A 57671-nucleotide genomic window follows, 5' to 3' on the forward strand; every position below is an offset into this window, starting at 1 on the left:
TAAATAAACATTGATGCGCTGAAAGCCATGGCAATACGGTTTTTATTGCTGTAATCACCTACAATCAGTTCAGCTATGATACCGGCAACAACACAAATCGGTGTTGCAATCCAATAGCCCATTGCAATGTATAAGAGACCGATAATCAGCCAAAAGAGAAACGATGCACCTCGCTTTTGCACCTTGCGTGCCATGATGACATAGACCGGCGCGACAAAGAAAGCGCCAAATCCTGCGGATACATAAAGTGAAACCACGCCTAAAAGTCCCGTCAGCATACCGATGCCCATAGCCAGAACAAAGCCAATGACTCCAAGCACTGCAATTTGTACCACATTTTTAAGTTTCATAAAATCCTCCTTAAATGCTTTTTATATCTTCCAAGACTCAGCCGTTTTCCGAGCCTGAAGGAACCTGGAATAAATACCGTCTTTGGCGGCAAGTTCGTTATGTGTGCCACTCGCCACTACTTTGCCTTCATCAATCACTAAAATTTGATCGGCGTTTTCAACTGTTTTCAAGCGATGAGCAATCATAATGATGGTTTTATCTTTCATTAAGCTGTTCATAGCCTGCTGAAGCTTATCTTCGTTTTCCGGATCGACATTGGCTGTTGCTTCATCGAATATGATGATGGGCGCATCTTTGAGGATGGCTCTTGCAATAGAGATACGCTGTTTTTCACCGCCGGAAAGAGATGCACCGCCTTCTCCGATTACCGTTTTATAGCCTTCCGGCAGACTCATGATAAAATCATGGCAAGCTGCTTTTTGAGCAGCTTGAACGACTTCTTCATGCGTGGCATTCATGTTTCCAAATTTGATATTGTTTTCAATGGTGTCTTGGAACAAATAGACGCTTTGGAACACCATAGAGATCTGATCCATCAAAGAGGTCAACGTATAGTCCCGAATATCATGTCCTCCAATTTTGATGCTTCCTGCATTGACATCCCAGAAACGGGCAATTAAATTACAAACCGTTGTTTTCCCGGATCCAGAAGGGCCTACGATGGCCGTGGTTGTTTTTTCCGGAACGGTAAAGCTTACATCATGCAAAATTTCTTTGCTTCCATACGAAAAGTCAATATTTGCTACCTTTATGGAGGCTTTTTTCGGACGGATGTCTTCACCATGAATATCCATAACCGGCATCTGTTTTAGGTTTTCTACCTGATCAATAGAACTGGATACCACACGCAAAACAGCCATAGATGAACCGGCGGAATCAATCTGGGCAAAAATCATAAAGGAAATGATAACGGACATCAGAGCATTTTCCGGAAGCATAGTTCCTTGCACGTAAAGGTAAATAGCTGCAACGATAATCAAAATGCTAAAGAGCTTTAGCACAAAATCCTGGGCCATATTGTAAGGCGTAAACATTTTTTCAATAGCAAGGTTGGTCTTCTTGTTACGACGAATTGCCGCATGAACCTTTTTATCACCTTTCCCTGTCAGATTAAAGGATTTAATAATGGACATTCCCTTAATCTGTTCAAGGACGGCTTCCACCAGTTCTGCTTGCGCTTCTTGGCGTTTCGGTGCAAGGTGTGCCGTCTTTTTCTCCATCGCCGAGGTAACCCACAAATAAATCAGTGTACCGACAATAACGATGAGACCGATACGCCAATCCCAGATCAAGGTTATTAAAGTAAACACAAAAGCATTGAGAAAGCCTCCCATGATATTGATCAGCACAACCGGAGCTGTGTTTTCTACATCACCGAGAACCGTAGTAAGCGTTCCTACAATATTGCCGGTGTTTGCTTCATCAAAATAGCCCATAGGCACGGTCTTCATTTTGTTTGCGACCGCAAGTCTCTGCCGAGCCACCATGAAGTAGCCGGCATGCGTTTGCTCGAGCTGAGCAAAGTAGTTGGTAAGAGCACGTCCGAAGATGCTGATAAGGAGAAAAAGGAGTGCCAAAAGAGCAGGGTTTATGCCGATATCTTTTCCCAGCATCCCTAAGATGACAAAGTAAACAGCACCAATTTGAAACATATAGAAAATGGCAAAAAGAAAGGAAACGGCGATGGACTTTCTAATATTGCCCTGTTCCTCTCCGGCAAAATGTCCTATTTTTTTCAGTGCGTTCAACATGTTATTTGCCTCCTTTCGCGCCTACATGAGCAAGCCACATACTTTGATAGAGCTTTGACTTTTCAAGCAGCTCTTGATGTGTGCCATGATTTTCGATTTTTCCTTCTTCTATGACGAAGATTTGATCGGCTCCCGTGATGGTGGAAAGTCTATGAGCGATTGCGATAACGGTCTTCCCCGCAACAAGTTGTCCCAGTGCTTGCTGCATCAGCACTTCATTCTCGGGATCAATGTATGCTGTTGCTTCGTCGAAAATGACAATCGGGGCGTTTTTAAGCATGGCGCGCGCAATAGAAATCCGCTGGCGCTCACCTCCGGAAAGATGAGTGCCTCCTTCTCCTGCAATCGTGTCATAACCGTTTTCCAGATTCTCAATAAAGTCATGACAGCCCGAGAGCTTCGCAATGTGCTCCACGTCTTCATCCGTAGCACTCAAGCAACCCATGCGAATGTTGTTGCGAATGCTTTCGTTAAAGAGAAAATTATCCTGAGATACAAAGGAAACGCTGTTATAGAGTTGTTCTAAGGGAACCTTTTTCGCATTGATGCCACCGATAGCGATGCTTCCTTTTTCCACATCCCAATAGCCGGCTATCAGTTTTGCTAAGGTCGATTTGCCGCCGCCGGATGGACCTACAAATGCATTAAAGCTCCCGTCTTTTATGCTTAAAGAAACATCATGAATAATTTCTTTGGCATCTTCACCGGATTCATAGGAAAAAGAAACATGATCAAGAACAATGTCGTGTTTGTTGAACGATATCGGGTGTTTTTCATGCTGCTGCTCTTCGGCAGCTAAGAGCGCATCAATCTGACCGACAACCGTTCCCACCCGAGCCAAACTGTCCACAAAATTCATGGCAGCCATCAAAAGGCCCGAAAGGGAGAAAGAGAGGATCACCGTCGTCAAAAATGTGCCTCCGTCCAAACTTCCACTTTGATAAAAAAGATATCCTGCCGGCAAAACAGCAAGCAGCGTTGTAGGAAGTATCGATTTAGACAGCGACATTAAGAACTGAACGCTTTTCATCCAGTCGTAGTAGTATTGGGCATTTGCGAGAATTTTCTCGGAAAACTTGTGATAGCTGCTCTCTCCTTGATTGAAAGCTTTAATAACTTCAATGCCTCCGGCATATTCCGCAATAGCGGCATTCATCTGAGCGCCAACCTGGACCGAGCCGGCATATTGCTTGCCGTAGCTTTTCATAATGATACTCATAAAAAACATTCCGATCGGAATGGATACCAAAGATAACAGTGCCATGCGCCAGTCCAGTACAATGAGATAAATCAAAATACAGAGCGGCCCCACCATATTTGCCGTCATTTCCGGAATAAGATGAGCAACCGGACGCTCCAAACTTTCCACCTGATCTACAATGAGCTGCTTCCATTCACCGCTGGGTGTCGCTGTTACTTTCCCCAGCGAGAGTTTTGGAAGCTTGTGCAGCATTTTTTCGCGCAGTTCCTGTAAAAGTTCAAAAGTGGCTTTATGGGAAACGGAAAGCGACAGTGAATATAGAACGGATTTCACGGCATAGCCTAAAAGCCCGACAACGCAGGCTTTCATATAAGCACTGAAGTCTGTCACACCATTAAATAAGTTTGTCAGAACCTGTCCCGCAACCACGTAGGGAACGATACCACCTAAAACTCCAAGTACCGCAAGACTCACAGAGAGTTTTAGTCCGGCGTGCTGACTGGCAGCCAGTTCCCACAGACGCTTTATGGGACTTTGTTTTTTCATGTTTTTACCTCCTCACGATCACATATAAAGCAAATTAGATAACTAAGTCATCTCTTGGATAAAAAAATATAGAGCTACGGGCTGCGGTACTTTTCCCAACCCGCATTGAAAAAATTAGACATCGTCTTTGCCATACTGAGAAGCTGTTCTTTATCGGATGCGTGTACAACGAGTTCAGAGATGGCGTTGAAAAATGCATGATTGATGATATGGACACTTTGCTTGGTCATAATGGAATCCGCGTTTTCTTTCCCATGGATCATCTCTAAAATCGACCAGTCATTACGATCCTCAATTTCGATGAGTTTATCTAAGAAATGCTCATACTTTGTGCCATAGGATTTAAAAATAAGAAGCTCAAAGATATCTTTATGTGCATAGAAAAACTCAACACTTTTAAGCGTCCCTTCTTGTTTGAGTTCAAGAACTTTTAAGATTTTTTCTTTGGGAATGGGAAACTCCGTGCCGTAGGTGGAAAAACTTTCTTTTTCGTAGTAGTTATAAATTTCATTGATCTTATCTGCTAAAGGCTCTACCAACTTTGCAAACAAATCTTCCTTATCTGTAAAATGCTTATAGAAAGCTCCTGTTGTCACGCCAGCTGATTTACAAATTCTTCTCAAATTTGCTTTTTCATAGCCTTCCTCCAAGAAGGCATCCAGACCACTTTTTAGTATGTTGGCATGAGTTTCTTCAAAATTACCTGTAGTCATAGATCCTCCCATCAAAAATAGTTCTTGCTTAGATAACTAAGTTATCTAAATATTACACCCAGCTGTTGCTATCTGTCAAGAGAAATATTTTTACGTCAATAATTATGACCAGAAGAAGGCCTGATTTTATATGATCGGGATGCTATTTTTCCTATCGAATTGTTTTCGTGCCCCCCATACCTATTTTTCGTACCCCTGCGTATGAGTTTCGTACCCTAAGCGGCTGTGCCGTTAAAATGTATCAAATATGGCGTTTTGTTCTCGCAGATGGTCTTCTCTGGCTTTGGCTGAACGCACTTTACGATGGTGTTAATGAGCGGCCTAGGCGTAAAGTACTGCCCGGCACCAGATTTTGTGTCCTCAGCTATTCGTTGAAGCAGCCCCTCATAGATGTCGCCTTTGACGTCCTGCGACATAGCCGTCCACGTTTCTGCGCCGATCATCTGAATGACTCGCGCTAAAATCGCCGGAGAGCTCATCTTGTTTTGGGCCCCGGTAAAAATCTCTTGCAGCATACCGCCCTGGGCACCGAGCTTGTCGAGCATCTTTTTATAGGTTTCGAACAGCTCTGCGCCACTCTTGTCCGCGAGGCACTCCCAACGACAGTCCTCCGGAAGACCGGTCGGCCTGTTATAGGGGGGCTTGCTATACTCGTCTGCCATCTTGAGGAAGAGCAGATAGGTGAGTTGCTCGAGATAATCGCTGTTGGAGACGCCGTCGTTGTAGAGGACGGTCGCCATGTTCCAAATCTTCTGGTTAATGGTGGATGCGCTCATGCGCTGCCTTTCTAGCTAATAGGTGTTATGCGACAAGCGCATAGTTCATGTCGTCGAGGACGTCTTGGTACTTATCGCCGAACAGGACGTAAAAACGCCCAAGGCCGCCCTTCTCCCCAAAAGGCGACAGGTCGAGATCGTCAGAGCTCACGCTTCCCGAGGTAGCGATATGGTCGCGAATCATGCGCAACCAATCCATCTGCTCTTCGGTAAACTGGCCGTGACCTGCGTTCTTAGAGAAAACCCAGCTCTTGAAACGTTCCGCTACGCCCGCCTCGAAGGGTCTTAGGATCTTTTCCTGTCCGAGTTCGAATCGGATAACGGAAATGATGTCCATAAGCTTGCCCAAAGCACTTCGTGCCGTAGCGATGGGTGCGCCCGCGACCTCATATGCACGCCAGACCATGTCGCAGGAAAGTCCATAGGGGGACGTTTTCAACGCATCGTGAACGGCCTTGATCATGCGCAACGTGATGGGGCGCTGCTTGTAGGTCTGGCCGTAGATGATCTGCAACGCGTCTAGCTCATCCTTGTTGTCGGCAAGGAATTGTCTGAACGTTTGGATGACCTCTTTGGCATGGTCCTCGCGATCGGTGTCCCAACCGGATGAGATGACAGCATCTAGGTTCTCATTATCTATGACCTGGTCGTGCGCCTTGCGCACATTTTCGAGATATTTTCTCAGCTCGGCAGAGAACATTGGCTTAATCGCCATCTCGACAAGCCGAGACTGGGCATCTGCCAACTTGGCTCGCTCTTCTTCGGTTGCTTCTCGGGCATCATCTCTAAGGATAAGCCCGGCTTCCTTTGCTATCCTGTCCTCGTCGAAAGCGTCAAGCATATCTCTAGCGATGTCGTTCACGGAGGCGCCGCCGGCAAGCTCAGCGGCCTTTTTTCGCTCGCCATTGTCCATGACGGCGGCGAGTCGAAGAAGACGGCCGGCGAGCGAGGTGACGGTATCGTCATCGCGCGCGCCCATGGCGACGCTCATCATGAGCTCTTTCAGGCTTACGGAGGGTTTCCTGTCGAGCTGCCTTGTTTCAGTTTTCAGGCTCTTCGTGACGCCAACGCAATCGACAACCACGTAGCGGCACTTGTTCGTTGTCGCCGACGGCGAAACACGGGCCAGGTCATCATGGCCGAGCGTACGACGCCCGCGGCCAAGCATCTGCTCAAAGTAATTTTTCGAACGAACGTCTCGCATGAAGACGAGGCACTCGAGAGCTTTGACATCGGTACCGGTGGCAATCATGTCAACGGTTACGGCGACGCGGGGGTAGAACTCGTTGCGAAACGCCGCAAGAGTGGACTTGGGGTCCTCTTCGGCGTTATAAGTTATCTTTTTGCAGAACTCGTTCCCGCGCCCGAATTCTTCGCGCACGATGTTGATGATGTCATCCGCGTGGCTATCTGTTTTGGCAAAGATAAGCGTCTTGGGTATTTCCTTGCGACCAGGGAACATGACCGTCGTAACCTTGTCGCGGAACTCACGGATGATGGTGCGTATCTGGGACGGGTTGACGACATCGCGGTCTAGCTTGCCCTTGTCATATTCCAGGTCCTCGTCGTTCTGCTCCCATCGCTTCTCGCGGGAAAGGCGATCTCTCTTCTCAACAAGACGCTCGGTGATAGTCGCGCCGTTCTTGCTCACATCAGTTTCGATGATGTAGGTATCGCCGCCGACGTTGACGCCGTCGATGACCGCCTCTTCATGAGTGTATTCGCTCACGACGTTCTGATTGAAAAAAGAGTAGGTTCGCTTGTCGGGCGTAGCGGTAAGCCCGATGAGAAAGGTATCGAAGTAATCGAGAACCTGTTGCCAGACGTTATAGATAGAACGGTGACACTCGTCGATGATGATGAAATCGAAATACTCAGGTGGGTAAGCTGAGTTGTACTCAACATCGCGTGGCTCGCCGACGATGCGACCTTCATTAGGGGAAGATTCCTCGTCTGCCTCGTCAAGCTCTTTGCCCTTGAGGATGGAGTACATCCGTTGGATGGTGCTGATGCATACGTTGGAGCCATTGGGAATCTGTGAAGAGGTCAGGCGACAGACGTTGTAAAGCTCGGGAAATAACCTCGCATCGTCGGTGGGCTTGTACTTGCGGAACTCCTCCTCGGCCTGTTCCCCTAGGTTCTTCGTGTCGACAAGGAATAGGATGCGCTTGGCCTTGGCAAATTTGAGCAGGCGGTAAACGTTAGTAATGGCGGTGTACGTCTTGCCAGCACCAGTGGCCATTTGGATTAACGCGCGTGGGCGGTTCTCCCCGAACGACTTTTCAAGATTAACAATCGCATTCACTTGGCACTTACGAAAACCAGTGGCATCAAAGGCGGGGAAAGACTTGAGCCTGTTCCGGATGGTATCGGAATCCTTCAGCCAAGCGCGAAGTTGCTCCGGTCGATGGAAGGAAAAAATCTCGCGAGAACGATAATCCTTATCGTGGTAGTCGCAAAAACGGGTTAAGACATCAGTCGCCTCGTAGGCAAAACGAATGTCAATATCAGTGGGGGCATACTTGAATTCGCTCTCGGCGTAGCGTCTTGTCTGCTCGGCTACGGCTGTGAGCTTCTCGCCCTTGTCGTGTTCTTTAGCTTCAATCAGCCCGCAAGGGGTGCCGTCGATAAAGATAAGGTAATCACATGGGCCGGTGGTCGTTTGCCATTCACGGACAACGACACCACATGCCGCCATGGGATTGAACTCTTTAACATCCTGGACAGCATATCCGGAAGCTTTTAGCTTCTTATCGATAACGAGACGCGCTTTTTTCTCGGGACTCACTCCAACCGCCAGCCTTTCTCGATGCCGTAAATCAACATGTCGGCACCCTTAAAACACACATGACATTATTTTATCAGGCGGTAGACGGCAACGTCCGTCTATTGAGCAAAAGCAACGAGCATTCCGGGCTCAAGACCGGTATGTTAATTCCCAACCTTATCGCAACACTTCTTGAGCTTTCTAAAACTTAGCGCGACATGTTGCGCTAACTCCGGAACTATAAGAGCTAAAAGACAGGAGGGGCTTAGGACGAATTTCCGTACATTTTTAGAGCAGAGCTTTGTTATGAAGCTGAGCTCTACCCTAGAGTAGAGAGCAAAAGCAGCAAAGGCCAAACTACCACACAAGAATTGATCAGGAGAAATCGACCGTATTCACAGCTCAAGGGTATTGTTTTCTATATTTAGCTGCGAAAGTCAGACTATGAAACATTCTGCTAACGCTACTGCATCGAGCTAGATGGCTTCGAATAGCATCAATGCACAAAATGCGCCTTCGGATAATTGGTAATTCCCGACCTTATTGCAGAATCTCTACGCGAATATCCCAGGGTTTGGGTTTTGAAAGATTCCTACGATCATCACGATAAAATTGCATCGCAAATCTTTTACAGCACAAAACAGTATATAACCTATCTACCTGGTAAAACGTAGTCACATTCTGTGACATTCCCTGTATGGGAACCAGCTAGCTTTTTTGCTTAACCACACGAACCATGATCGTTTTTCGCGCTATAAGACAGCGAAAGTGTCCACCCCCCCCCTGTTCAATAACCCGACGGGTATCGCCATGATCCAGCCATTAACATGCTGTCCAAATCACTTTGACAACTTGCCACAGTTGAGCTGCACAGGTGCTTCTTGGCCGAAAATACATCTATTGATGACCTCTTTGCCTCGTAGCTGCTCGATCCAGCTCTTGCAGATCGAGTCGTAGCCGTACATGGCTCCTGCCAATGCACCAGCAACGCAAGCGGTGGTATCCGTGTCGTCACCGAGATTCACGGCAGCAAGCACGCACTCTTCGTAACTGTCCGTGTTCCATGCGCACCAGAGCGCCGCCCCGAGCGTGTCGAGCACATATCCGGTGGAACGTACGCGCTCGCGCGGCCAAGCCACAATGTCGGCCAAAAAGCGGAAGCGAGCGTCGTCGGGCAGATGATCTTCTATGACCTGAACAATCCCGTCGGCACCATTTTCTAGCGCATTGCGAAGCACGTGAACGAACAGGACGCAAGCCTCCTTGGATATGGGATGCGCATGGGTTATTGCCGACACAGCTCTTATCTCATCGTCGGTGGCATCCGTGCAGGCAAGAGGCGCGATTCTCATGAGCGATCCGTTGCCGTTTGAGTACTCATGAACCATCCCATGCCCCTCAGACAGAGCCGTGGCTGTGGCATTGCCGACATCGAACACCTTCCCATCGGCCGTATATGCACCCTCATAGAGCCATCTCCGGAACCGCTCCCTCATGTCTTCAACGTCTATGCGACCGCGCTCCCTTATACTGTCTTGCGTTGCAAGCAGCATCGAGGTGTCATCTGAGAACGTACCCTCCGGCATCTGGTGCACTCCTCCGCTTGCCATCCCCTTGCATGTGAAGGAATCTCGACCTTGGAACTCATAGGGAACCCCGAGAGCGTCGCCGACTGCCGCACCGTAGATGATTCCCTTCAGCCTGCGCCTTTCCACAATCTCGACGAGATCTTCGGCAACTGTGTGCTTCTCGAACCTGTGCAGGCAATCGTTGCACTCATACTTCGGGTCGTCGAAGTCCACGCAGCGGCCGCCAGGCACAGCCTTACCCTCGGACAGCTTCTTCTGAAGCTCGTCAGTGAATGAGGGCAATCCCCAAAGGATCTCTGCGATGTTGCGACTGCCGCAACTTGGGTGCTTGATGACATGCTCTTCCATTTACAAACCTCGCTTTGTCTACTTGTCCTTATCCCTAATCATCCTAAGACGGATACCTTTGCTTGAACTTGTCGAGAACCTCTATCATCGATTAGGTCTTATCGTCTTTAGAAAGGGCTTCCAGAAGCTCCTTGGAGGATACGCCGAGCTTGCCTGCTATGATCTCGGCATGCTCATGGAATGCCCCATACATGCATATCCGTAGAAGTGTGAAGGCAGGAGATGTGGGCCATCATTTTTTTAGAGAGCACAAGCCATATATGACCCTGTCTAGCTGGTGAAACATTGCTTTTTTCAGTGCCATTTTTTGTGTGGGAACCAGCTAGCTTTTTGGTCTCTTCCGTTCGATTCTTTTCGTAATCCCCCTCGATTGACCGCCCCAGTGCTAGCGGCCTTGTTTTCGCGAGTCAGGTGGTTGCGCTCTTCGGGAATCACGGGCTCTGGTGCGAATCAGGTATGAATAGAACTGAATTCGTACCTGGATCACATGCGCTTGACCCTCGCCTCATTGAGGACACCCTTCTTGAACTGCAATTTCAGTCTTCTAAGCATTTCTCTTGAGAGATCGATACGACGATAGCGTCTGTTATCCTCACGAACAGGATGGACGAGGATCACCTCAAGTGGCCTGATCCCTAAAACGGTGCCTTTGCCTTATGCGCTAAGAAGTGCTGGCTGAACTGCAAAGCTCACCGTCAACATGGACACTTCGCTCTCGGCGAGGAAGTCGCCGCACGGCTCCCACAGCTCGTCAGCACTGTAGCCCAAAAGCCTCCAGTCAAGTACGAGGTCGATATCCTCGGAGAAGCACTCGATGAGTCCAAATGCTTTTGAAAGGCTTGTGCCACCTTTGAATACCATAGACTTAACAAAGCCACTTTTTTTGAAGAGGTGGTCGAGGGCGTAGCACACCCAGAAGTCTTTCTCGACGACAGCAGGTGCGAGCGCCATCCTCTGTGCAGCAGACTCGAATACCAACCTGCGTTCGTCAGTCGAAGCCCTAGCGATCCTGTCCATACTTCGCCTCCCATATCCTCTTCGCAACGTCGACAACCCAAGAGGTGAGCCCCGCCGACTCATCTAGGAATGTATCAATCTGCTGCTCAGTAAGGTTGCGCACAAGTATTCCGATTTCCTCGTCACCCACACTCTCTCGCCCGAGCGCCTTGAGCGCCTGCACGATGGTACAGGTGATTTGCGAACAATTAAGCAGGTCACGGTTGGCGCGGTGCTTAAGTTCGATTTCATAGAATCCGTATACGTAGTGTTTATAAGGGCCGCTACTGACGTAGACAAGCTTGGCGGGCACTTGAGTATCGAGACCTAGCGCGTTGAGAGCTGCATCACCGGACGGCGCGACAATCCACTTATTAGCTCTGGCGACGGCACGGACAACCTCATCAGCGCTGACCGGCACCTCAGTGCCCATGAGCGCACTTCTCTCGGACACGTAGTAAACACCACGGATAGCGCGCACGAGCCTGCCCTTGGCGTGCATGCGTCCGAGCACGTTCGCAGCATTGCGGCGGCCGGCGATATCTGAAAAGTCAGCAGCAGTGAAGGCCTTGCCGACACCGATACGCTCTATGCGCTCAGCAATAAGCTCTGCCTCCGTCACATCGATTCTCCTCTCGTTGATGAAAATAGTATATACTTTTTTCATCAATTAGCGTCAAATTTAATCGATTGTTTTCTGCGCCATTCTGCTCCCCTCGATGCTTCAAGCATGAGTTATAAGGAAAGGAACTTAGGACGAACTCATCCTTTAGCTCTAGGTTTATTTCGAGTATCCGGGCGAGCAGATGTCAAAGAAGGCTGGGCGAGACATGGCAAACACAAGGACAGGATTCACCTCATGAATAACGTTTGAAGTGGGTTCGACGCATACCGTCTGAATATCTGCAATGCAGGGCGGTTCCCGGTTTTGCTACCTAATGTCAACGGCCTCACCGCTATAACTCACAAAGAGCAGGCACTTGAAAGCAGCCATTGAATGAGGTGAGCCCCCCACAACGTGAAAAAGAACAGGGGAGACTTTTTTGATCTCCCCTGCTCAGCTCTTTTCTTTATTCCCACTCGGATTCATAATTCTGCATCGTCGTAAATCATGGTTGCGTTTGGTTACATTTGGTGTTTGTAGTGGATACCGGCAGGCATAAAACCGAGTACTCAAACGATACTCATTGCGTTAGTTACTCCAGGCATTCGGACTGTTTACGTCAAAACGGAATATCCGAATCGATCCAGGAAGGTTCCGCTGCCTGGATCTCAGGAACCGAACCTTGCGGTGCTACTACAGCAGAGTCATTAAGAGCGGTGATCAAATTGTTCACAAATGGAGGCACTAAGCTAGACAACTCCGCAACGAAGCGTGCGATGGCTGGCTTTCCACTGATGTGATAGTTGGCTCGCGCATCGGATTCGAAAACACCGTAATCCACGATTTCGTCTTGTGCGGTTGTTTCGAAATCCTTTGAGAAGTAGGCATAGTTGCTGCCAACTTCGAAAGAAGGGGTACCAAGATTCATAGAGTTGATTCCAAGGAGCTCGGCAAGTTCTTTGTTATTGCCTCTCGATACATCACCGTCAAACAAGCAGAAACAGTCGATTCCGAAGGCAGTGAATAGTCGATATAGGGAGGGGATATTGCCTTTTCCTCCGCACCCAACAATTTCCAAACCGGCGGCGGCCGGCGAGAAACTGGCTCTCTTGAAATAGATTGGGAGTGTTTGCGTTTCGGTAGGACCTTCAACAAGAAGCACTTTGCTGGCAAAAAGCCCCTTCGTAATCTCTGAATTGAGTTTTGCCTGATAGAAGCGGGAGATTCCAATTTCTGATACTTTGCCGCTTGGAACGCCCATTGCTACGCACTGGTCAACCAAGTCTTGGGAAGACAATTGGACAACATCGGTAATGCCCTGACAGTCTTTCCATACTCGCACTGCTCCCTCCAGGTGCCAGGATCTACAAAATCAGCTGAATGGGTCGATATGACGACTTGGATCCCGCTGTCGCAAAGGTCATATATGTATTCCTTGAGCCAACGCTGCGCCAAGGGGTGTAGGTGGGCCTCGGGCTCTTCGAGTACTAAAACTATTGAGTCAGAGCCGAACGTTTGCATGAATGCCTTAGCAAATGCCATGAGCAAGACCTGCTGTTCGCCAGTACCAAACTCTTCGAAAGCGCGAACGTCATTGCCCTCCTTGGCCAGTATTCTCAACGCGTTGGCATAGTTGTTTGGATCATAAGCGGAGAAGTCGACCTCGAGCTTATGTATGAATCCCTGGACAGAATCTTGAACTGTCGCGGCAAAATGCTCCGCAAAAGAGGCGTTCCGGGATACCTTCAAACACCTCTTTGATTTGCCGAAAGGCATTATCCAGAGAGTCCTTGTCATTATCTCTTAACGCAGAATGAACAGCATGGGAAAACTTGCTCAGCAGGGTGTATCTGCTTGAGTAGATGAGTTGATAATTGATACTTCTTTCGGCATCAACAAGATGCGCTTGAATTGCGTTCCTGTCCGCATTGGAGATGTATAGCTTCTTTTCGTGGGAGTCGCAGTATGTGTTTTCAGAGGCTTCTTTGCAATACCTTACGTAACACTCGTAATACTCGTTACCTTTTCGGTCTCGATGATATGGGGCATCAAAATGACACCCAATCCAAGCATTGGGGTACTTTGCTTTGTCGCGCATGAAGAAGTCGCTATTTTGCATTTCGATATATGGCGCAAAACGCTCTCCAAGTATGCGAGAGATAGCGGAAATAATGTTTGATTTACCAGCATTGTTCGGTCCAAACAGAACCAGAGGCTTTCCCTCGGGAATGGTTAGATCAATGTGCTCGATAGAGCGGTACTGGTTAATTACGATTCTTGTCGCCCTCAAAACCACACCTCTACTTTCTGGTCCAAGGACTCTTGCCATCAGGGGTGTTCACCCAGTGGCCAGAATCGTAGGTCTGTTTCCAGTCCTCGTATTCCCCGCGGGTGATCTCCTTAGCATCGAGTTTCTGCTTCATCTCATTCCAGCCTCTGAGGAAGCCGCTGAAAGTGATGCCTGCGGTCATTCCGCCGGCAACGATGGCGGGTCGGCCATCAATCTCGGTGATGGTGTAACCCATGAGCTCGTCGTTTTCCAGGAGGGCGTAGAAGAACTCCATCTTAGGGCCGAACTCCGGTGTGGACAGGTACTCCGGCCTGACTCTCAATGCCTTCGCGATGTGCTCCAGGACTTCCTTCTTTGGCTTGCGGTCGCCCAGCTCGTAGCTGCGCAAGGCGCTCTCGCTGATGCCGCTAAGCTCGGCAAGCTGTTTCTGTGTAAGCTGTCTCTTCTCTCTGAGATTCTTAATCTTACGAGCGCATAGCGGCGCCAAGCCGCCCTTGTACTTTCCACCAAACATTTTTCGTCCTGACGTAACGGATTCCACCAAGTGCATCGAAAACGCTATTCAAATGGTATCACCTCACGTATCTGTGATGTTTGGAGGCGGCTCAAGAACAGGAGACACGAATGAGTACACAGATGATCGGCGCGGAGGAAGTCGCTAAGGCCCTGAACACCTCCAAGGAATACGCCTACAAGGTGATCCGCAAGCTCAACGAGGAGATGGAGGAGAAAGGCATGCTGGTGGTCAAGGGTAAGGTCAGCGCTGACTACTTCGCCGGGCGGTACTTCGGCAAGGACGGTGGCAGCGATGTCCGTTAGCAAGGATCCGGCTCGCGGCACCTACTACGTCCAGTGCTGGTACAAGGATTGGACGGGGAAGCGATGCAAGAAGACCAAGCGCGGCTTCAAGACCAAGAAGGCGGCCAACGAATGGGAGGCTGACTTCCTTCGCCAGATGGAGGGAACGCCGAATATGACCCTCAACGCCTTCTATGACCTCTACTGCAAGGACATGGAAAAGAAGCTGCGCAACACCACCAAACTCAACAAGGCGAACATGATCGAGTCGAAGATCCTTCCCTACCTGGGCGAGAAGAAGCTCACGGAGATCACGCCGCTGGACATCCTCAGCTGGCAGAACGCCATCCAGGACGAGCGCACCTCCAACGGCCTCCACTACCGCGACTCGTACTTGCGCAGCATCAGCAACCAGCTCTCCGCCACGCTCAACCATGCCGTGCGCTACTACAACCTGCCATCCAACCCCATGAGCACGGTCGACAGGATGGGCAGCAAGAAGACCGAGGAGATGAAGGAGGCGAACGATGAGCGCGAAGAACACCGATAGGCATGGCAGGCTCCGCAGCAAGACCGTCGTGTTCCGCATGTCGCCGGAGAAAGCCGAGCTGCTTCAGCGCATGGCGGATGCCAGCGGCATGACAAAGCAGGATTACCTTATCGAACGCGCTCTCTGCCGCGAGGTAACCGTCATCCCGAACAAGCGCATGCAGCGCTACATGGAGGAGGGGTTGCTGTTCGTCTACAAAGAGCTCAGAAGGATTGAAAGCGGCGGCGACATTCCCGAGGAGCTTGCCGATCTTGCTTGCATGCTCGGGGGCATCTTCGCCGGGCTCGGTTGCGAGATCGATGAGAAGCTCCGTCAAAGCGAGGCCGGCATGATCATGGGGATGGTGAGGTAGATGCAGGATGCTTTCTTCGCGAACCTCATCAATCGCCAACGCGAGCTTAGGACCCACGGCTTCGATTCCGAGCCGACCGAGGAGGAGCTTGTCGACTACGCCTTCGGGCTGGATGACAAGCTAGCGGTCCTCTGCGAGTCCTTCGGCGTGAGGCTCGTCCAGAATGCGCACGGCAGGTGGACTGTCGTCGCCAACGATGCAAAAGGCGAGAAATGGTAGAGCCGCTGGCAACGCGCTCCGCCCAGGGCCTGATGACCGATCCGCTGGCTGAGAAGCCGATGCTCATCGAAGGTTTGATGGGCGATGAGCTCGGCTTCCTCTGCGCATCTCCGAAGACCGGCAAGAGCTGGCTGGCCATGGACATCAGCATCTGCGTGGCCACCGGTACGCAGCTGTGGAGCCACAAGACCCAGAGGGGCTGCGTCCTCCACATTCCCCTGGAAGACACCTACGAGAGGCTCAGGAAGCGCCTGTGGCTCATCACGGACGAGGTCGAGGGCAACCTGTTCTTCGCGATCAGAGCCGAAACCCTGGGAAGAGGCCTGCTTAACCAGCTGGCGATGTTCTACGACGAGCACCCCGACTTGAAGCTCGTCGTCATCGATACCCTCCAGATGGTCAGGTCATCCGTCCGCGACTACAGCTATTCGAGCGATTATCGCGAGCTCACCGACCTCAAGCGGTTCGCCGACCAGCGCGGCATCACCATCCTGCTCATCCACCACACCAGAAAGATGGGCGACAGCGACGTGATGAACACCGTGTCGGGCACCAACGCGATCACGGGCGCGGCTGACTTCACATGGGTGCTTACAAAACCGAACAGGGACTCCCAAGACGGAACCCTCAGCATCACGGGGCGCGACATGGAGCAGCGCAAGATCCACCTCGAGTTCCAAAACCATCGGTGGAACCTCGTGAAGGACGTGCCAGCAGAGGAGCTGGCCGTCGCAAGCGTTCCGACTTGTGTCTACGAGGTTGCGGACTTCATCCGCTCCAGCGGCACATGGGAGGGTAGGACGAAGGAGCTGATGGGAGAAGCCGGAATCGACAGCGTTTCTTCCTCCGTCTTCGGCAAGTACCTCGCTCAGCACTCCTTGTTCCTGGAGAAGAACGGCGTGCGATATTCCAAGCGCCATACATCATCGGGCTCCCTGGTGACGCTTGAGCGCATCGGGGAAGATGACGGCAATGACGGCAATCCATAAGGTGGGAAATTTCTATCACAGCCGTCATAGCTGTCACCTTCGGGGCCGCCTGTTGGGCGGCCCCGACACTTTTACTGGCTCAATTTGACCCCCCTAAGCCACTTGCCAAGCAAGCAAGCTACCTATGGCGTGTTACGGGCTGGAAACTAGCCCATAATTGGGTCCAGCAAGTAGCCTATGCCGTCGGACAGAGCCTTCCAGCCATGCTCCTTGCGCCACTCCGCCATAGAGCGTTGCTTGCTCCGAGCTTCGCAGCGAGTAACTCATGGCGTAGTACAACGCTACTTGCCGCATCTAAAAACGGATTTAGCAAGTAGCCCATTTAGCATTACGCCATGGCCTCCCTGCCCGCTTGCGCGCGGCAATGCGGGGGATCCCCCGCGCCCCTTAGGTATTGGCGAGCGTTGCTTTTGGGGTGGATTACCCAAATAGGAATATAATGAATTTTGTAAGTAAACGGTCTCGAGGAGTAATTGTGAGTGCGCATGACTACGGATTAACTTGGATAGACCAAGAAGCATTGTTTGAAGTAACGGAGCATGCCTTTCGCAATGTCATCGACAAGGCTGAATCAGGCGACTTACAGGCGCCTCCCGACCCGTTTTCTACATTGACGCAAGCAGTGCTGTTTGATCAGTCAATTGAAAGCATGATGGCATTTGAGAAATTGCGTGGAATAAATAAGTCGATCTCCAATGCGGTTGGTAATTGGCATCAGTCTGTACTCGGGCTGGCTAATGGTTGGGAAAATCTTGGAACAAACGGCGGTGTAGTAGATCTGTTTGTTTCCTCTTCGGGGTCTAAGAGAGCCATGGCGGTTGAGGTCAAGAACCGCTACAACACCATCAAGGCGTCTGACGAGAAGAAGGTTTGGGATACGCTCGATACCCTCGCAAGAGCCAATGGAACCACTTCCTACATTATTCAGATCGTTCCTAAAACTCCCGAGCGTTATGACCGTCCATGGAAAGTGTCTGGGCGTGATGAGCGCGATCATGTTCGTTGCTGCGATGGCGCAACAGGCTATGCCTGGGCTTTTGAAAGAGAAAACGCATTGCTGGAACTATATGAAGCCTTTCCTAAGATTCTTGCAGACGTCAGAAACAGGCCATCTAAACAACCACTCGATAAAAAAGATATGACCAAGTGGTACTACATTAGTATGCCTTAAAGATTTTTCATATATAATAACCCTTGCCTAAGCAGGGGTTATTTTTTGAAGAGGGATTTATGACTGTAGAACAAGTTGATGGCTTTGTTTCCATTACTGCTGCAGCTAGGGCGTTGGATGTTTCTGTTGACACCATCAGAAGGTGGAACAAGCTTGGATTGATCAAGGCAACCCGCGACAAAAACAACAATCGCTTGTTTAATCTTACGGAGATTGAAAGACTTCAAAAAAAGCTTGCAGGTGATGAGGGCGACACAAAGTATGAGGTGCTTGAAGCGGACAAATTGTTCGAAGAAGCATCCTGCGTTGATTTGTTTGCGGGTGGAGGTGGAACAGCGCTTGGATTCCACAACGCCGGTATCCCTCATGTCATGCTCAACGAATTCGACACTGATGCCGTTTCTACCCTCCAGAAGAACAGCGATTCGCATGAGCTGAATTGGAATGTGCTCGCCGGCGACGTACGGGAGATAGACTTCTCTACTTATGCTGGTACAGCCGTCATTCAGGCGGGATTCCCATGTCAGGCTTTCTCCTATGCCGGAAAGAGCCGCGGCTTCGAAGATACTCGAGGCACACTATTCTTTGAGTTTGCTCGTGCAATCAAAGCCATAAAACCTAAAATCGCGATCGGAGAAAATGTTCGTGGTCTTGTTAAGCACGACGGTGGTCGAACGCTTGAAACGATGCTGAATACTCTTGATGAGCTGGGTTATAGGGTTAGCTATAGAGTTTTGAGAGCTCAGTACCTCGATGTACCTCAAAAACGCGAGCGTTTAATCATGTTCGCAGTTCGCAAGGATCTTGATTGTCCGATTTTGTTCCCGAAAGAGAAGGATTACTTCATTTCTCTTCGCCAGGCTCTTAAAGATTGTCCGGAATCTGATGGCCAAAAATATCCGAAGCGCAAGGCAGAGATTATGGCAATGGTTCCCGAAGGTGGAAATTGGCGTGACTTGCCTTTGGAGATTCAGAAAGAGTACATGAAGGGCAGCTTTCACTTGTCTGGAGGAAAGACAGGTATGGCACGGCGAATGTCTTGGGATCAACCTTGCCTAACTCTCACCTGTGCACCGGCCCAGAAGCAAACAGAGCGATGCCATCCGTCCGAAACAAGGCCACTAAACGTTCGAGAGTATGCCCGTATTCAGACGTTTCCGGATGATTGGGAGTTTGCCGGCAAGCTAACTTCTCAATACAAACAAATCGGCAATGCCGTCCCTGTGAATCTTGGGTATCACGTCGGAAGATGTGTTCTTGCGTCCCTTGGCTGTATTCCGATTGCTGACGATATGGAAGAAGTCGAGCCGCTCCAAATTCAAGGCTAGCTTAACCTGAGTATTGCATGAGTAGCAGAGGCTGTTATTTTAGAATGACAGCCTCTGCTTGAGTATATTATTTTGAATGGTTGCTGTTGGAGCTGGCCATAAGCACAAAATCGTGATGTTGTGGGTGTTTCCAATCGAATAATTAGCAATCATGAAGGTAAATATGCAGCTCAGATGCATGAAAATGGCCCTTTGGATTGATCCCAAAGGGCCATTGACTTTTATCGTTTCGGGCGGCTGGTGGGTAATCTCAGCGCATGTTGAGCAACTAAAACACCGGCAAAATCACCCTATATGAAACTCACAATAATGTGCGGAATTATTCCCACTCGCAAAATGAAACTTAATTCTAAACGCTTTTGTTTGGGAGATTTGATATCATTTGATTTTTCCTGATACCTATTATCCTTATCCTATGGGCTTGCCGAACTTTTGCTATCATTTGGCTATCAAGGAAATGGCTATCAACGGTAAAATTAGATTGGTTTCTCTGGTGGTTTACAACTACATTTTACCACGAAAGACAGGGAAATGCAATAACCTTCCTCGCTGTGGTGTATCAAGTGATCTTACTGAACATATGGCGCACCTTGTCCAGGCGGCTGTTTGGACGGCGGGGCTGGATGACCGGCTCGCCGACAGTGGCCTGATACCCTTTCAGTTCCGTCAGGCATACGCTCCGCCCGTTGGTGTAAAAGGCCAGATCAGTACGGTATGCCTGTATGCAGCGGACGGGAATCTCGCCAGTAAAGACAACTTCATCCTTTTTTACCTGGGTCGTTTCAATGGTGGCACAGTATTTCGGCGCATCATGATAAGCCCTGGAAAGGTATTCCTGGGGTGCATAGAGGGTGAAGGAGAGATAAGGTTCCAGCAACTGCGTCCCTGATTCCTTCAATGCCTGTTCCAATACAATCGGGGCCAATGAGCGAAAGTCCGCCGGCGTGCTGACCGGGCTATAATAAAGCCCGTATTCAAAGCAAATCTTACAGTCCGTTACGTTCCAGCCACACAAGCCTTGCTCCAGACCGTAACGGATACCATCCATGACAGCGTTTTGAAAACTCTGGTTCAAGTATCCCAGGGAAACCCGGCTCTCGCATTGTACACCGGAGCCAAGCGGGAGCGGCGTAACAGACAGTCCGATGGATGCCCAAAACGGGTTGGGCGGCACCTCGATATGGATGGTGTGGCTGGCCACTTTGAGCGGCCGCTCTAAATAAATGATGGTGGGTTCCTTCACCGCTGTTTCAATCTTGTACTTTTCCGCCAGCAAAGCGGAAACAACCTCCAACTGCACCCGGCCCAAAAAAGAAAGAATGATCTCATGGGTGATGGAATCCACCTCGTAGCGCAAAAGCGGGTCAGTATCCGCAATCTGCGTAAGAGCGTCCAGCAGCCGTTCTCTTTGCGCTGCCGTTTTCGGCGCAATCGCCGTCCGCAGCATGGGGAGGGAGGCATCGCGCCACCTTTCACGAGGAAGCCGGGTGTTGTCCCCCAATACGTCGTTTAATCCCACGCTGTCGCTGGGAAGAATGACAATTTCGCCCTTGTGGGCGGTGTCTGTCCGAACAATCTCCCCTTTGGATGGAATACGCATCTCTGTGATTTTCAGCTTTTCTCTCCCGGCCAGAGCCACCGTATCCCGCAGGCGCAGCGTTCCGCTGTATAGCCGCAAATAGATGAGCCGCTGGCCACAATCTGTATACTCCACCTTGAAAACGCTGCCGCATAGGGCGTCGCTCCCCTGTTCCCCAATCGGTTGGAACAGCCCTGTCACCGCATCCATCAACGGTTGAATGCCAAGGCCCTTTTTGGCGCTGCCATGATAGACCGGGAACAGGGAGGCGTCTTGAACCCGCCGCTGTTCCTCCTGCGCAAGTTCTTCCCGGCTGATTGGTTCTCCTGCGATATACTTTTCCAATAATTCATCGTTATTTTCGATGACCGCATCCCATGCTTCTATGTCGGTATTTTCCTCCAGGACTATTTCCGGGGACAGCGGCACCGTCTGCTTGATGATAATATCGGCGGAGAGCTTATCCCGAACAGACTGATACACGCCCTGCAAATCAACGCCAGCCTGGTCGATCTTATTGATAAAGATAACGGTGGGAATGTCCATTTTCCGCAGGGCATGGAACAGAATACGGGTCTGGGCCTGCACACCATCTTTAGCGGAGATCACCAAGATGGCCCCATCTAAAACAGCCAAAGAGCGGTACACCTCCGCCAAAAAATCCATGTGGCCGGGCGTATCCACAATGTTGACTTTACATCTGTGCCACTGGAAGGAAGTGACTGCCGCTTGAATGGTAATCCCACGCTGCCGCTCCAAAAGCATGGTGTCCGTCCTCGTTGTCCCTTTTTCGACGCTCCCCGGTTCTGAAATGGCTCCGCTGGCATATAGCAGGCTCTCCGTCAAGGTTGTCTTTCCAGCGTCTACATGGGCAAGAATCCCGATATTGATAATGTTCATGTCTATCCTCCATACAAGGCCCAAATGGGCGCAAAAATCCCCAGCGGCTAATACTTTTACCGCTGGGGATCATGACTTCGGACAAACAGAAGTATGACGGCTTACATGAGCCGCTGTCCGTCACGATATTTACTAAAAAGGCAAAAGTATTCTTAAATTGGGTACAAAAACTAAGCCCCTGCAAGGGGCAATCATTTTTGCGCCCATTATCAAATTTTATTTAAGAATACCTTGCCGCATATTTGGTAGACTCCTCAAATTAGGATAATAGCAGTATATCATAGTACACTCTAAAAAACAAGAAATTATTTTACCCGATTCCCCAAATAAATCAGGAGGGCATTCACTGGAACACCCTCCGTTTTTGGTGATTATCGTGCGCCTAATCTTGCTTTTTGCCTTGCGTCCCGTTTCCGTTCCTTTTCAGCCTGTTCCTGCTGGTAAGCGGCCTCTAATATTCTGTCCGCCTGTTCCGGGCCAATGGCCCGCCTGACCCGCTCATAGTCCCTGACCTTTCCCTTTAGACTGTCCCTCTCGGCGCAGACCTCGTAAATCCTTTCTGATAAGGAACTATTTTTGCTGACCTCCCGGCCATAGTCCGCTTGCAGCCGCTCAAATTTGGATTTGAGGTCGCAGTAGGCCCGGTAGACAGACCGCAGCACCTTGACGATCTTCGCCCATAAGGGCTTGGCCTTTTTCTCCCGGTAGGCCCTGGCCGATTCCAGCGGTCCCGCTTCTGGCAAGACCTGTTCCGGGTCGCTGGAAAATTCCTCCGCCAGCTTCTCCATGCCTTTCAGCATGTGGGCCACATCGTTTAGTTTGGCCTTGGCCTGGGCCGCTTCCTTTTCGGCAGCTGCCGCCTCCCTGTTCCTTCGGTCAACCTCGGCCTGGGCCAGCACAGCCGCCTCCTGAAGCTGTGCAAGCCGCTCCTGTTCACACTTCACCTTGAACTGCGTGACCGTCAGATATTCCTCGGAACTGCCACGCTCTCCACGCTCCAAGTCCGTGTAGCCAGCGGAGCGCATCTGCTGAAAGAAATCATCCTGCAAGACGCTGTACGACTTTCTCAGCACAGGCTTGCCCTTTGCTGTTCGTAATGGCTCCCCGGTGGCCTCGTCTACTGCGGGCTGGGATGCCCACTTTTTGCTCATGCTGACCTGCATAACGGTTTCTTTGACCTTGCCCACCAGGGATTTGTCCTTGCACCGCTTTGTCCATCGTATCTCCTTCTCCACCACCGGGATATAGACCACATGGAGGTGGTAGTGGTACACGTCCTCTCCCAGCGCCTCGGACATAGCCCGGTTGCGTTCGTCGGCGTGCATGACCGCCGACAAAATATACTGCTCTCCACCTACGATTTTGATTGCGGATTTGTATGCGTCGGTGTAAAATTGTTTTGCGAAGTCATAGCCGCCGTGATTGTAGAAGTAGGCGGAGTTCACATCAAAGACCAACTCACCGTATCGAAATGCGTCCGCCTTAATGCCACGGGTGGAGATCACACCATCGGCCTCCATTTGGGAGAACATCTCCTGATACCCTGCGGATGGGACCTTGAAATGGACATTGAGCGACGTCCGCTCTGGTACAATGTCCTGGTTGACATAGGAATCCTTCTCGCGTTCGTTGTGCTGCTGGGTGTTGCCGATTTTAGCAGCGGTCAGCCTCATATTTCTTGCGTTGGTGCGGTCAATGCCGTCGCCTCTCGCCATAGGCAAAAATCCTCCCATTTCAGATGTTTGGTTGTTGAAAATGGACGGGGGTTCGGGGAAGGCACTTCCTGCGGGAAGTGTAATAACCCACTATGGCACTTTCGCCCCGTTGGTGCGAAAGTGCCGTGGGCTCTCCGAGGGGGTGCGGGGGCTTTGCCCCCGGCAACTGCGGTTGCCTCCCCCAGCAGGGCCGCCCTTTGAAAAGGGCGCCCTGCACCCCGCCTAAACTTTTCCACTCGCCGTTGGGCAGGTGGAAAGGCACAGCCTTTCCACCACCCGGCAAGTGTCCTCCGTGGGCCAAATATCAAGGGGTTCGGGTTGTATTGCCTTGCGGCAATCTCCACCCACAGGTATGCCCCCTTGACATTTGACCCCGCTCCCCGTGACAGCCGTGACGACCGTGACGATGTTTTGGACACCGCCCCCGCTCTCAAAAAAGCCGTCACAGCCGTCACGGTCGTCACGCTTGGGGAGGATCCAGGGTCAGGCTGATACTTCTCCCGGCGTGGGTGCGGGTGTTCTCATAGCGGATATGATAGTCCGTTGCCAGTTTCCCGGCCCGGACGTTCAGCCGCATCGCCAGGGCATTGGGCTTCATATCCACTTGCAGGGCTGCCGCCAACTCCGTGGCCGTACCGCCCCAGGACGGCCTCTCCGCCGTGATAAAGGCGGCTACGGCCTCCAGCACCGGGTCGGGGGGTTCTACCCACAACTCCGTTTCCATCCGCTCCAGTGTCCATGTCAGGTGTTCCTTGTCCTTAATGAGATAGAGCCGCTGGTCTTGCTGGTCACGTCCTACCACATCCAAGGTGGCGGTGCCGTCCGTCCGCTTCTCCTTCTGAAGAAGAAAGGCCCCGTCTGCTGCCCCCGACAGGCCGTTGGTGCCGGAGATCATATCAAACTTGTCGTCGGCCTGCTGCTTCCGAGTGTGATGTACCAGTAGGAGGCAGACGCCGCAAGCGTCAGCAAGGCGTTTCAGCTTTCCTACCACCTCATAATCGTTGGCGTAGCTGTACTTATCCCCGCCAGCCTCCCGAATCTTCTGAAGGGTGTCAATGATAATCAGTTTGGTGTCTGGGTGTTCCTGCACGAATCGCTTTAGCTGTTCCTCCAGCCCGTTGCCGACCTGCTTTGCGCAGATGGAAAAGAGGAGGTCGTTGGTGCCGTCCATGCCGAACATCCGGTAAAGCCGCTCCTGCAAGCGACGGTGATCGTCCTCCAGCGCCAGATAGAGGACAGTCCCCTTGTGAACGGGATAGTCCCACAGGGGGAGGCCCATGCTGACGTGGTAGGCAAGCTGGGCCATCAGAAACGACTTGCCTACCTTGGGCGCTCCCGCAAAGAGGTACGTCCCCGGATAGAGCAGACCGTCAATGACGGGCGGTCTGCTCTGATAGACGTTCTCGTACAACTCGTTCATGGAAATCGTGGGGAGATACGCCGGGTCGTTCATGCGCTGCATTTTCCGCAGCAGTTCCGCATAATTTTTTTCAGGGGGATTGTTTTCTGTCGTTTCCTCTGTTATACTTGCGGAAGGTGTTTGTGAAATGGGCTGTTCCCCGTCTGCGCCAACAGACGGAACCGGGACAGTCCTTTTCGTTTCTCTGGAATCCATCAATCTATCAATCCTCCTTCATGCCGCCCATGATAGCGGCGATCATCTGAATGGTGTCCAGCAGTTCATCGTCCACGCCAGCCCCGTCCTCGGCCCGCCGCAGTTCGTCCAGAACGGCGGCAAGCTGGTCACGCAGGGCTTTGTAGACCTTGGGATTACCCTGTACCACTACGTCCCGGCACAGGAGGCGTCTTGTGATGTAGTCCTGCTTTGTCAGGCCGGAGAGCCGCACAGCGGCCTCGATCTGTTCATCTTCCTCCGGGGACACCCGGAAGGCCACGGTCTTGTTCCTCCAGCGATTTTTGTTGTCTCGGTTTTTCAGTGACATGGTTACGTTCCCATCCTTTCAAAGTCCAGTTTGTCCGCCATCTCCGTCTGCCTTGTAGGAAACAGATGGGCGTAGCGGTAGGTGATATCGATACTCTCATGCCCCACCCGGTCAGCGATTGCCAGGGCGGTGAAGCCCATATCAATCAGCAGGGAAATGTGTGAATGTCGGAGGTCGTGAATTCTGATCCGCTTCACTCCCGCCGCTTTCGCACCTCTGTCCATTTCATGGTGGAGATAGTGCTTGCTGACAGGGAAAATCCGTTCATTTGCCCCGGTGCTGTAAAACATCTTTAAGTAGTCCTCCATCTCTCCACAGAGGAATTTGGGCATCTTAATGACACGGTTGCTCTTTTTCGTCTTAGGAGTGGTAATCACGTCCTTGCCCTTGAGCCGCTGATAGGATTTGCTGATGGACACTGTACCCGCCTCAAAGTCGAAGTCTGTTGGGAGCAGTTCCCCCTCCCGGATACCGCACCAGTAGAGCATTTCAAAGGCATAGTAGGAGAGGGGCTTGTCCATCATGGCGTCGGCAAATTTCAGATACTCTTCCTTCGTCCAGAACAGCATTTCACGCCGTTCCTCCACCCCCATGTTCCCGGCCTTGGCCGCAGGATTGACCTGGAGGCCGTAGTAGCGGACAGCATGGTTAAAGAGGGCACTTAACTGATTGTGGACGGTTTTGAGATAGGTAGGGGAATAGGGTTTTCCCTTGGCGTCCGTTAACCCTCGGATCGCGTTCTGCCAGTCCATCACGTCCTTGGCGGTGATTTCCGACAATTTCCGTTTTCCAAAATACGGCAGGATTTTCTTCTGGATGATGCTTTCTTTTGTCAGCCAGGTGTTCAGTTTCAGCTTGGGCTTCATATCCTTCTCATAGAGCTGGGCGAAGCTCTCAAAGGTCATGTTCACATCGGCCTGCTTTTGCATCAGAAACTCCCGTTCCCACGCCTGGGCCTCTTTCTTGGTGGCAAAGCCACGCTTTAACTTCTGCTGGCGCTCTCCTTTCCAGTCCGTATAGCGGAATTGGACGTACCAAGTGCCGTTGGCCTTGTTCTTAAACGCCGCCATAGGTTAATCACTCCTTTCGCTCTGGCTTCTTGTGCCATAAAATTTTTCGTGGAAGAATTTGCGGTCGATGCGGCCTGAAATGGTAATACAGCCCGTCTTTTTCAACTCCGCATTCATAGAACGAATCAGCTTATAGGCATAGGGGACAGAAACCCCTAATTCCTCCGCTACCTCGTCCACCCGCATGAACATGGTGCTTGCCATTGTGCGCTCACCTCCTTTCATGGCCCCAGAACTAAGCCTTTATGCTTAACCTATTATAACTAAGCAAATTTGCTTTGTCAAGTGGCTTGCGGAATAATTTTTAACTTTTTTGTTTAAGATACTCTTGACTGTTACTAAGCGAATATGTTATACTACTTTCGACAGAAACCACCAGATAGGAGTTGGCATTTATGGCAATAGGAGAGCGCATCCATTTTTTCCGCACCCTCCGGGGTATGACACAGAAGTATCTTGGTATGGCGGTGGGCTTTCCAGAGCGTTCCGCCGATGTTCGTCTGGCACAGTACGAAACAGGCACCCGGACGCCGAAGGCCGACTTGACCGCTGCCCTGGCGCATACATTAGATGTATCGCCCCAGGCGTTGAGCGTCCCGGACATAGACAACTACATAGGTTTGGCCCATACGCTGTTCGCCTTGGAGGATGTTTACAGTCTGAAAGTGGTAGAGGCGGATGGACGTGCCTGCCTGCAAGCAGATATTTTTCAGGGAGGCCGTCAAGCCAGTGAGCTGAACAAAATCTTGATTGCGTGGCGGGAACAGGCGGCGAAGTTGGAGGCCGGGGAGATCACCAAGGAGGACTATGACCGCTGGCGCTACAACTACCCGAAGTACGACACCACCCAGCGGTGGGCCAAAGTCCCCTCGAAGGAATTAAGCGATGCTCTGATAAAAGGATTGAAGAAACAGAGAAAAGACAAATAACAAAAAAGGTCTTGCCGACTGGTGAAAGTCAGCAAGACCTTTTTCTTAGGATATGGAGGATTTACCCGCAAGCCACCCGTTATACGGGAGTGAACAAAGTAAATCCGGTTTTGGTATCTGCTATCAATTTGCTATCAAATGCCCCGTTTCCGCTTTAAGACCCCAGTGTTTTCAAGGCTTTGCGGGTTTTGTCAGTTATTCCCACTCGATTGTTGCGGGGGGTTTGCTGGTAATGTCGTACGCTACGCGATTAACGCCTGGAACCTCAGCCACGATACGGCTAGAAATCCGACCCAGCACCTCATAGGGCAACTTTGCCCAATCCGCCGTCATCGCGTCGCTAGACTCTACTGCACGCAAAATAATCGGCCGTGCATAGGTGCGCTCATCGCCCATAACGCCCACGCTCTTAATATCAGGCAAAACGGCAAAGTACTGCCACACACTACCTGCACCGCTTCGCTCACCGGTCTGGCGGAACACGCGCTTGTTATGCGCATCAAGCTCCTCGCGCACAATCGCATCTGCCTCACGCAGAATCTCGAGCTTTTCTGGGCTCACCGCTCCAATAATCCGAATGGCAAGGCCAGGCCCTGGGAACGGCTGGCGATACACAATGTGCTCAGGCAACCCCAGCTCACGGCCGAGCGCTCGCACCTCATCCTTAAAGAAATGATCAAGCGGCTCAATCAGATCAAAATGCACGCCCTCGGGGAAGGGAATCAGATTGTGATGGCTCTTAATGGTAGAAGCCTTGCCGCCGGTCTTTCGCGCTCCGCTCTCAATAATGTCGGGGTAAATCGTGCCTTGCGCCAAAAACCGCACCGGCCGCCCGTCGTGCTCAAGCTCGGTGGCAACAGCAAAGAATTCCTTCCAGAACTGCGTACCAATGATCCGACGCTTTTCCTCTGGATCCACAACTCCATCAAGCAGAGCAGCATAGCGATCCTCGGCGTGCACATGAATGAAGTCCACATCAAACTGAGTGGTGAAGACCTCCTCCACCTGCTCAGGCTCACCCTTGCGCAACAAACCATGGTTGATGAACACGCAGGTCATCTGCCTGCCAATTGCGCGCGCACCAAGAGCAGCAACCACCGAACTATCCACGCCACCGGAAAGCGCTAAGATCACGCGATCCTCGCCCACCTGCTTGCGGATGTCTGCTACCTTGCGCTCAGCCACATCGTCCATGGACCAGTTTTTTTCCAGTCCACAGATCTCAAAAAGAAAGTTCTCCAGCATCTGCCCGCCATGCTCGGTATGAGCAACCTCTGGATGAAACTGCGTAGAGAAGAACCGACGAGTTGGGTCTTCCATAGAAGCGATTGGACAAACCGAGGTAGACGAGGTAACCATGAAGCCCTCAGGTGCCTGAGATACCGCATCGCGGTGGCTCATCCAAACCGTTTGCTCCAGCGGCGTTGCATTCATAAGCGCAGAATCGCGCTCACGCGTAAGCGTTGCCGGGCCGTACTCACCCACATCTGAATGAGAAACCTCGCCGCCTAAAGTAGCCGCCATAATCTGATGACCGTAGCAAAAACCGAGTACAGGCAGGCCAAGTTCAAAAATACCGGCATCAATTGAGGGAGCATCCTCGGCATATACGCTTGCTGGACCTCCAGACAAAATGATAGCTGCGGGGTTCAGCTCACGAACTTCATCGGCTGAAATATCGCACGGAACGAGTTCTGAATATACCTGCAGGTCGCGCACGCGACGAGCTATGAGTTGACCGTACTGAGCGCCAAAATCAAGTACGAGAACTGGCGCAGCTGAGCGATCCGACGTGTGTTGCGTCATGTAATTCCTTCCTCTGCTTACAAACGGTGTGCTTGCAAAGTAGACCCCATCATACCGTGTACCGCGCGCGCCGAGCCCTGCCAGTGCCCATGCCTACCAGAGTTTCAGAGATTGGGTTGAAACGAATTGCTCTAAGAGAGGACATCGTGAGTACCGTCGCAAGCATTAAGCTGAAACGACTTGCTCTAAGAAAGGACATCGCGAGCGCCGTCGCAAGCATTAAGCTGAAACGAATTACTGAACGAAAGAGCGTCACGAGCTGCTACGCTTGTTTGGGTGCTCAAATGTGGCAGCGCCTGGCAATGTGTTGCTTCCTTGTGCTGTCAAGGAGCACCGAGCCTGGAACTCCAAGCACCAGCAGCGCATCCTCAGCCGCTGCTGCCCAGCACCGGGGGTACATCCTCAACCGTTACTGCCCGGCACCGGCCAAGACACCCAGCTGCTCCACCCTGTACGCGCTCTCTAAGGAGGCTTGCATGAAGAAAATCCTGCTCATCGCAACTGGAGGCACCATTGCCTCGCGCGAAGATGGCTACGGACTTTCTCCAACCCTAACCGGTGAAGAGCTGGCTCAAAGTGTGCCCGAGATTGCCGGCCTCTGCGAAATTGACGTCGTACAACCCATGAATATCGATAGCACCAATATGTCTCCTCAAGACTGGATGTGTATTCGCGATGTCATTGCTCACAACTATCCGAGCTATCATGGTTTTGTGATTTTGCACGGTACCGACACCATGGCGTATACGGCCGCTGCCCTCTCCTACCTGGTGCAAAACAGCCCCAAACCCATTGTGCTCACCGGCTCCCAACAACCCATGGGGCATCCCTTTACCGATGCCAAGCTCAACTTGTATCAGAGTCTGCTCTGGGCGCTTGACGATGCAGCTCGCGATGTCTCGATTGTCTTTGGAGGGCTCGTCATTGCAGGTACGCGTGCACGCAAGCAGCGCACCATGAGCTTCAATGCCTTTACCAGTGTGAATTTTCCACCCTTAGCCGTTATTCGCACCGATCGCATAATTTATGGAGCACCTCAGCACGCCTGCTCGCGCACGCAGCCGAGCATACAAAAAGGCGTGCAAACAAACGCTGCTTTGATGGATGCAGAGCCTCGGTTTCACGATGTGCTTGATGGCGGCGTGTGCACACTCCGCCTCACTCCAGGCTTAACGCCTGCCATTTTTGATCTGCTGAGACCCAATCTATCGGCAATCATTCTGGAGACCTTCGGTATTGGCGGCGTGCCCGATGCTCAGAGCTCCTCACCATCGTTTGAAAGCGCCATCTTTGACTGGGTGGATTCTGGCCGCACCCTCGTTATGACCACGCAGGTACCCGAGGAAGGTATGGATCTTGGTGTGTACCGTGTTGGACGCACCTATGCTGAGCACCCCGGCATTTTAAAAGGTGGAGACATGACCACCGAGGCGCTGGTTGCAAAGACTCTCTGGGTGCTCGCACAAACAAAGGATCCTAAGCAGATCCGTGAGCTCTTCTACACGCCTATCAATTTCGATCGCCTGGACTAGGAGGGTCGGACGCGCGAGGCAAACGTTCGCCATGCAGCGCTGTCGGTTTCGCCGCAGCATGCAAGTACAACACACGCAGCCGGGCGCAGAGGCAAGTGCAGTACGGTCAATCTCGCTGCAGCAGGCAAGTGCAAAGCAGGCGACCGCGCAATGCTGTCGGTCTAGGCAAGGTGCACAAACACAACGCGGCTGGTCTGCATACAGCACGCCATCAAAACTGGGGAGCAAAGCACGCCAGACGTTCAAGTGCTTGGACAAGGCCGCCAGAAGCGCGAGGCTCCATAACAGCATCTGCCATATAGCAGGCATCGCCGCCCGCCTCAGGCAATGCCAGCGATAGTCCAGCCTCTGCGAGGTAGGCTCCATCTGCTGGGTGCGTAGCAATTGCTGCAAGACTGCCCACGTTCATGCCCCACTCACTACATTGAGCTGCCACTCGCTCTGCACGCCGGGCAGCCGTTGTACGCCAGAGAGCTGCACTACCAATCGGGCTCCTCGTAGTTGGCATTACAGGCCAAGGCTCTGCCGTATCATCCTGATCACTCAGTATCTGCAAGCTGAGACCTATCTCAGCAGAAAAACGCTCAGCAACTTTTCTATCAGCAGATGTAACGAGGATGAGCTTCACGTCACGTGCTTCCAACGTCGCAATAAGCTCAATTTCGCGAGGAGTCAGCGAGAGCAGATTCGAGTGAGCGAGCGATGCCTTATCGGCACGCAAGCGGTCAGTCATAGATGAACGGTCAGCAGTACCTGAGCGGTCAACAATACCTGAGCGGTCAACAATACCTGAATGCTCAGCGATACTTGAACCGTCAGCAGCGCCTGAACGGTCAGCGGCACCTGAACCGTCAGCAATACCTGAAACAGCTCGTAGCTCAGCGGATAATTGGTGCTGAGAAAGCTCGCGCTCAGCATCCGATGCGGCAGATAGCGCCGTATCCTCGCTCACTTGGAAGGCTTCCCTCGAGCAAAGCTCAAGGTCTGGCACAGCAGAGTGCGCGGTATCACACACTCTCATGCACAGCGCCCCATCCTCATCTGTTACCACGCTCGCGTCCACATCCATGACGACCGCCGAGAGCCGAAAACGCCCAACGGATTCAAAAAGCCCACTTCTTTTCCCTCCCGTAAATGTACGGATATTCATGGTCAGTCCCTCACCTGCTGAAATCTCTATGCAGAAGTTCAATCTGTAATGTTTGCTTTACATCATAGCGGGACTGCGCCCACACACTCTTCCCATGAGAAATCAGCTGCGACAGAAACTTGGTGAGAATATCCGTGCCCGCCGTCTGGACGCGCGGCTCACGAAGGTTGATTTTTGTCTGATGGCAGGCATTAGTCGGCCGCTGCTGGATCTCATCGAGGCCGGAGAGGCAAATGTCACCCTCGATACCCTTGAGCGGTTAGCCTCGGCATTTGATACGGATGGTGCAGACCTCCTGCAGTAACTCGCTCAGCACGACGCGCGCTTTGCAGCACCCTCAGCGCACTACCCACTTCGCAACACTCTCAGCAAAATGCCCACTACAGAGCACTGCCCGCAACGCCAGGATCATCAGCTCACAGCAAATCGCCGCCTGCTGCCATATGCCAGCTCATCCGTCCATGCCCAAAAACGGCATGCCCAAGGCAGAGAACAGCCCGAGCAACAAAAGTAAGCAGCACCTAATCGGCAAGGCGCTCCACAAAATCGAGGGCTGAGGAGATCTTCCCCCGCACCTCTTCCTTTATGCGCTGAGCATCCTGGTGGGCACGAGCTACAGCAGCCTCGCGCGCCTCGGCCTCAGGATCGGGTACCACCAAATCTGCCCCATCAAAGTCATGAAGACTGAGCGCCTGGGTCGGACAAACCTCAGTACAGAGTCCGCAGCCTACGCAATATGTTGGCTCCACACTAAACCGGCCAGCCGCAACTAAATCACAGGCATGAACCGGACAGGCGCTCACGCACTCTCCGCACATGGTGCAGCGAGCAAAATCACAAACCGGGCGCTTCACCTGAACCGACTCTGCACGCTCAGGCACCAGCTGTAAGGCACTTAACAGGAGCTGACGGCGCTGAAGCAGAATCCGCCTCCGCTTCTCGGTAGTAACACCACAGGCATTGCTGAGCGTTCGCTCCAAATCAGAAATACGATTAGCGTGCGCTTGCAGGCGCTGAGACACACTTGCCACTGCAGCAGCAGCCGGATTCAAACGAGAGACCGCTAAGCCCGTTGTGCGCACAATATCATCCATAAACTCTTTGCGCTCAAACTCGCGGCGCTTTTTGCATGTCAAACGCGCCGGATCAACCTCAAGCCCCAGTCCAGTTCCTGCCCACTCCTCAGCCGTTGCAATATAGTCTGCCAGCTGATTCTCACCAGTTACAGTCTTGCACGCATTGCAAATATCTAAGGGAAGGTAGACGCTCACATTAGAAAACTCAGTGAGCACAGAAAACCATACCTCAACAGGAACAGCGCCCACGCAAGCAATCACAACCTCGTTTTCTCGAGGTATGCGACGAAGCGCACGTGTGCAGGTAATATAGGCCGTCTCGTGAGCAAGCGCTGCGCGCGAGATCTCCTCATACAGCTTTTTAGGCTGAAGCTTTGGCGATACGAAAGCCTCCGTTGGGCACGCCGCAACGCAAAGACCGCACTTCCGGCACGCATTGCCTATCTCAATGGATCCGTCTTCAATATCAATGGCATCCACCGGGCACACGTCCATGCAGGCAGTACATGCGCTCGTTTCATGACGGCACACGAGACAGGGAATCGTGTTTGCCCGTGGCCTCTCCTTATAATCAGCCGGATTCCACGTTGGAGCCTCAGGAGCCTCACCCAATAGCGTGTCAGTCAAACCGCTTATGGGATCTCGCAAAGAGCCAAGACCCTTACTAATATCAATCAGATCATCAATAAGATCGTGCTGCGCCATCAGGCCTCCCTCCCAGGCTTGAACGACGACTATCTAGTGTAGCGCCTTAGTCGGCAACGAGTGGTGAGAGCGCGCCTACCGCCAAGAGCGTAACCTGGTGCATGGCGCGCGAAACGCCGGTATAAAGGCGTCTGCGCGCGAGCGGAGTATCGGGATACGAGATACCGTCCGCATCAGGAATAACCACGTGGTCGAACTCCAGACCCTTTGCCATCACCAAAGGAACAATCACAATTCCCGAAGCCGGTAGCGCCTCATTGCGCTTTAAGGCGCTCACCATCCCTTTAAGCTGCCGCGCAAGCTGATGGGCGTGCTTAGAGTCCCTTGCCACAATAGCAGTTAACCCCTCGGTGCCTGCTTCCTCATGCGCAATATCCGCCAGCACCTGCACGAGCGCCTCTTCGGTTGGCAATACCTCTCGCCGAGGTTCAGTTCCTGCGCGGCGCACACTGGCGAGCTTAATATCCTCACCCATCACCACTAAATGGCTAAAGAGCGCCGTCACTTCAGGAGAAGAACGATAGCTTGTGAGCAGGCGACACTCATCAACCTGACCATGGCTTGTGGTAAAGATTGAACGCACCTCGTCAAAGGTGGCCGTATGTTCACGAATTGCCTGGTTTGGATCACCTAATAGCAAAAAGTGGGCTGCTGCATAATACGATGCCAGCACCTTGAGCTGAGCCGGGGAATAATCCTGCACCTCATCAATCATCACATAGCGCACATCCGAGCGAGAGCGACCCTGAATAAGCAGGCGCAAATAGAGCAGTTCAGGAGCAGAGAGGTGCGGGCTATCCAGCAGGCGCATACCAACCCGATCAAGCCGCAGCCAAGCGAGGCGGTCAATCGCATCCTCAGCCGCGCGTTGGAAGAGCACATCAACATAGGTACGCGTTACGTGGGCAGCTTCCTCCTCGTCAACAGGGTTTGCCACCGACCCAATGAGGCGAATCTGCTCCTCCACATCAAGACCGAGAAGCCGCTCTTGCCAGCTATGCGTACGAGAAAGCGCTGAGAGACGGCGCTCAAGCCGATCATGCAGCTCATCGGTGACAAGTGCCGTAAAGCGCGGCCCCACACCAAAGCGGCGATGCTTGGAGATGACGCTTGCAATCTGTACCGTGGTGAGCAGGGTCTCACCCGCTACGGTGATGGGACGAATATCCCCTTCTTCAATCTTGATCTTCGAGACCAGATTCTCAAGCCGCTCGAGCGCAGCAAGCGGCGTATCCGCCCCATCGTCGCGATCTCCCGCACCCTGGTCTTCCATAAAATCGCGCCAGGTCAAAAGACGTGGATTTGCCTCACCCAGCGATGGCAGCACCCCATCGATATAACGCTCGAATACCTTATTGGGACTAAAAAGACAGACCTGGTCAGCCGTGAGCGACTCATGCTCATGGTAGAGCAGATACGCAATGCGCTGCAGCATCACCGATGTTTTTCCTGAGCCTGCAATGCCCCAAACCAGCATGGCAGGAACATCCTCATGACGAATGACCTGGTTTTGCTCGCGCTGAATCGTTGCCGTAATCGCTTGAAGCTTCTCGGTATGATGTGAGCGAAGCGCATGGAGCAGGAGCGAGTCTTCGATAGCAACCGTCGTATCAAAATAGGCATGCAGATGCTCGCGCTCAATATCAAACTGACGCCTGAGCTCAAGCTCAACCGTACGAACCGCACCATTGACGGTATATGATGTCTTGCCATTTTCTTGATTGTAATAGGTCTCTGCAATGGGATTTCGCCAGTCAACCACGAGCGGGAGATGGTGCTCATCGGTAATGCCAGCAGCTCCAATATACACATCGCGAGCCGGACGATCTGGCCGCATCTTTAAGCGAACCTTAGCAAAATACGGCTGGCGAAGCAGGAGCAAAATCCGACGAAGACGATCCACACTAAAGTCGTGATATTGGTTGTAGGCGTCAATCACCGCGTTTAAGGTCTCGATTGCCGCTAAGGTTTCTAGCGTTTCATCCGCACCACCAAAGTCTGGGCGGATCTCTTCACTCATGGTTACCAGATCTGCTGCAGCCTGCTTATGGTCATGCTCCAGCTGATGCGTTAGCTCATCGCGATAGTGAAGCAAGAGGGAGTAAAGCTCAGAGAGATGCTTTTGCTCTTGCGTGAAAACGGGATCATCATGCTTCATGCCGGACTCTGCGAGCTCTCGGGATGCGTGCTGAGATGTAGCGGCAGCGCGCTCGCTGAAGTCTTGGGATGTGTGCTCAGGCGTAGCGACAGTGGGCTCGCCGAAAGCTTGAGGCATGTGCTCAGGTGTAGCTGTACGTTCGTCCATACTCCTCCTCTAACTGATTTATCAGTGTACCCGAGTAAAGGGATGAAGGTACTCAGCGCACTCCGTGAACGGCGGCAACACAGGGCATGGCAGGCACGTCTGGCCACTCGGACATGTCCTCTGTTGTAGCGGTGCCTTTCGTGATGAGCGTGATGGGCAGCCCAACCGCTCAATCATGCCCACGCAGACGTAGCGCTACCTTCCGTGAGGTGCGATGAGCACACGCTGCCGCCTTGGCCATCCCCTCTGCCCCATAGCGGCTCCTTGCTCAAGGAACACAGCAGGCACGCCGAGCCGCTCAGCCATGCCCTGATACGCCGGCTCGGTCGGAGGCAAGCAAGCAGAGACGAAAACCGACCCCGCAGATGCGAGGTCGGTTATCACACGCAATCAAACGATGAGCTTATGCGCCCACGCCTAAAGCTTCTAGCTCACTACCATGTACCAACCAGCACAAGAACTATCAAGCATCCTGAAGACGCAGGCTTCAGCGAGACAGTGCTCGCCAAACACTACTCAGCCAAAAAGTCGCGCTGAACGCTCGGATCAATCTTTACGCCAGGACCCATGGTGGAAGACATAGAAATGCTCTTCACATACCGACCCTTAGCAGAAGCAGGCTTCACGCGCAGGATCTCGGTATAGAGCGCCGCATAGTTCTCAACGATCTGCTCATCGGAGAACGAAACACGACCCATGGGAACATGGCAGATGCCATAACGGTCTGCACGATACTCAACACGACCAGCCTTGAGCTCGCCAACCATCTTGGCAACATCCATGGTCACCGTACCAAGCTTGGGGTTAGGCATAAGGCCACGAGGGCCCAAGATCTTACCAATGCGGCCAACCTTGGCCATCATGTTCGGGGTAGCAATGGCAGCGTCAAAATTGATATCGCCTGCCTGAATGGCGGCAACCAGCTCGTCTGAACCAATGACGTCTGCACCGGCCTCTTCAGCCTCGCGAGCCTTCTCGCCCTCAGCAAAGACAGCTACGCGAACAGTCTTGCCGGTACCGTGAGGCAGAGAAATGGAGCCACGGATGTTCTGGTCGGCTTTGCGGGTATCAATTCCCAAGCGGAAGTGAACCTCAACCGTCTCATCAAACTTGGCGCGCGCAGCACCCTTCATGAGCTTCACGGCCTCGCGCGGGCTATACACAGCCGTGCGGTCGATCGTCTCTGCAGCTGAACGATAGTTCTTACCACGCTTCTTAGTCATACATACCTCCTGTGGTGCTAACGGGCGAAGCCCTTCCACATCAAGCGCAGCTATCCATGTAAGCCGCGCGGATTACCAACTTGCCTGAGAGTTACTCAGCGAGGGTGACACCCATGGAACGAGCGGTACCGGCCACGATCTTTTTAGCGGCATCGATATCGTTGGCGTTCAGATCGGGCATCTTAATCTCAGCGATCCGGGTCAGCTGCTCATCGGTGAGCTGGCCAACCTTGTCTTTGTTCGGGGTAGAAGAACCGCCCTTGAGCTTAAGCTCCTTCTTAATGAGGTGAGCTGCCGGCGGAGTCTTCGTAATAAAGGTAAAGGAACGATCCTCATACACCGTAATCTCAACGGGGATGACGTCGCCCATCTTGTCCTGCGTAGCAGCATTGAATGCCTGGCAGAACTGCATAATGTTAACCTGGGCAGCACCAAGAGCCGGACCTACGGGAGGAGCCGGGTTAGCCTGGCCAGCCTGAATCTGAAGCTTAATGACGGTGGCGATCTTCTTCTCTGCCATGTCGAACCTTCCTGTGTGAACGCGTACGCGTAAAAGCTTGCTATATCGTTTACGCCCGAACTCTAAGAAGCGCGCCGATTCGGTGAGCAGCCGATGGCGCTAGAGATAAGGCGGTGACGGTCAAATCTAGACGATGACCTCAATCTGCTCAAAGGTGAGCTCAACCGGAGTCTCTCGCCCAAAAATAAGCAGGGAAACCTTAACTTTACCGGCCTCAGCATTGATCTCAGATACCTGACCATCAAAGCCAGCCAAAGGACCTGAGGTAACGCGAACCGATGTGCCAACCTGAACATTAACGGCAGTCCGCTTAGGAGCATCGCCCTTATCGGACTTCCGCATCATCTTGTTATATTCCTCGCGGGAAAGCGGGGAAGGCTTACCGTTTGCACCTAAAAAGCCGGTAACGCCTGGAGTATTGCGAACGCAGGTCCAGGAATCATCATCCATCTCCATGCGCACGAGCACATAGCTTGGGAAGATCTTTGCATCCTTAACCTCGCGCTTGCCGCCTTCTTTAATCTCGGTCACGCGCTCGGTTGGGATCTGGATGTCAAAGATATGATCCTGCATGCCCATGGTCTCGATCCGGTGCTCCAGATCGGCCTTGACCTTATTCTCGTATCCCGAGTAGGTCTGAACGATATACCAACGCTTGGCCATTCCTATCCCCTCAACCCTGAGAACAGCACCAAGCCCTGGGTGATCGCAACATCGAGCAAGGCAATGACGATACCCACCACGATGAGCGAGGCGCACACAGCGACGGAGTAGTTCAGCAATTCTTTTTTAGTTGGCCAAACCACGCGACGCATCTCGGTACGCACATTGGCGAAATACCCCGTCATACGAGAGAGAAAACCGGGCTTACCGGAGCTCTTCTTAGCGCTCTTCTGCGGCTTGGAGCGGCGTGCAGCCGATTGCTTGGGGGCAGCCTTTGCAGCCTTTACAGACGTGGCAGCCCCAGCATTGGCCGTAGCCTCCTTCTGAGCCTTCTTGGTCTTCTTCTTGTTCGCCATCGCACATACCTCCGGCGTTTGACGCCTTTACCTGAGAAACCGTAAGCCTCCGGAGAGGCTTACGGATGAATCGCTGGCACGCCAGGAAGGACTCGAACCCTCAACACTCGGTTTTGGAGACCGATGCTCTACCAATTGAACTACTGGCGTGTGAGTGAAGGGAGATTAGCGCGTCTCCTTGTGAGCCGTATGCTTACGGCACCACGGGCAGTACTTCTTGATCTCCATGCGATCGGGCATGGTGGCCTTGTTTTTGGTCGTCGTATAGTTACGACGCTTGCACTCGGTGCATGCAAGGGTAACCAGAGTACGCATTTAACCTCCTGTGGACAAACTACATGCGCCCTCATTGCTGACAGCGCAGTTGAGAACTTTATCAGGAACTAAAAGGGATTGTCAACGAAAGCGAGCGATGAGCTTCGCATCCGACAAAACAACCACGTCATATGTTTCGAATGAGCGGTGTCTGCGATGGAAAAGTTCGTTTTGCGACGACTTTGAGTGCGGTCGAGCTTCTTGAACAAGCACCTGGGAATGTTTTGGGCTCAATGCCAAAAGCTTGCCCAAGGGCTTGTCCAAAGAACCTGACCCAAAACTTGACCGGCACGAACGGGCACGAACGAACGCAAGCGAGCATGACCGAGCCAGGCGCACGCATTCGAAGCCGAACACAGCTCTTTATCGAAACAAAAAGAAGGCCAGCACCAAGCGCGGTGCCGGCCTTCATAACTACCGGGTTAGCGGAAGCTTAGCCGTTGATCTTGGAAACGATGCCGGAGCCAACGGTGTGGCCGCCCTCGCGGATAGCGAAGCGCAGACCCTCCTCCATGGCGATCGGGTGGATCAGCTCAGCAGAGATGGTTACGTGGTCACCAGGCATGGCCATGTCAGTGCCCTCAGGCAGAGCAATGGAGCCGGTTACGTCCGTGGTACGGAAGTAGAACTGCGGACGATAGTTCGAGAAGAACGGGGTGTGACGGCCACCCTCCTCCTTGGTGAGAACGTAGATCTCAGCGGAGAACTTGGTGTGCGGGGTAACCGAACCGGGCTTGCAGAGAACCTGGCCACGCTCGATGTCCTCGCGCTTAACACCACGAAGCAGGATACCGACGTTATCGCCAGCCTCGCAGAAGTCCATGGACTTACGGAACATCTCGATGCCGGTGGCAACGGAGCTCGAGGTTGGCTTGATACCAACGATCTCAACCGGGTCATTGATGCGAAGCTCGCCACGCTCAACACGGCCGGTAGCAACGGTACCACGACCAGAAATGGTCATGACGTCCTCAACAGCCATGAGGAAGGGCTTCTCGTTGTCACGATCCGGCGTGGGGATGTACTCGTCAACAGCACTCATGAGCTCGCGGATGGAATTCATCCACTTCTCGTCGCCATTGAGGGCACCAAGAGCAGAGCCACGGATGACCGGGATGTCGTCTCCGGGGAACTCGTACTCGGAGAGGAGCTCACGGGTCTCCATCTCAACGAGGTCGATAAGCTCCTCGTCGTCGACCATGTCGCACTTGTTCAGGAAGACAACGATGTAGGGAACGCCAACCTGGCGAGCGAGCAGGATGTGCTCACGAGTCTGAGCCATCGGGCCGTCGGTGGCAGCGATAACCAGAATTGCGCCGTCCATCTGGGCAGCACCGGAAATCATGTTCTTGACGTAGTCGGCGTGGCCGGGGCAGTCAACATGTGCGTAGTGACGATTGACCGTCTCATACTCAACGTGGGAGACGGAGATGGTAATACCACGCTCGCGCTCCTCCGGAGCCTTGTCGATGTTCTCGAATGCAGTGAAGTCGGCCTTGCAGCCCTCAGTCACCGAGAGAACCTTGGTGATAGCGGCCGTCAGGGTCGTCTTTCCGTGGTCGACGTGGCCGATGGTACCGATGTTTACATGCGGCTTGGTACGCTCGAACTTTTCCTTGGCCATGAAAGCCTCCTCCTTATGGTCGTCCCCGGATGGGACCTTCCCGTCTAACCGTAAGTGGCCCGGGCGGTATACCGATCGAGCCACTCGAGTTACCTTGGTAGCGGTGACTGGATTCGAACCAGTGACGCCACGGGTATGAACCGTGTGCTCTAACCAACTGAGCTACACCGCCAGCGTGGAGCCTGCGACCGGACTTGAACCGGTGACCTCTTCGTTACCAACGAAGTGCTCTACCGACTGAGCTACACAGGCACTTATACGGGTGGGAGCGCAAGGATTCGAACCTTGGTAGGCAGAGCCAACGGGTTTACAGCCCGTCCCCATTAACCACTCGGGCACACTCCCATGTCGTACAAGACCCGCTCGCGCGCCGACTCAGATGAACCCACGCGTCCGCAAGCAGAAGAATAGTACGCCGCAAGAATAGTGCCTGTCAACAAAAAAGCTCCAACACACGCCTTCGGGCGTATCCTATTGCGCGGAACCTCCATAACCTGCAAGGTGCGACATGTCGTTCTGGCTGCTCAAACATACAAGGTTGTAGGGGGTTAATATTAGTACACTTATCGTTCTTCAGGTATAGATTTGACGCCAAGTGCGGGCAAAAATGGTCGCAACGACACCAAAATGCACGCGCTCCCACTCACAACAAAGGCAAATGCAACAAGATGATCTGAAGCTGCGAGGCACTCAACGAAACCGCGAGGCCTTCAGGCATTCAACCAAGACAGATGATCAAAAACCGGGCATCGGAGATTTGAGCGAGCTGCAAACAAGGCATTCAACAAAGATAGATGATGCAAAACAGGAAGGCATGTAACAAAGGCATCGGATGCGAAACAGAGTGGCATCAAAACAAAAAACTCGGAGGCCGCACATAAGCCTCCGAGCTGCAATGCTATGGAGCCAGCGACAGGAATCGAACCCGCAACCCACTGATTACAAATCAGTTGCTCTACCGTTGAGCCACGCTGGCACGCCGATGAGGATACTTGAACACGCAATCCTGCGCAAGAGTGTGCCAGGCGAGCGCACGGTCAAGATCCCCTACGCCATATCCACTGCGGAGCTACGATCATGGTCAAGCTTGTAATTACCTCATGAAGACAGTGTCTCGGGTGTATCCCCTTGCGAAGCCACGCACATGTCCGAGCTATCTGAGCGCTCAGCACGTCCCTGATGAAGGGGTACCCCGCGCGCGAAGCTAGGCCCATGATCAAGCTGGCAGTCGGGGTAGCCTTGCTGCCCTTTGGCATATCCTATGCAGAGCCGTGTCCATGGCCAAGCTGCGCGAGCCGTTCACGCTGCTCTGGCGTTAAACGAGAACCAAGGGTGAGCTTCATGGCCGGAGCCTCATCTTGCACACGCTCGATCTCGCGATCAATCTGGCCGATTTCCTCCACAAGCATACGAGCCGAAACCCGAGTGACGCCTTTTCCCATCACGGTTGCCTGAATCACCCCGTCACTCGTTACAACCGAGCACGCCCGCCCCTCTTCGCGAGCCTCAATACACAGGCGCTGCACGACGGTATCTGCAGAAACTCCTGTTGGAGAAAACTCAATTTTAATACCTGCTTGCGAAAGATTAGGACGCTCTGAAGACACATTGCCTGCCCCGTCAAATACAATCACAGCCTCATACGAGGCTTGGGCAAAGGCGGCAACATCGGCAATCAAGGCAGTCCTGGCAGCGTCATACACATCCGTTGAATACGGCCCGTCTCCGCCATCAAACAACAAACGCTTATACCGAGGTGTGGCGTGAATCACGTTATAGCCGTCAACCACCAAAAGCTCCCGACGACCTGCAGCATTCATCCCCCGAGGAGGAACAGAAGTCCCCGAAGCATCGAGAGTCGAAAGGGCATTTCCCGAACCATAGGTTGCAGCAGCAACCTCTGAACGAACAGATCCCTCTCCAAAGCGTCGGGCCTTTGCTTTTGCGCGATTCTTTTTTGTCACACCTACATCTCCTTTAAACCCGGCTTTTTCTCATCAAGCCGTAGTCGAGTTACCCTCAGGCAGTGCGTCACGGTTTTGGCGCAGCCACTCATACGAGAGAACGGTCGCTGCCTGAGCAACATTCAAGCTCTCAGTAATCCCCCGTTGCGGAAGACGCACCAAATGATCGCAGCGCTCCTGAATGAGGCGCGACAAGCCTGAGCCCTCAGAACCCATTACGAGCGCAATTCTTCCCTCAAGCGAAGCAGACCAACAGTCGCCCTGAGCATGCTCGCTCGCCCCCACCACCCAAAAGCCAGCTTCTTTGAGCTGGTCGAGCGCGCGGGCTATGTTCGTAACGCGCGCAATGGGAAGATGCAAGGCTGCTCCCGCCGACGTTTTAAACGTACCGATGCCTACCCCTGCTGCACGCTTGGAGGCAATCACAACGCCTGAAGCACCGACGACCTCAGCAGAGCGAATGATGGCACCCAAGTTTCCCTCGTCGGTAACATGGTCAAGTACCAACACAAGAGCCGGGTCGGTGCCAGAATCTGCAATGATCTCTGAAAGATCCGCATACGGAAAGCTCCCCACCTCAAGCATGATGCCCTGGTGAGCCCCGTGGCTCGAAAGCGCATTGAGCACACTTCGATCCACGTATTCAATGGGAGTTCCTGCTGCAGAAAGCACACTCACAAACTCAGCTGTGCCAGAGTCGCGCTCAGAAGCTGCAACAAGCGCGCGACGAACGGGGAAGGAAACTTGCAGTGCCTCAGCGACTGCACGGCGTCCTTCAATGTAGAGGGTATCGGGCGCTTGGCTTTTTCTCGTGCTCTGTTGCGCACGCGAGCCGCGATTGCCAGCCTGTGCATGTGAGCTGCGATTTTCGCCCGGCATGCTACCAAAATCTTGAGCACGCTGCGTACCTTGCGAGCGATTTATGCTGCCTCTGCTCGCATCACGCCCACGATCTTGGACAGATCGCCCCCTTTGCAGGCGGTCGGGTCGCTTGTTTGACTGAGAGCGGCCAGAACGATCGCCAGTTTGTGTACGCCTCCCCTGCTCTTGGCGAGCGCCACTACCCGAACGGCTCTTGCCGCCTTGTTGTTTTGACTTCGCCATAGATCCTCCCACTACAGATTCTTTTCCCAGCTCATACGGAGCCAGAAATACAGTAACCACGTGCACGTCAGACTGCGTGCCAACCAAACCGAACACAGACCGATCTGGGCGCACATCAGACCGAGCGCACAACCGAACGGACAACCAAACGCACGACCAAGCACAGACCAGACCACACAACAGATGAGCTCAGCACAGCGGAATGTGTACGGAGTCCCCAACAGAACCAGAGAGCTCGCCCCTACTGCGCCCACTTAATACGCGAACCATGTGCCGTATCTTCAACCATCAAACCGATAGCGCCCAACTGATCTCGGATAGCATCGGCTCGAGCCCAGTCTCGCTCGGATCGAGCTTCTGCCCGAGCAGCAAGGATTGCCTCTGCAGCTTCGGCGGAAGTCTCACCAGAAAAACCAACGAGTTCCTGGGCAATACCAACAATCTCAGCAGGTACATCTGCTCCCTCGCGCACAGGAAGTTCAATGCCAATCGTGCTAAAAAGCTCACGGATCATCGCAGCCGTATTGGATGCGAGCGTCGGGTCAAGATGAGACCCCGCCTGATCAAGATAGGCATTCGCCTCGCTCACCAAGGAAAAGCAGGCAGCAAGAGCACCTGCCGTATTAAAATCATCATCCATTTGAGCAGCAAACTCAGCGCGAGCAGCCTTGATCGCACGCTCTAAGGTGCCCCCCAAAGACTCGGCGCTAACAACACCGTCTCGATCATCGTCTGTATCCGCAGCCTCGCGAGGCGCGGTCGCAAGATCACCCTGACCTGATCGTGAGGCAGCCCAAAGCAGGTTTTCCACCGTTCCAGCCACACGGGCGAGCGAATGCTCTGCGCCCTCCAGGCGCTCCCAAGAAAAGTCCAGAGGTGAGCGGTAATGCGTTTGAGCCATAAGCAAGCGCAAGGCAGCTGCGGAGTGGCGCTTAAGCACCTCTTCGAGGGTGAAGAAATTGCCCAAGCTCTTGGACATCTTTTCGCCCTCTACCAACAGCATCCCTGCATGCATCCAGATCTTTGAAAAGCCTGCATGCCAGGCACAGCTTGCCTGAGCACACTCGTTTTCATGATGCGGAAAAGCCAGGTCAGATCCACCGCCATGAATATCAATCGGAACGCCCAAGTAGCGGTGAACCATGGCGGCACACTCAGTATGCCAGCCGGGGCGACCCTCACCCCAAGGGCTCTTCCAACTCGGCTCTCCCGGCTTTACTGCCTTCCACAGAGCAAAATCAAAGGGGTCGCGCTTGCTCGTATTCTCTTCAATCCGGGCACCAGCCATGAGGTCATCAAGATGGCGACCAGAAACTGCACCGTAGGCAGGGTCGCTTCTCACAGAAAAATACACGTCGCCATTGCCCGGTGCGTACGCATGACCCTGCTCAATCAAGCGCTTGATCATCCCAATCATCGGACCAATCTCGCGCGTAGCTCGCGGACGAATATCGGGATCGAGCACGCCGGCGCGGCGCATGATAGCAATAAAGCGCTCAGCAAAGCTCTCAGCGAGCTCGGCGGGGTCTCGTCCCTCTTCTGCTGCGCGGTTGATAATCTTGTCATCCACATCAGTAAGATTTTGAGCAAAGGTAACTTCATAACCCGAGGCCATGAGCCAGCGGCGAATCACATCAAAGCTGATGAAGGTACGCGCATTACCAATATGAATATTGTCGTAGACGGTAGGCCCACATACATACATGCGAACCTTCCCCGCTTCAATAGGGATAAACTCAGCCTTTTCACGCGTCTGTGATGAGTAGATGCGCATAGTGCTCCTATCGTTTTTCCAAGATGCAAACTGCCCAGGCACCTATACCAGCGCCCTCGCCTTCCCAACCAAGACCTTCGGTCGTTGTTGCCTTCACGCCAATCTGGTCGAGCTCTACCCCAAGGGCGGCGGCAAGGTTTTTGCGCATAGCATCGCGGTGCGGAGTGATCTTAGGTTCCTGGCAAGCGATGGTACAGTCTGCATCAAGCAGCTCAAAGCCGAGTTGGCGAATGTGAGCCATAGCACGACCAAGCAACACAAGAGAATCGGCACCAGCAAAGGCAGGATCGGTATCTGGGAAAAGTGCTCCGATGTCTCCCGCTCGCGCAGCACCCAGCAGAGCATCTGCTAGCGCATGGGCAAGCACATCTGCATCGCTATGTCCAAGCAATCCGCGCTCATGAGGAATATCCACACCACCAATGATGCATGGTCGACCCTCCACCAGGCGGTGGACATCGTAGCCATGACCGATTCGCAGCCCTCCCATAGATCCCTTTCGCCTCGCCATCATGCCGTCGTCTAACCATGCAGGCTGCTGCTCACGAGCAAGCCCGCGTTGCTCAGCCAAATACCTTGCCATCATAACCCAGGCTGCATGCACACGAAGCGCAAGCTCAACGGGATACATCCTCGCACGACCAGCGACTTGAACATCGCCGAACTTGAGCGCCGTCGAGCTTGGGCACCGCCGAGCTTGAGCATCGCTGCGCTTATCCAAGACTTGGGAACATCCCCGTATCTTGCGCGCACTCAGCATCACTCATACGACCCAGCAAAATGGCAGTCACCGGGCGCAAATCCTCTGGCACCGTTACCTTTAAATTATCGCGCGGGCTTTGCACACAGAGCACCGAAGCTCCCATGCGCTCAACCAATGAAGAATCATCGGTTCCCACAAAGCCATCTGCTAAGGCTTGAGCGTGAGCTTGACGAATCGCATCGATTCCAAAGATCTGTGGTGTTTGAGCTGCCCAGTACATGCTACGCGGCGGAGTCTCACAAATCCGTGAGCCTTCAACAATCTTTAAGGTATCAATCGCTGGCTGACCGCACACAACCCCTGCCGCCGCAGATGTATCAAGCAGCACACTGATCGCGCGGTTAATAGCCTCGGTGGTAATGAGGGGGCGCGCACCATCATGAATCGCAACGTAGCGAAAGCCCTCCGGCACCGCCTCAACAGCGGCGCGCGTGGAATCCTGACGCGTTTCTCCGGAATCCGCAAAGCTAATGGGCGTGTGAATCTCAAAGGGGTCAATTGCGAGGGTGCGCATTTCGGCTCGACGACGAGGCGGACATACAACTACGATATGACCCACATAGGCAGAGCGATCAAAGGCCATGATTGACCAGGTCATCATAGGTTTTCCTGCAACACTTACGAGCTGCTTGCCGCCGGGATTGCCAAAACGCGAACCAGTTCCGCCAGCCGCAATAACTGCGCACACATCTCCCATTACTCTGATTCCCCGCGCTTTCCGCGCATGCGATACAGACTATCCGCCAAAATCGCAGGGTTATTCACGCCAAAGGCTCCCAGACGCTCCGGGTCGCTCCGAATATCGTTCATCAGATCTTGCAAAGATCCATACTCGTCCACGATCTTTTCTGCAACTCCATCGCGCACAACCGACACACGAGAGAGGGTACGAAGACCCAATGGAGTCAAGACAGAGTCCTCATCCAGGTTGTCGTAGCCCAAGACTTCCGCCACTCGTAAGGGATTGGTGAGTTCTTGAGCAGTCATCGAGAGGAGCTGGGCGCGAATTTCCTCTGCATTTTCTTCCGAAGAATCGGAGGCATAGTCGCGGATCATGAGGTCGTACTCGGCCTCCATGGCAGCTCCTGCCAGCTGCTCAAGCTGCATGCGCACAAGCTTTCCGCGCGAACCGAGCTTACGAATACTATCTTCAAGGCCAATCTTTGCCTGCTGCATAATCTCAAAGCTTGAAACAATATCGGTAATATCCGCCAGGGTAACGTAGTCGTCCAGCTCAAGAGCGGTGAGGCGCAAGAGCGAGCGATCGAGCGTGGTACGTGTGGTTTGCAAGGTGGCAAGCAGCTGATTAACCGAGTCCATAAGTGCGCTCACCGGCTGCAGCTCATAGCTCCGACCATGCACGTAGATATTAACCACCGCGCGACGTGCCGAGACAGAAATTACAATCGCGTCAGTTAAGACCGACATACGCGCCGCTGTACGGTGGCGCATGCCGGTTTCATTCGTAGAAAGGGACGGATCAGGATTGAGGTGGAAGTTAGCGCGCAAGATCTGTGTGAGATCATCATCAATAACAATCGCGCCGTCCATTTTTGAAAGCTCAAACAAGCGATTTGCCGTAAACGATATGTTGAGAGGAAAGCCGTCATTTCCCGAGGCAAGCACGTTTTCTGAGTCGCCAACACAGATGAGCGCACCCAAATGCCCAGCAATGATCATATCCAGCGCCGTGCGGATAGGCTGCCCGGGAGCAGTAAGGCGAATTGCCTTCTCCATGCGCTTCTGAGCATCGCTCTTATCCACCAAAAACCACCGCCAAACTCGCCAGCCAACCACAACTGATCGTATTTTCACACGGAACGCTGAAGGTCAGTCACCAGAATAGCAAGGCGCATACAGAAACCGGATTGCTCCAGTAAAAACGCGAATACCGTAAGCGGAGCGGCGCTCAAGCTCTCTTGAACACGCGCGTCCGGATGCAAATCTGACGTGGCACGCTGGCGCTATTTGGCGAGTTCGCACTCAACTTCCTCAAGTGAAGGGATCGACTGCTGAGCGCCCAACCTCGTTGTTGCAAGTGCAGAAGCACAAGATGCCCAGCTCAGAATCTCGCTCAACGGCATCTCTGCAGCAAGGCCTGCTACCAAAGCACCAATATACGTATCTCCAGCACAGGTGGTATCAATCGCACTCACGTTGCGAGCAGGCACCTCATGAATGCCCTCGGCCTCTCCTACCACCGAACCACGGCTACCTAAGGTAATGGCAACAATCTTTACGCCACGCTCCATAAACGTCTCAATAGCTTGGCGCGTGGTTTTCCCATCGCTTGGATACACGCCCGTTAAGATTTCACACTCAGTCTCGTTGACACACACTACGTCTACCGACTTCCAAATCTCTTCTGGAAGCTCAACGGCAGGAGCCGGGTTAATTGCAGTCATAAGGCCGAGCTTTCGGCCAAGCTCAAGCACTTCTAGGGTTGTTGTAAAATCGCACTCAAGCTGAGTTAACAAAATGTCACCCATCGTGGCAACGCGAGCTAAAGCTGCAGCCACATCAGGCGTGCGCAGAGCATGGTTTGCACCCGGATCAAGAATGATGCGATTATCTCCGCTCACGCGCATGATCATGGCAACGCCGGTGGGATACTGATCCAAACGCTCCACATTCGCGCAGTCAACATCTGCTTCTACTAGCGATGAGATAAGCTGATCGCCAAACGGATCGGCACCGGCAGCTCCTACCATGTAGGTCTCTGCGCCCATCCGAGCAGCAGCAACAGCCTGATTAGCTCCTTTGCCACCCGGGTTTGTAAAGAATCCCCTTCCAGTCATGGTCTCTCCTGCAGCTGGAATACGTTCAGCCTCAATAGTGAGATCCATATTCAGGCTTCCGAAGACAATGACACGTTTCATAAGATCCTCCTACTCGGACGGCACTACGCCAACCGTTGTCGCTACTACCATGATAACCGCTGCAACCGGGGAAATCCTTCGCGCGAGCTTGGCAATAAGCTGCATCGGCAAAGACACAATGCTCCCATCGGTACCTTCAGCTGCCGCAATTCCTAAAACCAAGGCAGAAATAAAACCAAGGTAGTAACGGCATATAGCATTACAAGGCAGCCGCTTAAGCGCACGCCAAGAAGATTAAGTGCCAGCGCCACTGCATCATTAATTCCCGGATCGATATCAATAATGATAGGGATCCTTTGTATGCAGAATCTTGCGCCTTCCTTTACAGCTTGACCGACATCACCTTCGGCCACATAAAGAGCTGTAACTTCATCGGCAAGTTATTAAAGTTCTTCCATTGGCTTTCTAAAAAATTGAAATCAAAAATCGTGTACAGCAACGGAAGCGTAACGGTAGATCCAGAAGCAAGCGTTTTATATTCAATGTCAGGAAAAGCCTCGGCCTCGGCCATCATATCGCTTTGATTTGCATAGGTCTCACCAATTACTAGATTGCTCGATCGAAGCTCATGTAAGGTAATTTCTTTGTCAGTCTGGTTTGTAACCGTAAGATCAACGCGCACCATGTGCCACGAGCTACTCACCTCGCCGTTTTGCCGGTACACATCAGGGCATAACTCCTGCGCCTCTTCATCGGAAAGCAGCTGATGGCTCTGGACGGAAATCAGCACGCCATCCCTGCCAGGATACTCAATCTGAGATCCCACTTCATACGTTTCGCGGGGCGGATTGGGAAACTCCTGAGCTAGAGCACGTGTGCGCATCGCAACAAATCCCCCACCGCCGCACACTAGAATTGCTATCACAACAGCTACTAGCACGTGAGTCCGCCGACGACGCCGTGCAAGAATCATAAGAACCTGATCGATCTCCTGCGTATTTTTCACGTTACTATCTTCTCGCCTTGAGGCTCTTAAACACAACCTATGCCTTCGTCTATGCAGAAGTGCCTATCGCCATTTACTTCGCCTGCTAAATAAAGAAGTCAATCGTTCGTAAGCGAAAAAAGAGAACCAACAATCCCGCCAACAAAGGTAAAAACCCGAGCACCATATGCACTCCAAAAACGCCAAGCAGCGCGTACTCCGTTAGACGATGCGCCATCAAAAGATTGGGGACGAGTACCGGCCAGCCGGTAAAGATCGCAATCGTGATATATCCCAACACAGCAGCCAAAGCGATGGGAACGCCAAATAAAACTGCAGAAAAACCAGCAAGCAAAGAGATGATTGAGAGCAGTACCAACTCAATGCCTATAAGCTGTACAGCTTGTTCAAGCCCCCAAGAAATCGGCTCTTCTGCTTGAAAAAACTCAAAGGCCTGCGGGGATATGACCGTGAGACTTAAACTGCCGCCAAGCATTGCAGCAATTGCCACACTCAAAACTCCCTGCCAAAGCACCTGGCACCCTACATATCCAAGTGTGCACAAAACTCGTTGCGCCCAATATGCTGCTCGACTTCCAGCCTTCATGAGGCGAACACGCTCAATATCTACATGCGGAGGGAGGAATGAAACCATAGCTCCAAATAGAATAATGACTAAGCTGCACAACCAAAGCACCGGAATTGAGAACGGGCGATCAGTCATGAGGTAATCTTCAATTCGAGCACCTCGAACAATATTGCACAATATATCTGAAGCAGCTGGAACTATCCCCGTGCGGGCGCGTAAATTTGCTGCAGATGCTAACGGCACAATGGTAGCCAGAACAACGGATCCTGCAGCTATACTTGGCCTGCTCAATATTCGGGAAGTCTTGCTCATCGTATTTCCCTTCGCGCTGCAAGTATAAGTGGAGCCTCCCTGGCGATAAAGTTGTACTTATTTGCAGAACAATTAGGGCGCATCAACTGCGAGCAGAGACGAACGATAGCAACACGCAACTGCTTCATGATGTGAGCTCATTTAATTCATCATCCACTTCATGTGTCTGCTCTACTTCAACAACTCGTCCATTCTTCATTTGAATAATGACATCGGATATTTCATCAAGTTCCTCACGGTCATGCGAAGCAACAATAACCAATGCTCCTCGATCCCGAGCTTCTTGTATGAGCTGCATAACAATAGCTACTGATCCATCATCTAATCCGTTAAAAGGCTCATCAAGCAGAATGAGACGAGGCTTCTCCATAAGAGCAGCAACGATGCCCACTTTCTGGCGCATTCCGAGAGAATACTTTTTTTGGCTTACGGCTCAGTGGATCAAGACCGATCCGCATCATGAGCTCCACGATATCCTTTTCGGTGACAACTTTTCTAATAGAAGCTAGCTCAAGTAGATAACGCAAGCCGCTATAGCGACGAATAACGCCAGGAGACTCAATCAAAGTTCCCGCATCTTCTGGAAATGAAAGTTCAGTACCCTCTCCAAGCATCACTCCATCAACTGAAATTGACCCACTGGTTGGCAAAATGAGGCCACATAACGCTCGTAATAACATGGTCTTTCCCGAGCCATTCTTACCGCGTAATCCATAGACCTTGCTCGAACAAAACGACAACGTAATGTCATCCAGCACAGTCTCAGCGCCAATTCGTTTAACTAGATGATTCACTGAAATATCCATACTCTTCATCCCACTTTCCAGCCAATAAATCATGCAACGAAACGGCGCTTAATAGATAGGGGTGTAGTGCTATTGATGCCCAATTATTGAAGTTCGGTTTTAGCTGCAAATAGAAGAGGCAAGGCTCCTACTACAGCAATTGTGGCAAGCATCATCGCAAGAGCCACCGGTGAACAATAAATATTTCTCCCTAAATCAATCAGTGTGATCGGCCCGAGCTGACCGAGGCCAAGAGCCGTCAGAAGTGTTTCAACGACATACATGCCAAGTATTGGCAAAAGATGCACAACCGCCCTGTAATCAGTAATAAATGTGACGGCAAGACCTAATGTAGCTATCAGGCCACCCGCAATGAATTGAAGTGCAATGCAAAAAAGAATCCACAAAGCCGGCGTTGAGATGAATAGTTCTGAAAAAAGCACCGCAGGTCCTGCCGGATGATGTCCCGAACCAATAATAGGACTGATAAATGGATAGCGAATAAGCACGAGCGCAAGACTCAACGCCGCTGGAAGGGCAGCAATTAAGCCACCAGAAACAAAAGTTGCCAGCCATTTAGAAAATAAATATGTCTTGCGGCTCACATAAGTACATATTTGAGCTCAATGGTCAAGCATGCTCCAACTTTCATGCTTCCTCCAAAGGAAGCTTTATCCAAGATGCACCTGCCTCTTCAGGCTTGTTCCACATAAGTCCCATGGTATCCACCGCAAAATACCAGGTAATACCCCTTCGATGTAAATCCTGTTCACGCACTGCAAAGCCAACATAGCCAGTCACAGATTCGCCTATAGCTAAAGGAGTTTTCCCCATGTCGTGGCCGAGACTACGATCCATAGAGGCAAGCGTTGTTGTACAGTACTCTGCTCCATAGCCGATACTCGTATTCTTGCAGGTATATAGCTCGCATGCCGATACAAGAAACTTATCGTATTCACTTGAGAGATTCTTTATCGTCAGCTCAGCGCGAACATATCAATGGTCATCCAAAAATGATCCTTCACTGTCTAACTCGGCAGGATCATCACGCAATAAGTGCATATCCTCAACAGGAACTAAAGGCAAGGCACCTAAATCACGGCTAATTTGTATGCTATGAACAGTCACTTCGTAACCCTGCACCTCATATGTTTCCCCGATAGACACCTCGGGAGGCATCACTTTTTGAGAACCCTCCTCTGGCGCTGGATTTATTCCCTGCCTAGAAAAATGTCCAAGTAGAGATGAAAGGGTGTTCCAATCTTGTCCGCCTTTATTTCCCTGCACAGAAAACCAAGTCATGCCAAGGACTAAAAGCGCGAGTATGATGCATGCAATTACACCAATTTTACGAAGTCACGTATTCTGCATAATCATACAAAACACCTACCTATACCTAGCTACCCTATTACGAATTAAGAACCGGCTAGGTACCAATATTTCTACTGTAACAGAACACGTAAATGGTCTATTTGTAATTAGCTATCTATTACTTTGAATGGAATTGCTCGTTCGGCAAACGGATGAGTAGGACTAGCTTATTGAAGCTACGTATTGCTAAATCGCCCGTACAAGTAAAGCAGGGTAATGAGATGACTTTCAATTTGCTCGCTGTAACACCCAACCGCTCAGAGTAGAAAAGCATCCGGCTACAGGTGCTGAGTAAAAACAGCTAATCATCTGTAGGTAAAGGGTGCTAATCTATAGGCATCATCGCAGATGAAGGCGCGATTTGTTGCACCTTTTATGTGTTACAACAGCTCATATGCCGCCTACATCTGAGGTGCATGGTGCCACATCCATGCCAGGTTTGCCGGCAGATAGGAGGAAGTCATGTCTCAGACCAAAATGATCCTCGACCTCGATACCGGAGTTGACGATGCCCTTGCCATTGCTTACGCCCTAGGTAGCCCCGAGATTGAACTGATTGGCATTACCGGAACATATGGCAATGTGCTCATGGAGCAAGGGGTACATAACAGCCTTGCCATCCTCGATCTTCTGGGGCACCCCGAGGTGCCAGTATTTCGCGGCATTGATCATTCTCGCACGACCTCTGGCTTTGAAGTGCTTGAGATCTCTGCTTTTATCCACGGTAAAAATGGCATTGGCGATGTTGAGATTCCGCCTTCACCGCGCACGGCCGATCCAAGAAGTGCAGCTGATTTCATTATTGAATCCGTGCATACCTACGGCAAAGATCTCGTGTATGTTCCCACCGGCCCGCTTGCTAATTTGGCAGCTGCCATTGAGCGTGACCCGAGCATTAAAACCAAGATTGGAAACGTTGTGCTCATGGGTGGGGCTCTCACGGTTCCCGGCAATGTAAATCCTTTTACCGAGGCAAACATCTCCCAGGATCCCGAGGCGGCTCACCTCGTCTTTACCTCAGGCATTCCTACGGTTATGGTCGGCTTAGATGTAACGCTACAAACGCTACTCACCTATAAAGAAACAGCCCGTTGGCGCGATCTGCAAACTGCAGCAGGAGTCTTTCTTGCCGATATGACCGATTACTACATCAAGGCCTATGAAACCACCGCACCACATCTTGGTGGCTGTGGCTTGCATGATCCTTTGGCTGTAGGAGTAGCTGTAGATCCAAGCCTGGTGGGCACCCACGCTATCAATCTCATGTGCGAGACCGAAGGGCCATCTCGCGGCAGAACCATTGGTGATCCGGCACGCCTCAACGATCCCAAGAAGAATACCGAAGTCTGCCTGACCGTTGATGTTAATCGTTTCTTGCATGAGTTTATGAGCCGCATTACCGGGCTTGCCACGCGCGCCTAGGCTCTACTCGCGCTCATACTCAGAAAGGATCACTATGTCTGGCACGACCTCACATGAAGACTATGGCTCCGCTCAGGCGAAGCGTGCCCTAGTGCCTCTTGTTTTTATCTTCATGCTCACTATTTTGTGTTTTCAAGCTTTTGGCTTTGTATTTCCCCAAATTGGTGAGGATTTGCAAGCTCCCGGGCAGGCCTCGCTCATCTCGGCAATTCCGGGCATCATTCTTGGAATCGTTTGTTTTGTATACGGCTCACTTGGAGACTTCTTCTCTTTGAAAAAGATGGTGGCAGTTGGGGTGACCTTACTGCTCATAGGGTCTGTTTTAGGCTTTTTCTTGCACGACAATATTTGGCTTGTGATCTTTGCTCGCTCACTACAAACCGCAGGCGGCCAGGTAGCTGGATCGGTATACCTCGTCGTGGCATCGCGCTACCTGAGCGGACCGGATAAGGTTGTCTTTTTTGGCATCTTTACGGCTGCCTATCAGCTTTCCACCGCGATCGGCATTGTAGCGAGCGGATATTTGAGCATGATTAACTGGGCGTATCTCTTTTTGATTCCCCTTGCGGCTATCCTTGTGATTCCAATTTTGCTCAAGAATCTGCCTGAGACCGTCGTTTCTGGCAGCCATATTGACGTGCTTGGCTTTTGCATCTTTGGACTTGCTATTGGTCTTTTAACCTTAGCGTTTAGCTATGGCTGGGCATACCTGGCTGGATCGGTCGTACTCTTTGTGCTCTTTGCCATTCACATCAATCGCAGCGCTGAGCCCTTTATTACACCAGCCTTCTTCCGCAATACTCGCTGGCTCATGGCAATTTCTCTCATACTCATCTTCTATTTTGTAAACTATTCAATTGCACCGCTTTGTAACGCAATTGGCGGCGCGGCATTCCAGCTGAATCCCGGCCAAGTCTCGCTACACCTTATGTGGAGCAACGTGGTTGGCTTTGTGGTTGGCTTTTCTTCCGGCAAGATTGTAGACAAACTGGGGCGCACCGCAACGATCCTACTTGCTGCAGGCCTCATGATTGCAGGTCTTTGCCTCGCAAGCTTCTTAGTGCAGGCGAATATGATCGCCTTAACTGCTGGTATCTGTCTCTTCTATGCAGGTCTCGGCATGCTGTACTCACCCGTTACCACCATGGTACTTGGCACTGTGGGAGAAGCAGAAATGGGTCGAGCCATTGGTATGAATGACCTCGTCATGAATGTTACGGCATCGGTTGGCATTACGCTCATTGGCGGATTGATGTCCTCTCAGGCGCTGGGCACCATGAGCATCTCGGGCGTGACTGGACCGGTTGCCACCTACGCAAATATCTTGCTCATCTGCGCCGGAGTTACCGCACTTGGTGTAGTCGCCTTCCTCTGCTTCAGAGGATCGATCAAACCAGAAGAACGTTAAGAGCTGGCGGGTTTTTGGGCTGCATCTGATTGGCTGCAGCTCATCAGCCAGATCTTCCTGATCACCTTGGCTGCACGTCTTCTGCGAAACGCGCTCAGGGCAAAGCCTCTGAAACAGAACTGCACCTCCTGAACATGGATCGTACTTCTTAGTCCAAGTTCGGAGGTGCAGTTTTTCGTAGCGTTCGAACTATGCCTGAACGCAGTATCGCAGCTCAGTGCGATCTCGCTTAGCGAGCGCCTGCTCCTATCCGCGCTGCTCCACCAGGGCCTGATACCGATCCGCTCATGGGAGCTGCAGCTCCACTCCTAGGTGCTGCCTCAAATCCGACTCCAAGCTCACCGGCTGCACGTGGGGCTGGAATCTCTCCTGAGCCATGGCGAAAGACAATGCCTCCGCCTTCCACATCGCAAAGCACGGTGTCTCCCGCATTCCACTCTCCCGCTAACAGCTCCTCTGAAAGCGGATCCTCAATGAGCGTTTGAATGGCACGACGTAAGGGACGCGCACCATTGGTGAGGTCAGTTCCTTCGGCCACAATCTTTTCGATCGCAGCATCAGTCAGAACAATATTCATGCCATTGGCAATGAGGCGCTGACGCAGATCGTCTACCAGAAGCGCCGCAATACGACGCAGGCTCTCACCCGCAAGCTTCTTAAAGACCACAATATCGTCAATACGATTTAAGAACTCAGGACGGAAGAGGCGCTTCAGCTCACCCATGGCACGGCTGCGAATCTCATCAGAAGTCAGACCCAGCTCACCGGTGGTGCCAAAGCCCACGCTAGCATCTTGGGCAATTTCGCGAGCTCCCACGTTAGACGTCATGATGACAACAGTATTGCGGAAGTCGATCGTCTTGCCCTGGCCATCGGTGAGGCGACCCTCATCGAGTACCTGCAAAAGGATATTAAAGATATCGGGATGCGCCTTCTCAATCTCATCAAAGAGCACCACCGAATACGGATGGCGGCGCACAGCCTTCGTGAGCTGGCCTCCCTCTTCGTGACCCACGTATCCCGGAGGGCTACCAATGAGCTTAGATACCTCATACTGGCTGGCAAACTCAGACATATCAAAACTAATGAGCGCGTCTTTACTACCAAAGAGATACTCGGCCAAGGTTTTAGCAAGCTCAGTTTTACCCGTACCCGTGGGGCCTAAGAAGATGAACGAGCCGCCCGGACGACGGGGATCTTTCAGCGGCGAGCGCGAACGACGAATCGCCTTTGATACGGCAGCAACCGCCTCATCTTGCCCAATGATGCGCGTCTTGAGCACGTTCTCGCAATTCAGCAGGCGACGCGACTCATCCTCGGTGAGTGACGACACGGGCACACCTGAGGTTGCAGAGACGATGTCTGCAATTTGCGCCACATCAATCGTCAGCGGATGAGCCTCAACCTCGCGCTGCCAGTCATTGCGAGCTGATGCAAGCGTAGCCTCGGCAGCCTTCTGCTCCTCTTTAAGCTCAGCAGCGCGATTCATATCATCAGCCTGCGTTGCCTTCTCTACCGCTTCAGCAAGCTCGCTCACTCGGCTTTCAGCCTCACGCACCTCACGTGGTGCCCGGTTTGCAGCTATCCGTGCGCGAGCACCGGCCTCATCCACCAAATCAATTGCC

At 52.2% G+C, this 57671-nt stretch carries 56 protein-coding genes and 5 tRNA genes (2 of these 61 cut by a window edge); 12 read left to right on the forward strand and 49 right to left on the reverse strand.

The window, feature by feature from the left end; genetic code table 11:
* The 13 genes from K6V98_RS03195 to K6V98_RS03255 all read right to left on the reverse strand — a co-directional run.
* A protein-coding gene (locus tag K6V98_RS03195; protein WP_019134606.1) for an MptD family putative ECF transporter S component crosses the window boundary here: on the reverse strand, window positions 1–350 show its 5' portion. The gene continues 232 nt to the left of window position 1, outside the view; 350 of the gene's 582 nt are visible here — the first part of the coding sequence; the start codon lies at window positions 348–350; its stop codon lies beyond the left edge, outside the window.
* A 21-nt stretch (window positions 351–371) separates the two neighbouring features.
* Window positions 372–2102 (reverse strand): ABC transporter ATP-binding protein, encoded by a 1731-nt coding sequence (locus tag K6V98_RS03200; RefSeq protein ID WP_019190640.1) that lies wholly within the window; start codon window positions 2100–2102, stop codon window positions 372–374.
* Between the two features lies 1 nt (window position 2103).
* Window positions 2104–3849: an ABC transporter ATP-binding protein gene (locus K6V98_RS03205; RefSeq protein WP_019190641.1), complete on the reverse strand. Its 1746-nt coding sequence runs from the start codon at window positions 3847–3849 to the stop codon at window positions 2104–2106.
* A gap of 74 nt (window positions 3850–3923) precedes the next feature.
* Window positions 3924–4562, reverse strand: a complete 639-nt coding sequence (locus K6V98_RS03210; RefSeq protein ID WP_019190642.1) for a TetR/AcrR family transcriptional regulator — start codon at window positions 4560–4562, stop codon at window positions 3924–3926.
* Window positions 4563–4777: 215 nt separating this feature from the next.
* The gene (locus K6V98_RS03215) at window positions 4778–5338 is read right to left on the reverse strand and encodes a type I restriction-modification system subunit M N-terminal domain-containing protein (RefSeq protein ID WP_222199100.1); all 561 of its coding nucleotides are present in this window, start codon (window positions 5336–5338) and stop codon (window positions 4778–4780) included.
* A 25-nt stretch (window positions 5339–5363) separates the two neighbouring features.
* A complete protein-coding gene (locus tag K6V98_RS03220; protein WP_222199101.1) occupies window positions 5364–8126 on the reverse strand; it encodes a type I restriction endonuclease subunit R in 2763 nt (920 codons plus the stop codon).
* Between the two features lie 818 nt (window positions 8127–8944).
* Entirely contained in the window at window positions 8945–10042 is a 1098-nt protein-coding gene (locus tag K6V98_RS03225; RefSeq protein ID WP_222199102.1) for an ADP-ribosylglycohydrolase family protein, read from the reverse strand.
* 654 nt (window positions 10043–10696) lie between these two features.
* Window positions 10697–11059 (reverse strand): nucleotidyl transferase AbiEii/AbiGii toxin family protein, encoded by a 363-nt coding sequence (locus K6V98_RS03230; protein WP_306792724.1) that lies wholly within the window; start codon window positions 11057–11059, stop codon window positions 10697–10699.
* Entirely contained in the window at window positions 11043–11660 is a 618-nt protein-coding gene (locus K6V98_RS03235; protein ID WP_222199103.1) for a DUF6088 family protein, read from the reverse strand. Before K6V98_RS03235 ends, K6V98_RS03230 begins: the two co-directional genes overlap by 17 nt.
* A gap of 601 nt (window positions 11661–12261) precedes the next feature.
* On the reverse strand, window positions 12262–12903 hold the full coding sequence (locus K6V98_RS03240) for an ATP-dependent endonuclease (protein WP_222199104.1): 642 nt from the start codon (window positions 12901–12903) through the stop codon (window positions 12262–12264).
* Window positions 12904–12905: 2 nt separating this feature from the next.
* Window positions 12906–13418 carry an ATP-dependent nuclease gene (locus tag K6V98_RS08780; RefSeq protein WP_222199105.1) on the reverse strand — a complete coding sequence of 171 codons (513 nt, stop codon included), beginning with the start codon at window positions 13416–13418 and terminating at the stop codon, window positions 12906–12908.
* Window positions 13312–13971: an AAA family ATPase gene (locus K6V98_RS03250; RefSeq protein ID WP_222199308.1), complete on the reverse strand. Its 660-nt coding sequence runs from the start codon at window positions 13969–13971 to the stop codon at window positions 13312–13314. Before K6V98_RS03250 ends, K6V98_RS08780 begins: the two co-directional genes overlap by 107 nt.
* The gene (locus K6V98_RS03255) at window positions 13943–14446 is read right to left on the reverse strand and encodes a helix-turn-helix domain-containing protein (protein ID WP_222199106.1); all 504 of its coding nucleotides are present in this window, start codon (window positions 14444–14446) and stop codon (window positions 13943–13945) included. The genes K6V98_RS03250 and K6V98_RS03255 overlap by 29 nt, the downstream gene beginning before the upstream one ends.
* 110 nt (window positions 14447–14556) lie before the next feature.
* On the opposite strand from K6V98_RS03255, the gene K6V98_RS03260 reads away from it, so the two are divergent.
* The 7 genes from K6V98_RS03260 to dcm all read left to right on the forward strand — a co-directional run bounded on the left by K6V98_RS03260 (window position 14557) and on the right by dcm (window position 19339).
* Window positions 14557–14751, forward strand: coding sequence for a hypothetical protein (locus K6V98_RS03260; protein ID WP_222199107.1), 195 nt, complete (start codon window positions 14557–14559; stop codon window positions 14749–14751).
* Entirely contained in the window at window positions 14741–15280 is a 540-nt protein-coding gene (locus K6V98_RS03265) for an Arm DNA-binding domain-containing protein (protein ID WP_222199108.1), read from the forward strand. Before K6V98_RS03260 ends, K6V98_RS03265 begins: the two co-directional genes overlap by 11 nt.
* Window positions 15258–15632, forward strand: a complete 375-nt coding sequence (locus K6V98_RS03270; protein WP_222199109.1) for a plasmid mobilization protein — start codon at window positions 15258–15260, stop codon at window positions 15630–15632. The genes K6V98_RS03265 and K6V98_RS03270 overlap by 23 nt, the downstream gene beginning before the upstream one ends.
* Window positions 15633–15851, forward strand: coding sequence for a hypothetical protein (locus K6V98_RS03275; RefSeq protein ID WP_222199110.1), 219 nt, complete (start codon window positions 15633–15635; stop codon window positions 15849–15851). It begins immediately after the preceding gene.
* Window positions 15845–16840: an AAA family ATPase gene (locus K6V98_RS03280; protein ID WP_222199111.1), complete on the forward strand. Its 996-nt coding sequence runs from the start codon at window positions 15845–15847 to the stop codon at window positions 16838–16840. The genes K6V98_RS03275 and K6V98_RS03280 overlap by 7 nt, the downstream gene beginning before the upstream one ends.
* Window positions 16841–17315: 475 nt before the next feature.
* Window positions 17316–18011, forward strand: a complete 696-nt coding sequence (locus K6V98_RS03285) for an Eco47II family restriction endonuclease (RefSeq protein WP_222199112.1) — start codon at window positions 17316–17318, stop codon at window positions 18009–18011.
* Between the two features lie 59 nt (window positions 18012–18070).
* Window positions 18071–19339 (forward strand): DNA (cytosine-5-)-methyltransferase, encoded by a 1269-nt coding sequence (gene dcm / locus K6V98_RS03290; protein WP_222199113.1) that lies wholly within the window; start codon window positions 18071–18073, stop codon window positions 19337–19339.
* Window positions 19340–19898: 559 nt separating this feature from the next.
* Here dcm and tet read toward each other — a convergent pair.
* From tet to K6V98_RS03320, 6 genes are all read right to left on the reverse strand, one after another.
* Complete coding sequence (gene tet, locus K6V98_RS03295) at window positions 19899–21818, reverse strand: TetM/TetW/TetO/TetS family tetracycline resistance ribosomal protection protein (protein ID WP_222199114.1); 1920 nt, start codon at window positions 21816–21818, stop codon at window positions 19899–19901.
* A 371-nt stretch (window positions 21819–22189) separates the two neighbouring features.
* On the reverse strand, window positions 22190–23533 hold the full coding sequence (locus tag K6V98_RS03300) for a plasmid recombination protein (protein ID WP_222199115.1): 1344 nt from the start codon (window positions 23531–23533) through the stop codon (window positions 22190–22192).
* 460 nt (window positions 23534–23993) lie between these two features.
* Window positions 23994–25148, reverse strand: a complete 1155-nt coding sequence (locus K6V98_RS03305) for a helicase RepA family protein (RefSeq protein ID WP_222199116.1) — start codon at window positions 25146–25148, stop codon at window positions 23994–23996.
* A gap of 7 nt (window positions 25149–25155) precedes the next feature.
* Window positions 25156–25476: a plasmid mobilization protein gene (locus tag K6V98_RS03310; RefSeq protein ID WP_052792090.1), complete on the reverse strand. Its 321-nt coding sequence runs from the start codon at window positions 25474–25476 to the stop codon at window positions 25156–25158.
* A 2-nt stretch (window positions 25477–25478) separates the two neighbouring features.
* Window positions 25479–26546, reverse strand: a complete 1068-nt coding sequence (locus K6V98_RS03315) for a site-specific integrase (protein WP_222199117.1) — start codon at window positions 26544–26546, stop codon at window positions 25479–25481.
* Window positions 26547–26549: 3 nt separating this feature from the next.
* Window positions 26550–26750: a helix-turn-helix domain-containing protein gene (locus tag K6V98_RS03320; protein ID WP_052792092.1), complete on the reverse strand. Its 201-nt coding sequence runs from the start codon at window positions 26748–26750 to the stop codon at window positions 26550–26552.
* A 191-nt stretch (window positions 26751–26941) separates the two neighbouring features.
* On the opposite strand from K6V98_RS03320, the gene K6V98_RS03325 reads away from it, so the two are divergent.
* The gene (locus K6V98_RS03325; RefSeq protein WP_004221664.1) at window positions 26942–27475 is read left to right on the forward strand and encodes a helix-turn-helix domain-containing protein; all 534 of its coding nucleotides are present in this window, start codon (window positions 26942–26944) and stop codon (window positions 27473–27475) included.
* A gap of 195 nt (window positions 27476–27670) precedes the next feature.
* Here the strand turns inward: K6V98_RS03325 and guaA are convergent, their stop codons facing one another.
* The gene (gene guaA, locus K6V98_RS03330) at window positions 27671–29281 is read right to left on the reverse strand and encodes a glutamine-hydrolyzing GMP synthase (RefSeq protein ID WP_222199118.1); all 1611 of its coding nucleotides are present in this window, start codon (window positions 29279–29281) and stop codon (window positions 27671–27673) included.
* Between the two features lie 476 nt (window positions 29282–29757).
* On the opposite strand from guaA, the gene K6V98_RS03335 reads away from it, so the two are divergent.
* Window positions 29758–30813, forward strand: coding sequence for an asparaginase (locus K6V98_RS03335; RefSeq protein ID WP_222199119.1), 1056 nt, complete (start codon window positions 29758–29760; stop codon window positions 30811–30813).
* 211 nt (window positions 30814–31024) lie between these two features.
* Here the strand turns inward: K6V98_RS03335 and K6V98_RS03340 are convergent, their stop codons facing one another.
* A complete protein-coding gene (locus K6V98_RS03340) occupies window positions 31025–31963 on the reverse strand; it encodes a hypothetical protein (RefSeq protein WP_222199120.1) in 939 nt (312 codons plus the stop codon).
* A 94-nt stretch (window positions 31964–32057) separates the two neighbouring features.
* On the opposite strand from K6V98_RS03340, the gene K6V98_RS03345 reads away from it, so the two are divergent.
* Window positions 32058–32267 (forward strand): helix-turn-helix domain-containing protein, encoded by a 210-nt coding sequence (locus K6V98_RS03345; protein WP_222199121.1) that lies wholly within the window; start codon window positions 32058–32060, stop codon window positions 32265–32267.
* A 217-nt stretch (window positions 32268–32484) separates the two neighbouring features.
* On the opposite strand, the gene K6V98_RS03350 is transcribed toward K6V98_RS03345, so the two are convergent.
* The 27 genes from K6V98_RS03350 to K6V98_RS03480 form a co-directional block, all read right to left on the reverse strand.
* Window positions 32485–33744 (reverse strand): 4Fe-4S binding protein, encoded by a 1260-nt coding sequence (locus K6V98_RS03350; RefSeq protein ID WP_222199122.1) that lies wholly within the window; start codon window positions 33742–33744, stop codon window positions 32485–32487.
* Window positions 33745–33790: 46 nt separating this feature from the next.
* Window positions 33791–36049, reverse strand: a complete 2259-nt coding sequence (locus K6V98_RS03355; RefSeq protein ID WP_306792727.1) for a HelD family protein — start codon at window positions 36047–36049, stop codon at window positions 33791–33793.
* Between the two features lie 512 nt (window positions 36050–36561).
* Window positions 36562–37272, reverse strand: a complete 711-nt coding sequence (gene rplA / locus K6V98_RS03360) for a 50S ribosomal protein L1 (protein WP_222199123.1) — start codon at window positions 37270–37272, stop codon at window positions 36562–36564.
* Between the two features lie 91 nt (window positions 37273–37363).
* Window positions 37364–37792 (reverse strand): 50S ribosomal protein L11, encoded by a 429-nt coding sequence (gene rplK / locus K6V98_RS03365; RefSeq protein WP_222199124.1) that lies wholly within the window; start codon window positions 37790–37792, stop codon window positions 37364–37366.
* Window positions 37793–37918: 126 nt separating this feature from the next.
* Window positions 37919–38455, reverse strand: a complete 537-nt coding sequence (gene nusG / locus K6V98_RS03370; protein WP_222199125.1) for a transcription termination/antitermination protein NusG — start codon at window positions 38453–38455, stop codon at window positions 37919–37921.
* Between the two features lie 2 nt (window positions 38456–38457).
* Window positions 38458–38811, reverse strand: a complete 354-nt coding sequence (gene secE, locus K6V98_RS03375; RefSeq protein ID WP_222199126.1) for a preprotein translocase subunit SecE — start codon at window positions 38809–38811, stop codon at window positions 38458–38460.
* 74 nt (window positions 38812–38885) lie between these two features.
* A tRNA-Trp gene (locus K6V98_RS03380) sits at window positions 38886–38961 on the reverse strand.
* Window positions 38962–38976: 15 nt separating this feature from the next.
* Window positions 38977–39126: a 50S ribosomal protein L33 gene (gene rpmG, locus K6V98_RS03385; protein ID WP_222199127.1), complete on the reverse strand. Its 150-nt coding sequence runs from the start codon at window positions 39124–39126 to the stop codon at window positions 38977–38979.
* A gap of 433 nt (window positions 39127–39559) precedes the next feature.
* Window positions 39560–40750 (reverse strand): elongation factor Tu, encoded by a 1191-nt coding sequence (gene tuf, locus K6V98_RS03390; protein WP_222199128.1) that lies wholly within the window; start codon window positions 40748–40750, stop codon window positions 39560–39562.
* Between the two features lie 95 nt (window positions 40751–40845).
* Window positions 40846–40922 (reverse strand) — tRNA-Met (locus K6V98_RS03395).
* A 4-nt stretch (window positions 40923–40926) separates the two neighbouring features.
* Window positions 40927–41002, reverse strand: a tRNA-Thr gene (locus tag K6V98_RS03400).
* An 11-nt stretch (window positions 41003–41013) separates the two neighbouring features.
* A tRNA-Tyr gene (locus tag K6V98_RS03405) sits at window positions 41014–41095 on the reverse strand.
* Between the two features lie 556 nt (window positions 41096–41651).
* Window positions 41652–41726 (reverse strand) — tRNA-Thr (locus K6V98_RS03410).
* 283 nt (window positions 41727–42009) lie between these two features.
* A complete protein-coding gene (locus K6V98_RS03415; RefSeq protein ID WP_222199129.1) occupies window positions 42010–42714 on the reverse strand; it encodes an NYN domain-containing protein in 705 nt (234 codons plus the stop codon).
* A gap of 33 nt (window positions 42715–42747) precedes the next feature.
* Window positions 42748–43818 carry a 23S rRNA (guanosine(2251)-2'-O)-methyltransferase RlmB gene (rlmB, locus tag K6V98_RS03420; protein ID WP_222199130.1) on the reverse strand — a complete coding sequence of 357 codons (1071 nt, stop codon included), beginning with the start codon at window positions 43816–43818 and terminating at the stop codon, window positions 42748–42750.
* 241 nt (window positions 43819–44059) lie between these two features.
* A complete protein-coding gene (cysS, locus tag K6V98_RS03425) occupies window positions 44060–45592 on the reverse strand; it encodes a cysteine--tRNA ligase (RefSeq protein WP_222199131.1) in 1533 nt (510 codons plus the stop codon).
* A 7-nt stretch (window positions 45593–45599) separates the two neighbouring features.
* A complete protein-coding gene (gene ispF / locus K6V98_RS03430) occupies window positions 45600–46082 on the reverse strand; it encodes a 2-C-methyl-D-erythritol 2,4-cyclodiphosphate synthase (RefSeq protein ID WP_222199295.1) in 483 nt (160 codons plus the stop codon).
* A 223-nt stretch (window positions 46083–46305) separates the two neighbouring features.
* Complete coding sequence (gene ispD, locus K6V98_RS03435) at window positions 46306–47052, reverse strand: 2-C-methyl-D-erythritol 4-phosphate cytidylyltransferase (protein ID WP_222199132.1); 747 nt, start codon at window positions 47050–47052, stop codon at window positions 46306–46308.
* Entirely contained in the window at window positions 47052–48092 is a 1041-nt protein-coding gene (gene disA, locus K6V98_RS03440; protein WP_222199296.1) for a DNA integrity scanning diadenylate cyclase DisA, read from the reverse strand. The genes ispD and disA overlap by 1 nt, the downstream gene beginning before the upstream one ends.
* Before the next feature lie 227 nt (window positions 48093–48319).
* Window positions 48320–49234 carry a ribokinase gene (gene rbsK, locus K6V98_RS03445; protein ID WP_222199133.1) on the reverse strand — a complete coding sequence of 305 codons (915 nt, stop codon included), beginning with the start codon at window positions 49232–49234 and terminating at the stop codon, window positions 48320–48322.
* Between the two features lie 322 nt (window positions 49235–49556).
* Entirely contained in the window at window positions 49557–50180 is a 624-nt protein-coding gene (locus tag K6V98_RS03450) for a hypothetical protein (protein ID WP_222199134.1), read from the reverse strand.
* A gap of 85 nt (window positions 50181–50265) precedes the next feature.
* A complete protein-coding gene (locus K6V98_RS03455; protein ID WP_222199135.1) occupies window positions 50266–51060 on the reverse strand; it encodes a hypothetical protein in 795 nt (264 codons plus the stop codon).
* A gap of 124 nt (window positions 51061–51184) precedes the next feature.
* A complete protein-coding gene (locus K6V98_RS03460; RefSeq protein WP_222199136.1) occupies window positions 51185–51463 on the reverse strand; it encodes a P-loop NTPase family protein in 279 nt (92 codons plus the stop codon).
* Complete coding sequence (locus K6V98_RS03465) at window positions 51402–51866, reverse strand: ABC transporter ATP-binding protein (RefSeq protein WP_222199137.1); 465 nt, start codon at window positions 51864–51866, stop codon at window positions 51402–51404. The genes K6V98_RS03460 and K6V98_RS03465 overlap by 62 nt, the downstream gene beginning before the upstream one ends.
* 83 nt (window positions 51867–51949) lie before the next feature.
* Window positions 51950–52450, reverse strand: coding sequence for a hypothetical protein (locus K6V98_RS03470; RefSeq protein WP_222199138.1), 501 nt, complete (start codon window positions 52448–52450; stop codon window positions 51950–51952).
* A 43-nt stretch (window positions 52451–52493) separates the two neighbouring features.
* Window positions 52494–52646, reverse strand: a complete 153-nt coding sequence (locus tag K6V98_RS03475; RefSeq protein ID WP_222199139.1) for a hypothetical protein — start codon at window positions 52644–52646, stop codon at window positions 52494–52496.
* Window positions 52647–52841: 195 nt separating this feature from the next.
* A complete protein-coding gene (locus K6V98_RS03480; protein WP_222199140.1) occupies window positions 52842–53147 on the reverse strand; it encodes a hypothetical protein in 306 nt (101 codons plus the stop codon).
* 531 nt (window positions 53148–53678) lie between these two features.
* Here K6V98_RS03480 and K6V98_RS03485 point away from each other — a divergent pair.
* Both K6V98_RS03485 and K6V98_RS03490 read left to right on the forward strand, forming a co-directional pair.
* On the forward strand, window positions 53679–54638 hold the full coding sequence (locus K6V98_RS03485; protein WP_222199141.1) for a nucleoside hydrolase: 960 nt from the start codon (window positions 53679–53681) through the stop codon (window positions 54636–54638).
* Window positions 54639–54672: 34 nt separating this feature from the next.
* Window positions 54673–56046, forward strand: coding sequence for an MFS transporter (locus K6V98_RS03490; RefSeq protein WP_222199142.1), 1374 nt, complete (start codon window positions 54673–54675; stop codon window positions 56044–56046).
* A gap of 229 nt (window positions 56047–56275) precedes the next feature.
* Here K6V98_RS03490 and K6V98_RS03495 read toward each other — a convergent pair whose 3' ends face one another.
* A protein-coding gene (locus K6V98_RS03495) for an ATP-dependent Clp protease ATP-binding subunit (protein WP_306792729.1) crosses the window boundary here: on the reverse strand, window positions 56276–57671 show its 3' portion. It continues 1595 nt past the right edge of the window; the window shows 1396 of its 2991 coding nt (coding positions 1596–2991); its start codon lies beyond the right edge, outside the window; it ends in the stop codon at window positions 56276–56278.

The sequence above is a fragment of the Collinsella ureilytica genome, from assembly GCF_019795105.1.
Lineage (GTDB): Bacteria > Actinomycetota > Coriobacteriia > Coriobacteriales > Coriobacteriaceae > Collinsella > Collinsella ureilytica.

Excerpts from the sequence above, each read along its gene's own strand:
- secE (WP_222199126.1), bottom strand. The coding sequence starts at position 38,811 with ATGGCGAACAAGAAGAAGACCAAGAAGGCTCAGAAGGAGGCTACGGCC.
- K6V98_RS03270 (WP_222199109.1), top strand. The coding sequence starts at position 15,258 with ATGAGCGCGAAGAACACCGATAGGCATGGCAGGCTCCGCAGCAAGACC.
- cysS (WP_222199131.1), bottom strand. The coding sequence starts at position 45,592 with ATGCGCATCTACTCATCACAGACGCGTGAAAAGGCTGAGTTTATCCCT.
- K6V98_RS03280 (WP_222199111.1), top strand. The coding sequence starts at position 15,845 with ATGGTAGAGCCGCTGGCAACGCGCTCCGCCCAGGGCCTGATGACCGAT.
- dcm (WP_222199113.1), top strand. The coding sequence starts at position 18,071 with ATGACTGTAGAACAAGTTGATGGCTTTGTTTCCATTACTGCTGCAGCT.
- K6V98_RS03355 (WP_306792727.1), bottom strand. The coding sequence starts at position 36,049 with ATGGACGAACGTACAGCTACACCTGAGCACATGCCTCAAGCTTTCGGC.
- tuf (WP_222199128.1), bottom strand. The coding sequence starts at position 40,750 with ATGGCCAAGGAAAAGTTCGAGCGTACCAAGCCGCATGTAAACATCGGT.
- K6V98_RS03345 (WP_222199121.1), top strand. The coding sequence starts at position 32,058 with ATGAGAAATCAGCTGCGACAGAAACTTGGTGAGAATATCCGTGCCCGC.
- K6V98_RS03305 (WP_222199116.1), bottom strand. The coding sequence starts at position 25,148 with ATGGATTCCAGAGAAACGAAAAGGACTGTCCCGGTTCCGTCTGTTGGC.
- K6V98_RS03265 (WP_222199108.1), top strand. The coding sequence starts at position 14,741 with ATGTCCGTTAGCAAGGATCCGGCTCGCGGCACCTACTACGTCCAGTGC.
- K6V98_RS03335 (WP_222199119.1), top strand. The coding sequence starts at position 29,758 with ATGAAGAAAATCCTGCTCATCGCAACTGGAGGCACCATTGCCTCGCGC.
- K6V98_RS03465 (WP_222199137.1), bottom strand. The coding sequence starts at position 51,866 with ATGGATATTTCAGTGAATCATCTAGTTAAACGAATTGGCGCTGAGACT.
- K6V98_RS03225 (WP_222199102.1), bottom strand. The coding sequence starts at position 10,042 with ATGGAAGAGCATGTCATCAAGCACCCAAGTTGCGGCAGTCGCAACATC.
- K6V98_RS03340 (WP_222199120.1), bottom strand. The coding sequence starts at position 31,963 with ATGAATATCCGTACATTTACGGGAGGGAAAAGAAGTGGGCTTTTTGAA.
- tet (WP_222199114.1), bottom strand. The coding sequence starts at position 21,818 with ATGAACATTATCAATATCGGGATTCTTGCCCATGTAGACGCTGGAAAG.
- K6V98_RS03215 (WP_222199100.1), bottom strand. The coding sequence starts at position 5,338 with ATGAGCGCATCCACCATTAACCAGAAGATTTGGAACATGGCGACCGTC.
- K6V98_RS08780 (WP_222199105.1), bottom strand. The coding sequence starts at position 13,418 with ATGCCTTTCGGCAAATCAAAGAGGTGTTTGAAGGTATCCCGGAACGCC.
- rplA (WP_222199123.1), bottom strand. The coding sequence starts at position 37,272 with ATGACTAAGAAGCGTGGTAAGAACTATCGTTCAGCTGCAGAGACGATC.
- K6V98_RS03200 (WP_019190640.1), bottom strand. The coding sequence starts at position 2,102 with ATGTTGAACGCACTGAAAAAAATAGGACATTTTGCCGGAGAGGAACAG.
- K6V98_RS03260 (WP_222199107.1), top strand. The coding sequence starts at position 14,557 with ATGAGTACACAGATGATCGGCGCGGAGGAAGTCGCTAAGGCCCTGAAC.
- K6V98_RS03240 (WP_222199104.1), bottom strand. The coding sequence starts at position 12,903 with ATGGGCGTTCCAAGCGGCAAAGTATCAGAAATTGGAATCTCCCGCTTC.
- rpmG (WP_222199127.1), bottom strand. The coding sequence starts at position 39,126 with ATGCGTACTCTGGTTACCCTTGCATGCACCGAGTGCAAGCGTCGTAAC.
- K6V98_RS03300 (WP_222199115.1), bottom strand. The coding sequence starts at position 23,533 with ATGGCGAGAGGCGACGGCATTGACCGCACCAACGCAAGAAATATGAGG.
- K6V98_RS03250 (WP_222199308.1), bottom strand. The coding sequence starts at position 13,971 with ATGGCAAGAGTCCTTGGACCAGAAAGTAGAGGTGTGGTTTTGAGGGCG.
- ispF (WP_222199295.1), bottom strand. The coding sequence starts at position 46,082 with ATGGGAGGGCTGCGAATCGGTCATGGCTACGATGTCCACCGCCTGGTG.
- K6V98_RS03460 (WP_222199136.1), bottom strand. The coding sequence starts at position 51,463 with ATGCGCCAGAAAGTGGGCATCGTTGCTGCTCTTATGGAGAAGCCTCGT.
- K6V98_RS03205 (WP_019190641.1), bottom strand. The coding sequence starts at position 3,849 with ATGAAAAAACAAAGTCCCATAAAGCGTCTGTGGGAACTGGCTGCCAGT.
- K6V98_RS03480 (WP_222199140.1), bottom strand. The coding sequence starts at position 53,147 with ATGACTTGGTTTTCTGTGCAGGGAAATAAAGGCGGACAAGATTGGAAC.
- K6V98_RS03490 (WP_222199142.1), top strand. The coding sequence starts at position 54,673 with ATGTCTGGCACGACCTCACATGAAGACTATGGCTCCGCTCAGGCGAAG.
- K6V98_RS03275 (WP_222199110.1), top strand. The coding sequence starts at position 15,633 with ATGCAGGATGCTTTCTTCGCGAACCTCATCAATCGCCAACGCGAGCTT.
- K6V98_RS03230 (WP_306792724.1), bottom strand. The coding sequence starts at position 11,059 with ATGGACAGGATCGCTAGGGCTTCGACTGACGAACGCAGGTTGGTATTC.
- ispD (WP_222199132.1), bottom strand. The coding sequence starts at position 47,052 with ATGGGAGATGTGTGCGCAGTTATTGCGGCTGGCGGAACTGGTTCGCGT.
- nusG (WP_222199125.1), bottom strand. The coding sequence starts at position 38,455 with ATGGCCAAGCGTTGGTATATCGTTCAGACCTACTCGGGATACGAGAAT.
- K6V98_RS03315 (WP_222199117.1), bottom strand. The coding sequence starts at position 26,546 with ATGGCGGCGTTTAAGAACAAGGCCAACGGCACTTGGTACGTCCAATTC.
- rlmB (WP_222199130.1), bottom strand. The coding sequence starts at position 43,818 with ATGGCGAAGTCAAAACAACAAGGCGGCAAGAGCCGTTCGGGTAGTGGC.
- rplK (WP_222199124.1), bottom strand. The coding sequence starts at position 37,792 with ATGGCAGAGAAGAAGATCGCCACCGTCATTAAGCTTCAGATTCAGGCT.
- K6V98_RS03325 (WP_004221664.1), top strand. The coding sequence starts at position 26,942 with ATGGCAATAGGAGAGCGCATCCATTTTTTCCGCACCCTCCGGGGTATG.
- K6V98_RS03350 (WP_222199122.1), bottom strand. The coding sequence starts at position 33,744 with ATGGCGCAGCACGATCTTATTGATGATCTGATTGATATTAGTAAGGGT.
- disA (WP_222199296.1), bottom strand. The coding sequence starts at position 48,092 with ATGGAGAAGGCAATTCGCCTTACTGCTCCCGGGCAGCCTATCCGCACG.
- K6V98_RS03485 (WP_222199141.1), top strand. The coding sequence starts at position 53,679 with ATGTCTCAGACCAAAATGATCCTCGACCTCGATACCGGAGTTGACGAT.
- rbsK (WP_222199133.1), bottom strand. The coding sequence starts at position 49,234 with ATGAAACGTGTCATTGTCTTCGGAAGCCTGAATATGGATCTCACTATT.
- K6V98_RS03455 (WP_222199135.1), bottom strand. The coding sequence starts at position 51,060 with ATGAGCAAGACTTCCCGAATATTGAGCAGGCCAAGTATAGCTGCAGGA.
- K6V98_RS03320 (WP_052792092.1), bottom strand. The coding sequence starts at position 26,750 with ATGGCAAGCACCATGTTCATGCGGGTGGACGAGGTAGCGGAGGAATTA.
- K6V98_RS03210 (WP_019190642.1), bottom strand. The coding sequence starts at position 4,562 with ATGACTACAGGTAATTTTGAAGAAACTCATGCCAACATACTAAAAAGT.
- guaA (WP_222199118.1), bottom strand. The coding sequence starts at position 29,281 with ATGACGCAACACACGTCGGATCGCTCAGCTGCGCCAGTTCTCGTACTT.
- K6V98_RS03310 (WP_052792090.1), bottom strand. The coding sequence starts at position 25,476 with ATGTCACTGAAAAACCGAGACAACAAAAATCGCTGGAGGAACAAGACC.
- K6V98_RS03255 (WP_222199106.1), bottom strand. The coding sequence starts at position 14,446 with ATGTTTGGTGGAAAGTACAAGGGCGGCTTGGCGCCGCTATGCGCTCGT.